General features: G+C 51.6%; 57 protein-coding genes and 1 pseudogene (2 of these 58 cut by a window edge). 16 read left to right on the top strand and 42 right to left on the bottom strand.

Features of this window, described 5'->3' with window-relative positions; translation table 11 throughout:
• The 4 genes from AC50Y3_RS26800 to AC50Y3_RS26815 form a co-directional block, all read right to left on the bottom strand.
• On the bottom strand, positions 1-44 hold the start of the coding sequence (locus tag AC50Y3_RS26800; protein WP_494821766.1) for a hypothetical protein. It extends 241 nt beyond the left edge of the window; only the first 44 of its 285 coding nucleotides appear in the window; the start codon lies at positions 42-44; the stop codon falls past the left edge of the window.
• A gap of 159 nt (positions 45-203) precedes the next feature.
• Positions 204-1529, bottom strand: coding sequence for an amino acid permease (locus tag AC50Y3_RS26805; protein ID WP_494821767.1), 1326 nt, complete (start codon positions 1527-1529; stop codon positions 204-206).
• Between the two features lie 156 nt (positions 1530-1685).
• Complete coding sequence (locus tag AC50Y3_RS26810; protein WP_494821768.1) at positions 1686-2024, bottom strand: DUF5658 family protein; 339 nt, start codon at positions 2022-2024, stop codon at positions 1686-1688.
• Between the two features lie 115 nt (positions 2025-2139).
• On the bottom strand, positions 2140-2934 hold the full coding sequence (locus AC50Y3_RS26815; RefSeq protein WP_494821769.1) for an alpha/beta hydrolase: 795 nt from the start codon (positions 2932-2934) through the stop codon (positions 2140-2142).
• 198 nt (positions 2935-3132) lie between these two features.
• On the opposite strand from AC50Y3_RS26815, the gene AC50Y3_RS26820 reads away from it, so the two are divergent.
• The 3 genes from AC50Y3_RS26820 to AC50Y3_RS26830 all read left to right on the top strand — a co-directional run bounded on the left by AC50Y3_RS26820 (position 3133) and on the right by AC50Y3_RS26830 (position 6173).
• Positions 3133-4521 (top strand): glycosyl hydrolase, encoded by a 1389-nt coding sequence (locus tag AC50Y3_RS26820; RefSeq protein WP_494821770.1) that lies wholly within the window; start codon positions 3133-3135, stop codon positions 4519-4521.
• Between the two features lie 184 nt (positions 4522-4705).
• A complete protein-coding gene (locus AC50Y3_RS26825; protein ID WP_494821771.1) occupies positions 4706-5155 on the top strand; it encodes a carboxymuconolactone decarboxylase family protein in 450 nt (149 codons plus the stop codon).
• Positions 5156-5246: 91 nt separating this feature from the next.
• Positions 5247-6173 carry a sigma-70 family RNA polymerase sigma factor gene (locus tag AC50Y3_RS26830; protein ID WP_494821772.1) on the top strand — a complete coding sequence of 309 codons (927 nt, stop codon included), beginning with the start codon at positions 5247-5249 and terminating at the stop codon, positions 6171-6173.
• Positions 6174-6204: 31 nt separating this feature from the next.
• Here AC50Y3_RS26830 and AC50Y3_RS26835 read toward each other — a convergent pair whose 3' ends face one another.
• The gene (locus AC50Y3_RS26835) at positions 6205-6654 is read right to left on the bottom strand and encodes a YdeI/OmpD-associated family protein (protein ID WP_494821773.1); all 450 of its coding nucleotides are present in this window, start codon (positions 6652-6654) and stop codon (positions 6205-6207) included.
• 39 nt (positions 6655-6693) lie between these two features.
• Complete coding sequence (locus tag AC50Y3_RS26840) at positions 6694-7308, bottom strand: DUF8426 domain-containing protein (protein ID WP_494821774.1); 615 nt, start codon at positions 7306-7308, stop codon at positions 6694-6696.
• 112 nt (positions 7309-7420) lie between these two features.
• Here AC50Y3_RS26840 and AC50Y3_RS26845 point away from each other — a divergent pair, with 112 nt between their 5' ends.
• Positions 7421-8089, top strand: a complete 669-nt coding sequence (locus AC50Y3_RS26845; RefSeq protein WP_494821775.1) for a phytanoyl-CoA dioxygenase family protein — start codon at positions 7421-7423, stop codon at positions 8087-8089.
• A 35-nt stretch (positions 8090-8124) separates the two neighbouring features.
• Here AC50Y3_RS26845 and AC50Y3_RS26850 read toward each other — a convergent pair whose 3' ends face one another.
• Together AC50Y3_RS26850 and AC50Y3_RS26855 are read right to left on the bottom strand one after the other, a co-directional pair.
• On the bottom strand, positions 8125-9084 hold the full coding sequence (locus tag AC50Y3_RS26850; protein WP_494821776.1) for a D-2-hydroxyacid dehydrogenase: 960 nt from the start codon (positions 9082-9084) through the stop codon (positions 8125-8127).
• 54 nt (positions 9085-9138) lie between these two features.
• The gene (locus AC50Y3_RS26855) at positions 9139-10899 is read right to left on the bottom strand and encodes an ABC transporter ATP-binding protein (protein WP_494821777.1); all 1761 of its coding nucleotides are present in this window, start codon (positions 10897-10899) and stop codon (positions 9139-9141) included.
• Positions 10900-11115: 216 nt separating this feature from the next.
• Here AC50Y3_RS26855 and AC50Y3_RS26860 point away from each other — a divergent pair, with 216 nt between their 5' ends.
• The 5 genes from AC50Y3_RS26860 (at position 11116) to gdhA (ending at position 15091) form a co-directional block, all read left to right on the top strand.
• Positions 11116-12099 carry a diaminopimelate dehydrogenase gene (locus AC50Y3_RS26860; protein ID WP_494821778.1) on the top strand — a complete coding sequence of 328 codons (984 nt, stop codon included), beginning with the start codon at positions 11116-11118 and terminating at the stop codon, positions 12097-12099.
• A 143-nt stretch (positions 12100-12242) separates the two neighbouring features.
• Positions 12243-12575 (top strand): hypothetical protein, encoded by a 333-nt coding sequence (locus tag AC50Y3_RS26865; protein WP_494821779.1) that lies wholly within the window; start codon positions 12243-12245, stop codon positions 12573-12575.
• A 43-nt stretch (positions 12576-12618) separates the two neighbouring features.
• Complete coding sequence (locus AC50Y3_RS26870; RefSeq protein WP_494821780.1) at positions 12619-12912, top strand: transporter; 294 nt, start codon at positions 12619-12621, stop codon at positions 12910-12912.
• Positions 12913-13283: 371 nt separating this feature from the next.
• Positions 13284-13511, top strand: a complete 228-nt coding sequence (locus AC50Y3_RS26875; protein ID WP_494821781.1) for a hypothetical protein — start codon at positions 13284-13286, stop codon at positions 13509-13511.
• Between the two features lie 203 nt (positions 13512-13714).
• The gene (gene gdhA / locus AC50Y3_RS26880) at positions 13715-15091 is read left to right on the top strand and encodes an NADP-specific glutamate dehydrogenase (protein ID WP_494821782.1); all 1377 of its coding nucleotides are present in this window, start codon (positions 13715-13717) and stop codon (positions 15089-15091) included.
• An 80-nt stretch (positions 15092-15171) separates the two neighbouring features.
• On the opposite strand, the gene AC50Y3_RS26885 is transcribed toward gdhA, so the two are convergent.
• Positions 15172-17064: an ABC transporter ATP-binding protein gene (locus tag AC50Y3_RS26885; RefSeq protein ID WP_494821783.1), complete on the bottom strand. Its 1893-nt coding sequence runs from the start codon at positions 17062-17064 to the stop codon at positions 15172-15174.
• Positions 17057-18823: an ABC transporter ATP-binding protein gene (locus AC50Y3_RS26890; protein ID WP_494821784.1), complete on the bottom strand. Its 1767-nt coding sequence runs from the start codon at positions 18821-18823 to the stop codon at positions 17057-17059. The genes AC50Y3_RS26885 and AC50Y3_RS26890 overlap by 8 nt, the downstream gene beginning before the upstream one ends.
• Before the next feature lie 101 nt (positions 18824-18924).
• Between AC50Y3_RS26890 and AC50Y3_RS26895 the strand changes: the two are divergent.
• Positions 18925-19173: pseudogene (locus AC50Y3_RS26895) on the top strand (polysaccharide deacetylase family protein); the annotation flags it as partial.
• 170 nt (positions 19174-19343) lie between these two features.
• Here the strand turns inward: AC50Y3_RS26895 and AC50Y3_RS26900 are convergent.
• Both AC50Y3_RS26900 and AC50Y3_RS26905 read right to left on the bottom strand, forming a co-directional pair.
• Positions 19344-19622, bottom strand: coding sequence for a hypothetical protein (locus AC50Y3_RS26900; protein WP_494821785.1), 279 nt, complete (start codon positions 19620-19622; stop codon positions 19344-19346).
• A 57-nt stretch (positions 19623-19679) separates the two neighbouring features.
• On the bottom strand, positions 19680-20168 hold the full coding sequence (locus tag AC50Y3_RS26905; protein WP_494821786.1) for a peptide ABC transporter substrate-binding protein: 489 nt from the start codon (positions 20166-20168) through the stop codon (positions 19680-19682).
• A 183-nt stretch (positions 20169-20351) separates the two neighbouring features.
• Between AC50Y3_RS26905 and AC50Y3_RS26910 the strand changes: the two genes are divergently transcribed.
• Entirely contained in the window at positions 20352-20882 is a 531-nt protein-coding gene (locus AC50Y3_RS26910) for an SRPBCC domain-containing protein (protein ID WP_494821787.1), read from the top strand.
• A 111-nt stretch (positions 20883-20993) separates the two neighbouring features.
• Complete coding sequence (locus AC50Y3_RS26915) at positions 20994-21227, top strand: YczF family membrane protein (RefSeq protein WP_494821788.1); 234 nt, start codon at positions 20994-20996, stop codon at positions 21225-21227.
• 13 nt (positions 21228-21240) lie between these two features.
• On the opposite strand, the gene AC50Y3_RS26920 is transcribed toward AC50Y3_RS26915, so the two are convergent.
• The 18 genes from AC50Y3_RS26920 to thiM form a co-directional block, all read right to left on the bottom strand.
• Entirely contained in the window at positions 21241-22356 is a 1116-nt protein-coding gene (locus tag AC50Y3_RS26920) for a GerAB/ArcD/ProY family transporter (RefSeq protein WP_494821789.1), read from the bottom strand.
• 19 nt (positions 22357-22375) lie between these two features.
• Positions 22376-23599 (bottom strand): Ger(x)C family spore germination protein, encoded by a 1224-nt coding sequence (locus AC50Y3_RS26925; RefSeq protein ID WP_494821790.1) that lies wholly within the window; start codon positions 23597-23599, stop codon positions 22376-22378.
• Positions 23600-23615: 16 nt separating this feature from the next.
• Positions 23616-25190, bottom strand: a complete 1575-nt coding sequence (locus tag AC50Y3_RS26930) for a spore germination protein (RefSeq protein ID WP_494821791.1) — start codon at positions 25188-25190, stop codon at positions 23616-23618.
• Between the two features lie 159 nt (positions 25191-25349).
• Positions 25350-25949, bottom strand: coding sequence for a hypothetical protein (locus AC50Y3_RS26935; RefSeq protein WP_494821792.1), 600 nt, complete (start codon positions 25947-25949; stop codon positions 25350-25352).
• Positions 25950-25968: 19 nt separating this feature from the next.
• A complete protein-coding gene (locus AC50Y3_RS26940) occupies positions 25969-26856 on the bottom strand; it encodes a carbohydrate ABC transporter permease (protein ID WP_494821793.1) in 888 nt (295 codons plus the stop codon).
• A 21-nt stretch (positions 26857-26877) separates the two neighbouring features.
• Positions 26878-27861 (bottom strand): ABC transporter permease, encoded by a 984-nt coding sequence (locus AC50Y3_RS26945; RefSeq protein ID WP_494821794.1) that lies wholly within the window; start codon positions 27859-27861, stop codon positions 26878-26880.
• Between the two features lie 86 nt (positions 27862-27947).
• Entirely contained in the window at positions 27948-29729 is a 1782-nt protein-coding gene (locus tag AC50Y3_RS26950) for a type 2 periplasmic-binding domain-containing protein (RefSeq protein ID WP_494821795.1), read from the bottom strand.
• Between the two features lie 145 nt (positions 29730-29874).
• Positions 29875-31503, bottom strand: coding sequence for a response regulator transcription factor (locus AC50Y3_RS26955; protein ID WP_494821796.1), 1629 nt, complete (start codon positions 31501-31503; stop codon positions 29875-29877).
• A complete protein-coding gene (locus tag AC50Y3_RS26960) occupies positions 31478-33256 on the bottom strand; it encodes a cache domain-containing sensor histidine kinase (protein ID WP_494821797.1) in 1779 nt (592 codons plus the stop codon). The genes AC50Y3_RS26955 and AC50Y3_RS26960 overlap by 26 nt, the downstream gene beginning before the upstream one ends.
• Before the next feature lie 144 nt (positions 33257-33400).
• A complete protein-coding gene (locus tag AC50Y3_RS26965; protein WP_494821798.1) occupies positions 33401-34510 on the bottom strand; it encodes a glycoside hydrolase family 99-like domain-containing protein in 1110 nt (369 codons plus the stop codon).
• A gap of 94 nt (positions 34511-34604) precedes the next feature.
• A complete protein-coding gene (locus tag AC50Y3_RS26970) occupies positions 34605-35486 on the bottom strand; it encodes an aminoglycoside phosphotransferase family protein (RefSeq protein ID WP_494821799.1) in 882 nt (293 codons plus the stop codon).
• Between the two features lie 39 nt (positions 35487-35525).
• Positions 35526-35963, bottom strand: coding sequence for a rhodanese-like domain-containing protein (locus AC50Y3_RS26975; RefSeq protein WP_494821800.1), 438 nt, complete (start codon positions 35961-35963; stop codon positions 35526-35528).
• A 92-nt stretch (positions 35964-36055) separates the two neighbouring features.
• Positions 36056-36946: a LysR family transcriptional regulator gene (locus tag AC50Y3_RS26980; RefSeq protein ID WP_494821801.1), complete on the bottom strand. Its 891-nt coding sequence runs from the start codon at positions 36944-36946 to the stop codon at positions 36056-36058.
• 90 nt (positions 36947-37036) lie between these two features.
• Positions 37037-38089 carry a hypothetical protein gene (locus AC50Y3_RS26985; protein ID WP_494821802.1) on the bottom strand — a complete coding sequence of 351 codons (1053 nt, stop codon included), beginning with the start codon at positions 38087-38089 and terminating at the stop codon, positions 37037-37039.
• A 119-nt stretch (positions 38090-38208) separates the two neighbouring features.
• Complete coding sequence (locus AC50Y3_RS26990) at positions 38209-38502, bottom strand: RNA polymerase alpha subunit C-terminal domain-containing protein (RefSeq protein WP_494821803.1); 294 nt, start codon at positions 38500-38502, stop codon at positions 38209-38211.
• A 206-nt stretch (positions 38503-38708) separates the two neighbouring features.
• On the bottom strand, positions 38709-39395 hold the full coding sequence (gene thiE, locus AC50Y3_RS26995) for a thiamine phosphate synthase (protein ID WP_494821804.1): 687 nt from the start codon (positions 39393-39395) through the stop codon (positions 38709-38711).
• Positions 39392-40204 carry a bifunctional hydroxymethylpyrimidine kinase/phosphomethylpyrimidine kinase gene (gene thiD, locus AC50Y3_RS27000; protein ID WP_494821805.1) on the bottom strand — a complete coding sequence of 271 codons (813 nt, stop codon included), beginning with the start codon at positions 40202-40204 and terminating at the stop codon, positions 39392-39394. The genes thiE and thiD overlap by 4 nt, the downstream gene beginning before the upstream one ends.
• Positions 40201-41013, bottom strand: coding sequence for a hydroxyethylthiazole kinase (gene thiM, locus AC50Y3_RS27005; protein WP_494821806.1), 813 nt, complete (start codon positions 41011-41013; stop codon positions 40201-40203). Before thiM ends, thiD begins: the two co-directional genes overlap by 4 nt.
• 333 nt (positions 41014-41346) lie before the next feature.
• Between thiM and AC50Y3_RS27010 the strand changes: the two genes are divergently transcribed.
• A complete protein-coding gene (locus AC50Y3_RS27010; protein ID WP_494821807.1) occupies positions 41347-41673 on the top strand; it encodes a hypothetical protein in 327 nt (108 codons plus the stop codon).
• 115 nt (positions 41674-41788) lie between these two features.
• On the opposite strand, the gene AC50Y3_RS27015 is transcribed toward AC50Y3_RS27010, so the two are convergent.
• From AC50Y3_RS27015 to AC50Y3_RS27065, 11 genes are all read right to left on the bottom strand, one after another.
• Positions 41789-43603: an MBL fold metallo-hydrolase gene (locus tag AC50Y3_RS27015; protein ID WP_494821808.1), complete on the bottom strand. Its 1815-nt coding sequence runs from the start codon at positions 43601-43603 to the stop codon at positions 41789-41791.
• A 14-nt stretch (positions 43604-43617) separates the two neighbouring features.
• Complete coding sequence (locus AC50Y3_RS27020; protein WP_494821809.1) at positions 43618-44253, bottom strand: 2OG-Fe(II) oxygenase; 636 nt, start codon at positions 44251-44253, stop codon at positions 43618-43620.
• Positions 44254-44641: 388 nt separating this feature from the next.
• Positions 44642-45556 (bottom strand): DMT family transporter, encoded by a 915-nt coding sequence (locus AC50Y3_RS27025; protein ID WP_494821810.1) that lies wholly within the window; start codon positions 45554-45556, stop codon positions 44642-44644.
• A gap of 137 nt (positions 45557-45693) precedes the next feature.
• Positions 45694-46455, bottom strand: coding sequence for a TSUP family transporter (locus AC50Y3_RS27030; RefSeq protein ID WP_494821811.1), 762 nt, complete (start codon positions 46453-46455; stop codon positions 45694-45696).
• A 192-nt stretch (positions 46456-46647) separates the two neighbouring features.
• A complete protein-coding gene (locus AC50Y3_RS27035) occupies positions 46648-47607 on the bottom strand; it encodes a DUF4838 domain-containing protein (RefSeq protein WP_494821812.1) in 960 nt (319 codons plus the stop codon).
• Positions 47608-47630: 23 nt separating this feature from the next.
• Positions 47631-48749 carry a GNAT family N-acetyltransferase gene (locus AC50Y3_RS27040; RefSeq protein ID WP_494821813.1) on the bottom strand — a complete coding sequence of 373 codons (1119 nt, stop codon included), beginning with the start codon at positions 48747-48749 and terminating at the stop codon, positions 47631-47633.
• Between the two features lie 236 nt (positions 48750-48985).
• Positions 48986-49960 carry an N-acetylglucosamine kinase gene (locus AC50Y3_RS27045; RefSeq protein WP_494821814.1) on the bottom strand — a complete coding sequence of 325 codons (975 nt, stop codon included), beginning with the start codon at positions 49958-49960 and terminating at the stop codon, positions 48986-48988.
• 24 nt (positions 49961-49984) lie between these two features.
• Positions 49985-50977 carry a LacI family DNA-binding transcriptional regulator gene (locus AC50Y3_RS27050; RefSeq protein WP_494821815.1) on the bottom strand — a complete coding sequence of 331 codons (993 nt, stop codon included), beginning with the start codon at positions 50975-50977 and terminating at the stop codon, positions 49985-49987.
• Between the two features lie 127 nt (positions 50978-51104).
• The gene (locus tag AC50Y3_RS27055) at positions 51105-52439 is read right to left on the bottom strand and encodes an ABC transporter substrate-binding protein (protein ID WP_494821816.1); all 1335 of its coding nucleotides are present in this window, start codon (positions 52437-52439) and stop codon (positions 51105-51107) included.
• A 43-nt stretch (positions 52440-52482) separates the two neighbouring features.
• Positions 52483-53331 (bottom strand): carbohydrate ABC transporter permease, encoded by an 849-nt coding sequence (locus AC50Y3_RS27060; protein ID WP_494821817.1) that lies wholly within the window; start codon positions 53329-53331, stop codon positions 52483-52485.
• The gene (locus tag AC50Y3_RS27065; protein ID WP_494821818.1) at positions 53328-54224 is read right to left on the bottom strand and encodes a carbohydrate ABC transporter permease; all 897 of its coding nucleotides are present in this window, start codon (positions 54222-54224) and stop codon (positions 53328-53330) included. The genes AC50Y3_RS27060 and AC50Y3_RS27065 overlap by 4 nt, the downstream gene beginning before the upstream one ends.
• 294 nt (positions 54225-54518) lie before the next feature.
• Here AC50Y3_RS27065 and AC50Y3_RS27070 point away from each other — a divergent pair, with 294 nt between their 5' ends.
• The 3 genes from AC50Y3_RS27070 (at position 54519) to AC50Y3_RS27080 (ending at position 56934) form a co-directional block, all read left to right on the top strand.
• The gene (locus AC50Y3_RS27070) at positions 54519-55643 is read left to right on the top strand and encodes a tyrosine-protein phosphatase (protein WP_494821819.1); all 1125 of its coding nucleotides are present in this window, start codon (positions 54519-54521) and stop codon (positions 55641-55643) included.
• 137 nt (positions 55644-55780) lie between these two features.
• On the top strand, positions 55781-56428 hold the full coding sequence (locus tag AC50Y3_RS27075) for a GntR family transcriptional regulator (RefSeq protein WP_494821820.1): 648 nt from the start codon (positions 55781-55783) through the stop codon (positions 56426-56428).
• A 32-nt stretch (positions 56429-56460) separates the two neighbouring features.
• Positions 56461-56934: a GNAT family N-acetyltransferase gene (locus AC50Y3_RS27080; protein WP_494821821.1), complete on the top strand. Its 474-nt coding sequence runs from the start codon at positions 56461-56463 to the stop codon at positions 56932-56934.
• 34 nt (positions 56935-56968) lie between these two features.
• On the opposite strand, the gene AC50Y3_RS27085 is transcribed toward AC50Y3_RS27080, so the two are convergent.
• Positions 56969-57671, bottom strand: partial view of an MDR family MFS transporter gene (locus AC50Y3_RS27085; protein WP_494821822.1) — the final stretch only. Its footprint extends 704 nt past the window's final position; only the last 703 of its 1407 coding nucleotides appear in the window; its start codon lies beyond the right edge, outside the window; its stop codon occupies positions 56969-56971.

Genomic DNA, 57671 nt, shown 5'->3' on the forward strand with positions numbered 1-57671 from the left:
AAGAGTAAGTAGATAATCTGAGTAATAATAAAGTACTTTTTCACTTCTTTAGACCCTCCCTATATTCCCTGCTATACCTCTATTGAATTATGATATAGGGTCTGAGAACTTGTAACAAGATGCAGGTCATATCAAAAAAGCCGTGAAGCTGACTGCAAAACTGCAACGTCAGCTCACGGCCTTTTTGCTATTGTCCGCCAGCTTCAGCGGCGCCGACTTATAGAGGGCACAATCCTGGATGCTACAAATACTAACAGGATCAATGCTGCGCTTAGCCCCAGCCCGATACGTTCATTACGATGCAGAAGTGCCCCGGAGATGGCCACGAGGATAAGCACCATTCCGATATAGGCACCATAGGGGTGCGCGAAAGCCCGAAACTTGCCATTGCCCGCTTCATAGCGGCGGCGTAATTTGAGTGATGAAGCAAGAATGAGAATCCAGTTCAGGATCAGCATCGACCCGGCTGCCGTACTCACATATTCATACATCGTATGAGGCAGCAGATACGAGCAAACAATGGAGACGGTCAGTGCAGCCGCTGTAATCCACAGTGATTTGGAAGCGACGCCGCGGCTGTTCAACTGCTTCAGCGAACGCGGGGCATCGCCATCCTCCGCGAGGGAGACCATAATTCGACTCACGCCGAATAACGCCCCAACCATGGTTGAGAATGCGGCGCTGATGATAATGAGATTAAACAAGGTACCGAGATATGGGATGCGAAAACCGGAAAGCGCCGTTACAAAGGGACTGGTGGCGTCGCTGATTGCAGAGGCCTCCGTCATTTTGAGCACACCGAACAAAGCCAGCACATAGACAAGAACCAGCACCAGAAGGAGCGTCAGCCCCGCTTTTGCAATCTCTTCCCCGCGCTTCAATTCCGAAGCCGTGACCCCGACGACCTCAATGCCTCCGAACGAGAAGAAGACAAAAATCATGGAAGACCACAGCCCGCTAAAGCCATGCGGGAACCAGTCATGCATACCAATAGGTTGAATCGGCACTTTAGGCGAAGTAGATAGTAAGCCGCACAAGAATAACGCACCAAACACGATGAACAAGATGAGGATGGTTAGCTTGATGACTGCGAAAACAGACTCAATGGTGCCGAAGTTGCGCATGCCCATGAAGTTGATGCCGAACCCAAGCACAGCATAGAGCACGGAGAAGATGCCTAGCGGAATGTTGGGGAACCAGTATTGCGTGAAGGTAGACAGCGCGACGATTTCACTGGACATAATGAGCACGCCCGATAACCAGTAGATCCATCCGGACATAAAGCCTGCCGAGCGGCCGAAGGCCAGTCTTGCATATGTGCGGAACGAGCCCGGCTGCGGGTCGTTTACTGTCATTTCAGCCAGAGAGGCGAATACGATAAATGTCGCGAGACCTGCAATGACGTAACCGATGAGCACGGATGGCCCTGCCATACCAATCGAGAGGCCGCTCCCAAGAAAAAAACCCGCTCCAATAATCGAGCCTATACCGATTAGCGACAGCTGCCACCATGCCAATCTTTTATGCATACCTAGTAACCCCCACGTCTCATTCGTCGCATTAGTATGCCCTGGCATAGTGGAGAAGTTACGGCGTAATGAGCAAGAATGGTATCCGCTACCGCACACGCAGCAGTATCCCGCCTGAGCTGACAGTCAGCTCAGGCAGATGCGCGGGACGAAAGGTTACAGCACAAAGACGAGAAGCATCCATACGAGATGATACATAGCCAGCAAAGCGTAGATGAGGGTCACGATGAGAATCCACTTCTTTAAAAACGAAGTTTCTGATACATTTTGTATCAAATAGAGCAGAAGAAGCGGCAAAATAATTTTGTACGCGTAGAAGACGGTTGGGTCCGTTTCGTACAAGTAAGCAGCAAACGGGTTTGCTTCACTGATCGCACGCATTCGAATACCCATATCTGTAGCAAATGCATCGAAAAAAGATAAAACAACGAGCCATTTCAACGCGCTTTTACCCGGACGCAAGCTCCTGATGGCCACTTTCGCTCGAGCCGGCATCGCATCACCTCCATATTTTAGATACATATTGTATCATAATTCAGCAAATAAATACATCCCTTTACTATAGCAAAAAGAGCAGCGGCGACAGCCTCGCCCTGCTCTCCTATACTGCTCAATCTCTCGAAGCCTCATACAGCTTCTGCGCAAGAAGTCCGGGCTGCGTTCTGAAGTAGGTCATATGGTCGCCATGCGAGCGAATCAATCTGAACACGCCAAGTCGGCTCGACATATGCGGATGCCAACCGAAGCCCTCTCCCTGAGGCAGTAAATTATCTTCCGTCAAATAGAGATAGCTTCGCGGAATCGTCAAGGTATAAAACTTCTTTAAGTCCAGTTTTTCAAAAGCAGGCTTGGCTGGCTCCGGTCTTGCTTCGCTGTAAAGCTGCTGTGCAAGCCGCGCATCCGCCAAATTGACGAACAATTCCCGGAAGAGCGGATACGGCAGCAGCAGCGAATCATTCTGCGATGACTGCCTGAGCTGCTCAAACGCCTGCTGAGTTGGAAGCGGAAACTGGTCCACTACGGATTGACCATCGCCCAGCACGAATCCGTCCATAAAGACGAGCCGCTTGATCCGGTCCGGAACAAGCTCCGCTGTTTTCTGAATGACCGATCCGCCGAAGCTGTGCCCGACCAGTATGATATCACGCAAGTTATGATTGGTGATGAAATCCGCTACCGCCTTCGTAATCATGGCGTGCGTCACATTGGTATTCGGATCGCCTCCGTGCCCTGGATATTCAGGGGTATATACGCGATGGCCCATCTTACGCAGCATCACCGCAACCCCATTCCAGAAGCCGGCATCCGCCCATGAACCATGGACGAGGACGAAGGTGAGCGGCTGCTCCCGCTCTTTCGCTCTCTGCTCCATTACATATTGCCAGCCGGGAATCCACTCACTCACGCTATTCCTTATATCGAGATACATGACGGTTATTCCTTTCGTACCTAACATTGGTTTATAGCCTAGTCTATGTCCGAAGCGGCTTCGGGGTGCCTCACGTGGCACCAGCTCCATTTGATATATGTACATTCAAACGATTTGAAAATTCATATATAGTGAAAACAATGATCAATTCGAAGCAAATGGGGGAACGTTCTGATGAAAACAAGCAGCTCGATTATCGTTCAGGCCGAAGAAGGCCGTTTTCAAGGCGTCGCGGTCGCACAGGAGACACCGGGTTTTAGCGGAGCCGGTTATGTAAACGGCACGGAGAATGAAGGAGATTGGCTTGAAGTGGATGTACAGATTCAAGAGGAAGGCTTCTATGAGCTTAGCGTCCGTTATGCAGTGCCGGACGGCTATCGGTCCAACGCGCTCCTCATCGATGGCAATTGCTACGGCTATGTGAGATCACGTCCCACAGACGGGTTTGTAACCGAGCGTCAGTGCAGCGTTTTTCTAAAAGCCGGCACACATACGCTTGCCATGCTCAAAGCCTGGGACAGCGGCGTGGAAGTCGACAGCTTCCTGTTATCCGCCGTGGACGCGCCTGAGCTTCACCGTTCGCCGCGCCCCCTGATCAATCCGAAGGCATCGGCGGAGACCGTGTCGCTGTGGAACTACTTGAACAGTCAGTTCGGTCGCAGCCTCCTTACGGGTCAGCATACCGCTTCCGGATTTACACCTGTAAAAGAATTCACGTATATCGAGAGCGTAACCGGCAAACAGCCTGCTATTCGCGGGTTTGACCTGCTCAGCTACACGCATGCTACCGAAACAGCAGATCCAACACCGCACAAGCTGCTCGAAATCGCAGAGAACAAAGGCTCCATCGAGTCCGCTATCGAGTGGACAACCGTCCAGAATGGGATCGTAACCTTAACCTGGCACTGGTTTGCGCCAACCGGCGGCACGGACAAAACATTCTACACGAAGAACACCGACTTTAATCTTCCGCTCGCTTTAAAACCGGATTCGCAAGAACATCAGCTGCTGCTGGCCGATATCGATGCCATTGCGGAGCAATTGAAGAAGCTGCAGGATGCAAACGTACCGGTGTTGTGGCGGCCTTTGCATGAAGCAGACGGCGCTTGGTTCTGGTGGGGCGCATTCGGTGCCGAACCGTGCAAGCAGCTATGGCGGTTATTAGTTGACCGTTTAACGAATCTGCACCAGCTTCATAACTTGATCTGGGTATGGAATTCTCACGTGGAGGAGTGGTATCCGGGTGAGGGCGAAACCGACATTGACAGCTGCGACATCTATGCGCCTTCTGCCAATTATGGCCCGCTTCGCAAGCCGTTCGAGCAAGTAGATGCGCTGGCCGGCGGCAAGAAGCTCATTGCGCTTGGCGAGAACGGATCGATTCCGGATCCGGATCAGCTCCTCGCAAGCCGCACGCCTTGGCTGTGGTACATGACATGGGGCGAAGGTTTCGTGCTTGACGGAAAATCAACAACGGACGAGCAATTGAAGAAAGTCTATCATCACCCGAATTGCATCACACTTGATCGACTTCCGGACTGGAGAAATGTCGGCCAAGCTTAACAACTTTGCAGGCTGCCTCAAAAGTGCAAGCTATGACTTTTGAGGCAGCTTTTTTGTCGTTACACCCACTGTAGGCGCTCAGAGTTTTTTTATTTGGGGTGGCTCCACTGTCACAGAATAAGAGCTTGAATTGTCTATGTAGGTGGAACGACAAATTAGACTATCATCCATTGGAGGAATCGATATGAACTTACGAATGAACGCATCCCAAGCCAACACTGCAGCCTACCAGGCCATGCTTAAATTCGACGGGACGGCAAAAGAATTAAATGCGGATAAAGTGATCTATGAGCTCATCAAAATCCGCGCTTCCCAAATCAACGGCTGCGCATTCTGCGTGGATATGCACACCACCGATTTGCGGGCCATGGGCGAAAGCGAGCGCCGGCTGAACCTGATCGTCGTTTGGCGCGAATCTCCTCAATTTACGGAGAAGGAACGCGCTGCGCTCGCATTGACCGAAGCGGTTACGCTTATCTCCGAAGGCGGCGTGCCGCAGAGCGTTTACGACGAAGCCCGCAAGTATTTTGATGAAAGCGAGTTTGTCGCCCTGCTGCTAGCCATCAATGCCATCAACAGCTGGAACCGAATCGCGATTGCGACGGGCATGTTTCCCGATTGTTATGCGAAATAAGTGAACGGACTGACAAGCCACCCCGCCCGGGTGGCTTTCTTTCATACCCTTATCTTGATAAAATGCATCTAGAATCGGAGGTTGATACGCCTTGAAGACGATCGATCACTCGTTAGAAGTGGAACAGTTATACCGCGAACATAAGTCGCTGCTTACGTCCATAGCTTATCGGATGCTCGGCTCGATGAGCGAGGCCGAGGATGCCGTCCAGGATGTGTTCGTCACGATAAGTAAGCTGGGCAAGACCGATATGACGCACCCGAGAGCCTACCTTGTCAAAATGGTGACCAACCGTGTGCTCAATGTCATGAAAGCAGCACCGCGCAAGCGCGAGAGCTACACCGGCCATTGGCTGCCGGAGCCTATTATTGAACTTGGCCCTGCTGTGAATACGCCGCTGGAGCGAGTTATTCAGCACGAGCAGCTCGGCTATGCCCTGCTCGTTCTCTTGCAGACCTGCACGCCGCAGGAGCGTGCCGTCTTCGTGCTCCGGGAATCATTCGGCTACGATTACGCTGACATCGCGTCCATGCTGGAGAAGTCCGAGGCGGCCTGCCGCAAAATCTTTAGCCGCGCCTCCGCGAAGATCGGCCACCTGTCGCGCACAGACAACGAATCGACGATGGACTCGTCGATCGAACGATTCGTCCAGTCGTTCACGCAAGCGATTCATACCGGCCGCTTGGAGGGCTTCATCCATCTGCTCACCGAAGACGCGGTCATGCTCAGCGACGGCGGCGGTATCGTCCGCGCCGCCATCAATCCCATTCTGGGCCGCGATCGGATCGCTGCTTTCTTTGCCGGTATTGCAGGCAAGGGCTCCCTTACCGGGCAGCTCTTACATGTATCAATCAGCGGCCAGCAAGGGCTGCTTCTTCAGCGCGAGGGTCGCCCCCCGCTTGCGCTCGTATTCGAGCCGAACGCAGATTTCAGCGCCATCCGGGCTGTTTACATGGTTTCCAATCCCGAGAAGCTTACCCGAATTAGCGATTATAATCCAAACAAGAAGAGCTGCTGAGGTCACGCCTCGACAGCTCTTCTTATGTTCGTTATGGAATGCGGCTCTCGCTTAATGCCTGCACGGCTTTCTCGATGCGCCGCTGCCGGGTCTCGGCCGTCTTCGCGCCGTCTATGGAAAGCACGATTCTGCGCCTATTGCTGTAAGACAAACTGTCGAAGAATGAACGGGATGCCGCTGCACCGCTGAGTGCATCCGAGAAATCTTCGGGCACCTCAAGCTCCCGAGGCTCGGAATCCAGCTCAAGCTCTACTTCGATCTCTTCACCTGCAGCTACACCGGCACCCTGGCGATTCTCCGCGCTGAGCGGGAGCATGAAGCGTCCGCCCATTGTCGCAACTGTACTGCGATACAGATAAGAACCGATCTTCACTTTAACGGCAGGTTTCTTGCTTGTCCCAAGTGACGCTACAACTTCGCCCGGCACCTCGAAGCCGGTTGCGGTCTTGCCGCCAAGCTCGACAATCGTTCGAAATTTCATCGCCTTACCTCCTCTGCGATCTCACCGTTCACTGTCCTTCTACCGCTCCATCCTTGCTGCTTGCAATATCGCGATTGCAGCCCGCTCCCGCCGCTCGACATCCTCGCTTCGCATTGCGGCTTTCAGTATGTCGAGCGCCTCCTGCATGGTCGCATCGTCGACCAGCCTCATTCCAGCCGGCGCCGGCTTGGTGAGCAGCCGCTCCAGCTCCTCCCGGCTAACCGATCGCCCGAACGTGCCAAGCTTCCCTTCCTGCTCCAGAAAAACGAGCAGCTCCGGATGCAGCTCCTCCCTCTGCAAGCTTCGCAGCCAAGTCACGCCTCGTCTATGCCCGCTCTGATCGTCCGCGTTGTCGAAGTCATCGAGATAATAATAGTCACCGAGGTCGCCAAGATACATGCGCTCACCATCACTCAGGATTATGTAATCTCCGTCCTGCATGACCTGAGCGAAGCAGTAATGCGCCTCTGCTTCGCGTTTCAGCTCCGGCCCAGCAAGCTCATAGCCTTCAGCTAATGTCGCTTCCAGCTCTGCTTGGGTGAAGCGGCTCATGTCTCCGATGCCCGGCCTACCGCAGCTTATATAATGATTTTCGACATATTCAGCTAATCCGTTCTTGCCTTCCGCCCCTGCCTGCATCCGAAACAACTGCATGTTGGCAACGCCCCTTTACACCATTATCCGGTTGCTTTACCATTCATACTATAACGCCCTTTAGCCCGGTTTGCCATTCATTCCGCATCATATCGATTAGGAGGCAATGAGCATGACAGCAGCCATCAAGGAAGAGTTCGATCGGCAAGGCTATTTCATTCTGAAGCAGCTCTATTCGCATGAAGAGGTGCAAGCGTTGAAGGCAGAAGCAGCCGAGATTCTAGCCAGACATGATGTCGACTCAAGCGGAGTTTTTCTCGGATTAGCGTCTGAAAGCGAATTGTTCAAGGACGCTGCGCGAACACCGGAGCTGGCCCGCGTATTGAAAGCAATTATCGGCGATTCCGTCCTCTTCATGAACGACAAGGTCGTCTTCAAGAATGCAAGCACAGGCTTCGGTTCACCTTGGCACCAAGACTACTCCTACTGGCATGGCAGTCACAAGTTCTCGGTTTGGATCGCACTGGATGATGCGACTCCGGCCAACGGCTGTCTGAGAGTTCTTCCCGGTTCCCACCGATCGACAGTCAGCCATGATGGGGAAGCAGCCGATAATAATGGATTCATTTATCGCTTAAATGAAGATCAGATCGACGCATCGCAGGTTGTCGATTTCGCCGCATCCAAGGGAGACGCCATCGTCTTCCACGATTTATTGCTGCATGCCTCATATTCCAATACATCCGGCGCAGACCGCTGGGCACTGATCTCCACCTATAAGGACGGTACCCAGCCAGATCCCGAGTATCCATGGGCTAAAGCCGCTTTTGCGCTTAATTGATGCAACCCGAGGATGCCCATCCCACCGTCGCCGTATTAATACCGCTTCTTATAATCGACCAGATTACGCAGACCAGCAGCATTCCCGGACAAATACAGTTCCAAATTCGATAGGAACAACTTGACGAGCCGCTCCCCGTTGCGAACGGTCAGACCACCGGCATTGTGCGGCGTGAGAATCACGTTCGGCATTGCCCACAGTGGATGATCCGCGGGCAGCGGCTCTTGTTCGAATACATCAAGTCCCGCACCTGCGATAATTCCTCTATCCAGCGCCTCAACGAGATCCTCCGTCCGTACGGTCGCCCCGCGTCCCACGTTGATAAAATAAGCCGTACGCTTCATCACGGCGAATCGCTCGGCATGAAACAAATGCTGCGTCTCACTCGTAAGCGGCAAAATATTAATGACATAGTCCGCTTCCCGCAGCGCTTCATCAAGACGCGACGTCTCATATACGACATCCGCTTCGGGCACCGTGCCGCCCGATCGGCGAACGGCAATGACGCGCATATCGAACGCGCGCGCAATCCGCGCCACTTCGCGGCCGATCTCGCCTGCGCCAACAATCGCTACAGTGCCTCCGTTCATCTCGGCAAGCGTATCCGGGCTTTCCCATAAGCCTGATCGCTGATTGCGAACGGCCGCGGCAATGCCGCGCGACAAGCCCAGCATCATGGCAACCGCCGTCTCGGACACCGATCTGGCGTGTACACCGCTGGCATCCGTCAGCAAGATGCCGCGCTCCTCCAGCAGATCGAGCGGCAGGCTGTCGATCCCTGACGACCAGCTCTGCACCCAGCGCAGCTTAGTCCCCTCCTGCAGCGCAATGCTCTTTACCTTCGCATCCCAGCCTAGGATAATCTCCGCCTCGCGAAAGGCTTGATCCTCCGTTTCCGAATTTCGGCCGAAAGTGATCGACGCATCCGGTGCCGCCTGTTGCACCGCCGCTTGCTGCTCCGAAGTAAGCTCTTGTAAACAAAGTATCGTGGTCATAAGGTAAAACGCCTCCTTGTTTCTAGTCCATTTAGGTAGTCCACTTCGCCTGCTTTAGCTGACAAACTCATGAATATGCTGGTTTCTCCAGAAATCCGAGAACCGCCCCTTAGCTTGCAGCAGCTCCTTGGGCGAACCCATTTCCTGTACGCGTCCATGCTCCAGAAAAATCACGTAATCGACATCGCGAATCGTCGATAAACGGTGTGCAATGATGATTTTGGTACTAGCTCCGGCCCACTTCGGCAAATCGCTCTGGAACATCGCTTCTGTTTCCACATCAAGCGCAGATGTCGGCTCGTCCAAAATCGTGACCGATGCCTGGCGAAGAACAGCTCTGGCTATGCCAATGCGCTGTCTCTGCCCATGGGATAGCTTAATGCCTCGCTCCCCAACCTTTGTATCGAGCCCTTCCGGAAGCTCCCGAATAAATGCCGATTGAGACAGCTCCGCAGCTCTAAGAATGTCCTCATCCGTCGCATCCGCGAGCCCGATCGCAATATTTTCCCGAATCGTGCCGTCGAACAAATATACATCTTGGGTAACCGCGGCCAGCTGCCCCCGCAGCGAAGAGATGGTAAACGATTCAATAGGGCGCTCATCCAGCCGAATCGAACCGCCAACCGGCTCATAAAACCGGTAGAGCAGTTTAATCAGCGTACTCTTCCCGCTGCCGCTTGGGCCGACCAAAGCTACGGATTTGCCGGCCGGAATCTCGAAGCTGACGTTATGAAGGACAGGCCGGTCCGCTTGATAGGAGAAAGAGACATTATCGAATCGAATGGAGCAAGGCTTAGCCGGAAGTGCTTTTCCTTGGTCCTTCACCTCTGTTTCCATCTCCATGACCGCAAGCAGATTCTCCGCTCCGGCCGACACTCTCTGCAGCGAGCTTATGATTGCCGTTATGCTGACGAAGGGCTCGCTTACCTTATCGAGCAGCGTGAGAAAGGCGATGATCGCACCGGGGCCAATATCCCCGTTCACCATCAGAATGGCGCCAACGGTAATGCCGAGCAGATAGCCGATCTTCTCCGGAATGAGGCGGATAAACTCGCGAAACGCCTCCATTTTCTCAACGGAGACCCAGAGCCGGATGCCCTCCTTACATACCTTCTCGAACCTCGCAAATACCGACTGCTCCAATTGATTCATTTTCACTTCCCGAATGCCGGAGAGCGTCTCATCCATATGAAAGAACACGTCTCCCCCGTTAGCCTGCTGATCGGCAATGAGATCCTTGAATCTCCCTCGCATCACCAGGCTGCTGAGCAGCTGGAAAGGACCTACAAGAATGGCGATGGCTCCGAGCAAGGGATTCACGGTAAACAAATAGATGCCGACAGCGACGAAGGATACGGGCAGCGAGATCAGACGAAGCATATCGAATACGATAAAATGCTTGAACACTTCCAGCTCATTGAAGAGAATATTCTGCGTGTGGGCGCTGTGCGTGCGTTCGTGATACTTGAGCGAAAGATTCGTAAGCTGCCGCAGTATGATCTGCCTCATTCTGAACACAATATTGGTGTTTACGACTTGGTTGCAAATCCTTGCGCCCAGCGAGCAGAACAAGCCTAGCAGGACCATCGCGGCTATGCCGATGATTAATCGGACAAGCTCTGCATGCGACAGCTCCGTGCCGCCGTCGAAGATCCTTCTGCTCAGCTCCGCGAGGAGGAGTGCGGCACCCGTGCCGCCAAGCTGCAGCACCAGAACGGCCAGATATAAATATTTGTAGCGCTTACAAAGCTCTAAAAATTGCCGGAATCCCTGTCTGCGAATCAGGCCGGTAACGCTCCTGGTCGATGTGCTCAATCCATTACCTCCGTCTCTGGCTACACGACTATTTCCAACACTCCCAAACCCTTGTGTTATACCGAAATGTAATAGCTTTAGCCTGCCATTTCCCCTGCCTATAGTCAAGAAAATTGCGGGTTCTCAAAAGAAATAGTTTACATTCCATGTAATATCTTTATACTTAATGAAGATTATACTTATATGCAGAATACCCCATAATAGGAGGAATTTGAAGTGAGTGCAGCAATCAAGATTGGTATTGTAGGTTACGGAAACCTCGGCAGAGGCGTCCAGAAAGCGATCGCTCAAAATCCCGATATGGAGCTTACTGCGATCTTTACGCGCAGACAGCCTGAGCAAATGACCGGCGGCGAAGGCGTCCGCTTCGAACATATGTCGGCAGCAGAGCAATACAAAGGCATTATCGATGTGATGATTCTCTGCGGCGGCTCGGCTACCGATCTTCCTGAGCAAACGCCTGTTATTGCAAGCATGTTCAACACGGTAGACAGCTTCGATACGCATGCCAAAATTCCGGAGTTCTACGAAACGGTCAACGCTGCCGCGCAGCAAGCCGGTACCCTCAGCATTATTTCGACAGGCTGGGATCCGGGTTTGTTCTCCCTTAACCGCCTGCTTGCAGAAGCGATTCTGCCTGAAGGCAAAGACTTCACATTCTGGGGCAAAGGCGTAAGCCAAGGCCATTCCGATGCGATCCGCCGCGTACCCGGCGTTAAAGCAGGCGTGCAATATACCGTGCCGGTTCAAGAAGTAATCGATCAGATCCGCTCGGGTGAAACACCGGAGCTGGCTACTCGCGACAAACACCTTCGCGAATGCTTCGTTGTCGCTGAAGAAGGCGCCGATAAAGAAGAAATTACACAAACGATCGTGAATATGCCGAACTATTTCTCGGACTACAACACGACGGTGACGTTCATTAGCGAAGAACAGCTGCAAGCGGAGCACCAAGGAATGCCGCATGGCGGATTCGTCATTCGCAGCGGGATTACCGGCGCCGGCACGAAACAAATTATCGAGTTCGGCCTTACGCTCGAGAGCAATCCTGAGTTTACAGCAAGCGTGCTGGTGGCTTGCGCGAGAGCGGGCTACCGTTTAAGCAAAGAAGGCGGCAAAGGCGCGAAGACGATCTTCGACCTTCCAATCGGCTACCTATCGCCTAAATCGGCTGAACAGCTTCGCCGCGAGCTGCTCTAATCGTCCCTTCGAACTTGCCATGGTCCCCATGGCAAGTTTTTTTATTTTCGCCGCCTGTTGGGCCTCCCCCAGCCCCGCTCCCCGTAACGCCAAACTGGGCCTCTGCATAGGATAATCCATGTTCAAAATGGAGGTTATCAATCATGAGCTCGCAAAATCAGTCCGTGCAACAGGATCTAAAGCCGATCTATCAGTGCGACTCCAAAGTTCATCATACGCTCCGATCCGTCAGAGACCATCTTCATCAGCTATGCGCTAATCATGTCAATCGGATGGTCAAGATCGAAACGATGGACGGCGATGTCTTCGAAGGCCATATCGTCCATTGCGACAAGAGCATTCTCTACATTTGCCTCTCGAATGAAGGCGCCCATCGCGGCTTCTTCCCTGGACCGGGTTTCCCCCCACAGCAGACTTACAATAATGTGATCCTGCCGCTTGTTCTGTTTAATCTTCTTGCCATCTCGCTGCTTTAAGCCTGTTGTGAACCGTTAACTTCACCGCAAAGGAGTGATTAGCATGGCTTTTATGCCACCGGTCGGCCCTCAAGGGATGCAGCAGCCCCCAAGCTCACCCCCGCCGCAAATGGTTCCTCCAAAACCGCTGACCTCATCGACGCTTGCCATTGACCCGGGAGCCATCTCCCGCTGCATGTTCCGCATGACCTATATTTGGCCGCGCAGCGGACCCGGCTTCTGGTTCTATCCCGTCTTCCTAGGCCGGACGTCGGTCTCCGGATTCCGCTGGAACGGATTCTTCTGGATGTTCTCCGGCTTTGACCTTCAGCGAATCGATGCGTTTACCTGTGTTTAAATAGAAACGGCTGTTAAGCTAGAGAAGCTCCAACTTTCCCGAGAGGTAATAAAACGAGATGTCCCTCTGTCATGCTGGCCATGGCTGAGGGACATCTCTTTGCGCTAACGAATCCTGAAAGTCTTATTCCTTCAATAATAGCCATTTATCAAATCTAACAAATCGTAGAGGCCTTATTGTGAGGAAATCGAGCGAGAAACGCCCCTTTTGACACCGAATAAGTCTTGTAGGATTCGTTAGAATTTCAAACCCCCTCATTTTGTTGAAATAAGTCCTCTAGGATTCGTTAGCGCTCGAGCGCATCGGGTTTTTCATTCGCATGGAATCTGACAAGCTGCCTGCAAATACAATTTCAAGTGGAGATTGTTACGATGAAAGCAGGGGTAGATGCAATGGGGAGCAATCAAGAGTTTATAGTCGTGGTCGTGCCGATGTCGGAAATCAAGAAGTTTGTCGTGATTGATATTATTGGGGGTACTGTATTGTTTTATTTGATTAAGCTGCCGCTCCATTCCTTCTATGCCGCAATGGTCGGCAGCGCGGTTGGTCCGCTCCTCATCCGCCGTTCCTTGCGAAGTCCGAAGCCGCGCAAAAGGTAACATGTCATCCTGGAATTACGATCACCTGCCATAGATTATATGGCAGGTTTTCTCACATTTAGGTTATAAATGTATTTTATCGGACCGCAAAGATTAATTAATTGGTATTATGATAAATACACGTTTACAATGTATAAAAATACAAACTTTGAGTAAAAAAATGCAAATTCGAGCCCTCATCATCCAAAGGAGCGTTGGTCAAATTGATAACCGTTATACCCGATCAGCAATTGGAAGCTGCACAAAAATACGTCCAATCCGTATACGAAACAATCGTTCAACGCAACCACCACGAGCCTGAATTCCACCAAGCTGTGAAGGAAATTCTGGATTCCCTCGTTCCCGTTCTGGCCCAGCATCCGGAGTATGAGCAGAACAGTATTTTAGAGCGAATTTCTGAGCCGGAGCGTGTCGTATCCTTCCGCGTGCCATGGGTGGATGACAAGGGGAAGGTGCATGTGAACCGCGGATTCCGGGTTCAGTTCAATAGCGCACTGGGGCCTTATAAAGGCGGACTGCGGTTCCATCCGTCGGTAAATGCAAGCATCATCAAATTCTTGGGCTTCGAGCAGATCTTTAAGAACAGCCTAACCGGCCAGCCGATCGGCGGCGGTAAAGGCGGATCGGATTTCGATCCGAAAGGCAAATCCGATCATGAAATTATGCGCTTCACGCAAAGCTTCATGACCGAGCTCTACAAATATATCGGACCTGAGGTCGATGTACCCGCAGGCGATATCGGCGTGGGAGCGCGGGAAATCGGCTACATGTTCGGACAATACAAACGTATTCGCGGCGGCAACGAAGCAGGCGTTCTCACGGGTAAGGGCATTGTCTACGGCGGAAGTCTGGCGCGCAAGGAAGCGACCGGCTACGGCTGCGTTTATTTCGTGAACGAGATGCTTGCCAGCAAAGGCTTGAGCTTCCAAGTCAGCACGGTTGTCGTATCGGGCTCGGGCAACGTCTCCATCTATGCGATTGAGAAGGCACAACAGCTTGGCGCTAAAGTCGTTGCGTGCAGTGACTCTGGCGGGTACATCTACGACCCTCAGGGCATCAACTTGGATACGGTCAAGCAATTGAAGGAACTGGATCGCAAACGAATCAGTGAATACGTGAACATCCATCCGCATGCTACCTACACACCGGGCTGCGACGGCATTTGGTCCATTCCATGTGACATTGCGCTTCCTTGCGCGACACAGAATGAGATTGACGCGAAGGCCGCACAGCTGTTAGTAGATGGCGGTGTGAAGGCGATTGGCGAAGGGGCTAACATGCCATCCACCTTGGAAGCCATTGATGTGTTTCTGAATAACGGCGTTCTGTTTGGACCGGCTAAGGCAGCGAACGCAGGCGGCGTTGCTGTATCTGCACTCGAAATGGCGCAAAACAGCATGCGACTGTCGTGGACCTTCGAAGAAGTAGACACCAAGCTCCATAGCATTATGAAAAACATCTATGATAACAGCGTCAAAGCAGCCGCAGATTACGGACATGCCGGCAATCTGGTCTATGGCGCGAATATCGCCGGGTTTATTAAAGTAGCCGACTCCATGATTGCACAAGGTGTCGTTTAATAGCGAAGCACAAGAAAACCCACCGTGCTAGGTTAATGGTTGTTAACCTAGCGCGGTGGGTTTTTGTAATTTCAAGCATGTTATCCTTCGCCCAGTACGGCTCCGAATTGATTCTTAAACATGTTGGCATAGACGCCCTGCTTCTCCAGCAGCTCTTCATGGGAACCCCTCTCCATGATCGCCCCGCGGTCGATGACCATGATGGTGTCGGCGTCGCGAATCGTGTTCAGCCGGTGGGCGATCAAGAAGCTGGTGCGCCCATGCAGCACGCCTCGCAGCGCATCTTGGATATGCAGCTCTGTCCGGGTGTCGATGCTGCTGGTTGCCTCATCGAGGATAAGTATCGGCGGATCGGCCAGAATGACCCTTGCGATGGCTAGCAGCTGACGTTGACCTTGGCTTAGGTTGCCGCCATTCTCGGCCAGCACCGTATCATACCGCTGAGGGAGCCTGCGGATGAAGGAGGCGGCATTGGCCAGCGCGGCTGCCCGCTCCATCTCCTCGTCCGTAGCGCTTGGTTTGCCGTACTTGATATTTTCCCGAATCGTGCCGGAGAACAAATAGGTGTCCTGCAGCACAATGCCGAACGCCTGCCGAAGGCTGTCCTTCGTATAATCACGGATGTCGCGTCCGTCGATTCGGATAGAGCCGCCTGTCACATCATAAAACCGATTAAGCAGATTCACGATTGTTGTTTTGCCTGCGCCGGTAGGACCGATCAGCGCCGTGCTTGTACCCTCGGCAGAATCAAAGCTGATTCCCTTCAGGATCGGCACATCGGCGCGGTACCCGAAGGACACATTGTCGAAGACGACATGTCCGCGCGGATTGACGAACGTCTTCGCCCCCGGACGATCGGCCGGCTCCTCTTCTTCGTCGAGCACCTCGAACACCCGCTCCGCCCCCGCTACACCGGACTGCAGAACGTTGAACAGATTCGCAAGCTCGATAAGCGGCCGCACAAACTGGCGCGAGTAGCTGAGGAAGCTGGCGATGACGCCGACCGTAATATGCCCGTTAACCGCCAGAATGCCTCCGACGATGGCTACAGCCGCAAAACCGATGTTGTTGATGACGTTCATAATCGGCATAAGGAAACCCGAGCGGATCTGCGCTTTAATGCCAATCTCCCGCAGTTCTTCATTAACGACCTCGAAGTCATCAATAACCTTATCCTCGCGGTTGAACGCCTTCACGATCTGGATGCCCGAGATCGTCTCTTCAATATGGCCGTTCAGCTTGCCGAGCTTGTTCTGCTGCTGCTTAAACAAAGGCCCGGTTGCACGGGCAATCGTCCGCGTCAGCAGGAATACGGCCGGTACCGTGATCAAGCTCGCCAGCGTCAGCACGGGGCTGAGCACCAGCATCATAACGAGCGCGCCGGTAATCGCTACCGATCCCGTCATCACTTGGATAGCCGACTGCGAAATGGTATTGCTCACATTGTCGATATCATTGGACATCCGGCTCATCAGTTCCCCGTGCGTCCGCGTATCGAAGAAACGGATCGGCAGCTTGTGCAGCTTGGCGAATAGCGCGGTTCGCATCCGTCCTACGATACGCTGGGATACGCCGGCCATCAGCCACCCTTGGAGGAAAGTCAGACCTCCATCTGCGATGTAAGAAGAGACTAGCGCAATGAGCGCGATCTGCAGCAGTCCGAAGTCAACCGGGCTGCCATCGTTCTCTGCGGACATGGCATCGATCGCCACGCCGATGAGGTAAGGGCCGGCCAGCGTAATGAGCGCATCGATCAGGACGATGACGAAAATAATCGCCAGCAGCTTTCTTTCCTTGCCAAAATACGACCACAGCCGGCTTATCGTCGCCTTCAAATTCTTCGGCTTCACAACCGGCCCGCGGCCCATAAAGCCGCCTCGCCCCGGGACGTTCACGGCAGGCATAGGCGGCGGCGTACTCTGCGCCTGCTGTGCCGGAGGATTACCCTCTGGTCGATTATTCCGTTCAGACATTGGCACGCGCCTCCTTGCCGGTCTGCGACCGATAAATTTCCTGATAAGCCGCGCAGGTTAGCATCAGCTCTTCGTGTCGCCCGGAACCCACGATCTCCCCATTATCGAGCACGATAATGCGATCCGCATCCATGACAGAAGACATACGCTGAGCGATTAGGATACAGGTTAAGCCCTGCGCATATTCCCTGAGCGCTTCCTTAATGCGCGATTCCGTCGATGTATCCACGGCGCTCGTGCAATCGTCCAGAATCAGGATGGACGGCTGGCGAATGAGCGCCCTTGCAATGGAAACCCGCTGCTTCTGACCCCCTGAGAGATTAACCCCGCCTTGACCGAGCAGCGTATCGTAGCCTTCGGGACAATCCAGAATGAAGTCATGCGCCTGCGCCATCCGCGCTGCCAGCTCCACTTCCTCATGGGTTGCGTCTTCCTTGCCCCATAGCAGGTTCTCCCGAATGGAGCCGGTAAACAGCACGGCTTTCTGCGGTACGATGGCTATTTTCTCCCGAAGCGACTTCAGCTCGATGTTTCGCACATCCTGTCCGTCCACTTCCACCGTGCCTGAGGTTGCATCGTAGAACCGGGGAATGAGGTTAACGAGCGTGCTTTTGCCCGATCCCGTTGAACCGATAATGCCAATCGTCTCGCCCGGCCGGCAGTCCAGCGTAATATCGCGAAGCACGGTCTCCGACTTGGCATAAGAGAAGGATACCCCTCTGAACGAAATGCTCCCGCTGCCGGGTTGCCCGGAAACCTGCTGTGATTGCGGTTGTGGTTGCGGATTGGGCTGTCCGCCATCTCGCACTGGCATAGAATCCTTCTCTGCGAATACCTCGCCGATCCGCTCGGCCGACGCTTTCGCTCTTACGAACATGGTGAACACACTCGAAATCATCAGCAGCGAGAACAAAATTTGCGTCATATAGTTGATAAATGCAATAATATGGCCAACCTGCATATGGCCGCCGTCAACCCGCACGCCGCCGATCCAAATGACTGCGGTAATCCCCAGGTTCACGGTCAGCATGATGCTTGGACTGAAGATCGACATTAAACGCATCGCACGAGATGACGCTTCCCGATAGGTATCGTTGACCATGCCGAACTTGTCCGTCTCGTAATCGACACGGTTAAAGGCTTTGACAACCCGAACCCCGGATAAATATTCACGCGACACTCCATTCACGCGATCGAGCGCTCGCTGGACACCCGCAAACAGCGGAAAACCAATACGCATATTGATCACAATGAGCAGCGCCACGAAAGGAATGACAACAGCCAATACAACCGAAAGAGGCGGATTCAATCGAATCGCCATAATGAGACTGCCGATACAAATAAGCGGTGCTTTGACAAAGATACGCATGAGTCCGTTCGTGAAATTCTGAATTTGGGTCACATCGTTCGTCAGCCTCGTAACGAGGGATGCACGATCGAATTTATCGATGCTGTCAAACGATAACGTCTGAATTTGGCGGAACAGATCCGACCGCAGACGCGTGCCGAAATTGAGAGAGACATGGCTGGAGATAATGTTGCGCATCGTCGCCCCTGCCGCACCAATAGCCGTTATGAGCAGCATATAGCCGCCGAAACGGAAGACATAATCAAGCTGCTTGTTCGCAACCCCAACGTCAATAATGCGCGACATGAGCGTGGGCTGCATGAGATCACACAGGGCTTCAAGCATCAGGAACAGAATCGCTGCGGCAAACGGTTTTCCGAATTGGCGAAAATAAGGCTTTAGAAAGCTCAACGTTCAGGACTCCCTTACAGTTTGTCTTTCCTTATATTGTAACTACTATTGGCGTGCAAATGGAACCCGGCTAACGAAAACTGATCAAGGAGGTACCAGCCATGAAGAAAAAATTAATCATCAGCGCAGCTGTCCTCATACTCCTAATTGCGATTCTATTCGGTACGCTCAAATGGATGAACTCCCGTACCTTTCAAGTGTTCGGGGGCATAACCAATCAAGTTGAGACCAATCAGAAGGTCATCGCGCTCACCTTTGATGACGGCCCTACCGGCAATGTCGATCAGCTCTTGCCGCTTCTGGACACTTACAAAGCAAAGGCTACTTTCTTCCTCATTGGCGGGGACATTCTGCTCCTTCACCCTATGTACGATCCAAACGAGATTACCGCAATCCATGAAATGCTGCAGGCGTTAACGGAACAAGGGTATTCCTTTGTCACCGTTAGCGAGCTACTGAAGCTGCAGCAGTAAGCGATAAAAGGAGAAAGGACCGAGCAGCTGCCCGGTCCTTTTCTATCTTACACATAACGAATGGCTGTGCCGTAGGCATTCAACGTCCCCGACGCCAAACCGGGCGTGAGCAGGATGCCAATGACCGCATCACACTCTGCAACTGCACCGCCGGCGCGGCCAAGCTGCTGCAGCAAATTGACGGGCGAGCTGTTGCTTAGCCTGCCGGAGTAGACGGTGCACAGCACTTCATACGGCTGGGGCAGGGAGTGTACCGTGTATACCGGGACGACCCGCGCAGCTTCCGCAGTCGGCTCGGGCGATTTCGTATTCTTATTGCCGAACATGGATCAATCACCCCGCTATCGTTTTGCAACTATCATAGCAGATTAGCGTCTATTAGGTTAGCTTATCCACGTCATGTCAGCCTTCTTCACTTGCCATTGTCCGTCCTTTAACTCCACGACAACGCGCATGCCAATGGATCCGTCACCGGAGCGATACTTGGAACCCTCAACAATAAACTGCTTGGCAGTGAGCTCTGTCTTATCCACCTTGAGCAGCACGCCGTCCAGTGACAGCGTATTCGGATTAAACAATCCGTTGGCTTCCAATTGCTCATAGGTCGCTTCCATCACATCGACCTTGTAGGTTTTGAAATGGTCCAGAATCTGCTGCTTATCTGCCTCGTCAAGATCCTTCAAGTTGCTCATATCAACGGCGATGTACTTCATGCCGCTATTCAGACCTTCATCGACCGGCATAAAGGCGTCCAACGCCAGGCTGTACAGTTCGCCCTTATCTGCAGCGGTCACTTCAGACTTTCCCCCGCATGCACTCAATAGCAGCATAACCGCACATAAGGACACCCACATCAACTTTTTGACAAGCATACGAGCCCCACATCCATTCCAACCTTATTGCTATAGAAGACGGCATGAATAGTAAAATTGTTGCCAGGGTAAGTTAAACAATCCGTCGCGCAGGCACTTTGGTTCGATATTGAATATTCCTTGACAGGAATATTCCTAGTAGAGTATATTCAAAGCAAGAAATTTAACGCTGGAGGAATCATAATGACCGATAACCAAGCAGTAAACGCCAATGTAACAAGTATGGAGGATGGGAAGTTAGTCATTTCTCGCACCTTCGATGCACCGCGTGAGTTAGTATTTAAAGTATTCACGGAAGCTGAGCATCTGAAGCACTGGTGGGGACCGAAGGGGCTGAGTCTTGAAGTGGTGAAGCTTGATCTGCGTCCCGGAGGGATCTTCCACTACACCATGAGCACGCCCGATGGACAAACCATGTGGGGTAAATTCGTTTATCAAGAAATCGTGGCGCCGGAGAAGCTCGTCTGGATCAACTCGTTCTCAAACCCCGAGGGCGGAACAGAGCGTCCTCCATTCGCACCGCAGTTCCCGCTGGAAATCTTGAATATCGTGACGTTCACGGAGCAAGATGGAAAAACCACCCTCAAGCTTGAGGGAGGCCCTAACAATGCAAGTCCGGAGGAGCACGCATTCTACAGAGGCATGTTCGAATCCATGAACCAAGGGTTCGGCGGCACTTTCGACCAACTCGATGCTTATTTGGCTAGTTTCTAACCAACAGCTAAGGGCCGTGACAGTCACCATGGGTGGCTTTCACGGTCTTTTTGTTTGAACGGGCTTTTGGGGAATAATACATGCATCAACGGATCGAAAGGTGCGTGTACAATGAAGAATAATAAGCACTACGGGGTTTTCATGCTCCTCTTCCCTTGCATTATCCTGTGGGATTTGGTCATGGATCTCCTTCAAGGCCTCCCCCCGGACCGTATGCTTCGAAATTTAATATTCCCGTTCTCCATGTTCGACTTTATCGAGAAGCTCATGCTTGCGACACTCCTCTTCTTCTATCTGCGCAGGCCGATTATTGCCCTTCTACGCAAGTTCTGGCCCGGGCACTGACAGCTCATCCCCATCAGGAGGAAGCAGCGGATTTCCCTTTGCGCCGAATTAAGCCAATCAGCATGAGTAGGGTTGGGATCGCGTATTGGAGCGGCAGATGAAGGTAATAAGGCACGATCTTGAGTCCCTCCTGCAGGTGCTCCGTCAAGCTTCCCGCGACCGTAAGCGATGTGAACATGACGATGAGACCGATCGGCATGATTAACGTCTTGTGATTCGGGATTCGGAACAAATCGCCGGCCGCCAAGATCGCGGCATACATGAAGGTGCCTATTTTGACGAAGCTGGTAATGACAAACAGGAAAAGCACAATGGCATCCATGCGCTGAGCGATTTCAGACAGCTTTAACCGGCTCAAGGCCGTAAACAGCGGGAATGTCGCCCGCGAAGCGATTTCGGTGCCGAGCACGGAAGTATTCACATAGGTGGCAATGATGAGCAGAACCGTGCTGAACACCATGGCGCCGACGCCGATTTTGACAGCCTTATATTTCTTGTTCAAATAAGGAAGAAACATCGTCATTACGATCATTTCGCCGAATGGAAACGTGATGTTCGTGGGAAACAGCGCTTTCCAGACCGGTTTCCATCCTTCGCCAAGCACGGGGAGCAGCCGATTGCCCTCCGACATTTCCGAGAAAATCACCAAGAAGATGATGAACAGAAACATCATGCAGCAGAGTATGAAGAAAACAAACGTTGTTCTCGCAAACACCTCCACACCCAGACGAATCGTATAACCAACTGTGATCAGCATAAACATCGCCAGGGCGAACAACGGCGTGACATCATAGGCTGCAGCGGATAGCAAATCGATAAAGTCTCTGACGTCGCGGCCCGAGATATATATAAAGTACAGCAGATAAGCAAAGCCCAGCACCCATCCCGGAACAGGCCCGATAATTCGGCGCATGTACCCCGTTAGAGGGAGATCCGGGTACAGGTTATACAGCGTACCGAATACTCCGGCAAATAGGGCAACGCCGCATAGACAGCCGAGTAGAATGACAATCCAGGCATCTTGCTTCGCACCCATCCCGAGCTGAATGACGACGGCTGTCCCCAGCTCGAATAACGTAATCCATGCAAACAAATGCAGAGGACCTATATGTACGGCTCGGTTATTCATGCTAGCACTCCTCTCGATTTCAAGACTTCTCCATCAGCGATTTTCCTCGCATGCCCGATCTCAGGATCTGCCCTTGGAAGGTGATTGTCACCTCCGCTTCCGAGAAGGCTTCCGCCCAATTATCTTGTACTTGTCGCCATGCCTTCGGATGACTGCGCTGCAACACTTCGCCAAAGCCAAACACATCAGAGCGGACGGCTTGTGCGCTCTGAATCGCCGCCAGCATACTCGATTTCGCAGTTTCCCCCCAGTCCTGCTCCAGCTTGTTCAGCACGGATAGCTCCGTAAGCGCAATGCCGCATTTGACTTCGGCCACATTTCCTTCAGCTTTCACGACGATATGCACGTGCGGATGACCGTCTTTCATCGAAACCTGGGTCTTGGTTTTGCTTTTTATAATTTCAAGGGCAAGGGCGTCCGCTTTCCCTGCGCATGACAAATTCATAATCGTGCTCCTCATTTGGTTGATGATGAACATGTATCCACGCGCTTTCTCATTCTCCAGCCATCCCACAAGCTTCCCTTCACGAAACATGGCAATGCCGGATACTTCAAGGTGATAGGGAAGGCGCGTCTGTCCCAGATTCTGCTTCTGTGTCACGTTCTCGTCATCGCCAATCATCCGGAGTCCGCTGATCGATGGTTCAGCCCCCGGATTGATGAGCTTACGGATGACCTCGTCGATTCCGATATTCGGCGAACTGGACCAGATTTTCGATGAGAATTCGCTGGCTCCCAGCACGGCCTGTGCTTGTAAAGGTGCAAGCGGTGTGATCGTACTAATTAATTTGCCAGAGGGACTGCCTCTTGCAATGAGCAGCATTGACGTTAACCGAACCTCATGCGAGCGTTCGAAGAAGTCGAAAATCTCTGCGATTCCTTCTTTTGCAAGCCTCTCGCCGAGCACGACCACTTGGATATGAGAGAAGAACAATTGCCTTGGCACCTGCTTGGATGCTTTGCGAATCCCCTCAAACAACGTTTTCGATCGCACGCTGTAAATGGTAAACGGCGCCCCTCCTCCTCCTCCGCCGCCATTTCCCGACTTCGATAATTCGCTCGGGACCACGACTTGGAATGTCAGCTGATATTGATCGGAATGCTCCGCTTTGTCGATCGCCATTGCAGTCACGATCGCCAGCTTGTTAAGCTCTCTGCTGTTCCAGCAGCCGGTAGCAAACAAGACAGACATCAATGAGATTGCAAGTAGAGCCAGCTTAACCAACCGTTTACCCGTCTCCATCTGATTGCCCCCTAACTCACTCGCTCTGTGGTTTTTGCCCCGGAGGCATCCGAACAACCTCCTCCGCCGTATCGTCCGGTCTGGCCCGAAGGCTCCAATGCGGGAGACGGACAAATACGTCTTGCATCTGCTTATACTTGAAGGGCACGAGCGGCGATAGGAAGGATACGCCAAACGAGCGCAACGAATTCAAGTGGGCCACCATCATGATCATGCCGAGTATGATGCCATAGAAACCAAGCAGTCCGGCCGCCAGCATGAATAAGAATCGCAGCAAACGTGCCGTAATGGCCAGATTGTAGGCCGGAATGGAGAAGTTCGCGATCGCGGTAATGGCTACTACGATTACCATGATCGGGGATACGATACCCGCTTGAACAGCCGCTTCTCCCAGCACCAGCGCGCCTACGATCGACACGGCTTGTCCAACGGCCCGGGGCATCCGAATGCCCGCCTCCCTTAGAATTTCAAAGCTGATCTCCATGATGAACGCCTCGACGAGCGCCGGAAACGGAACGCCTTCTCTGGCCCCCGTCAAATTAATCAGAAGCGTCGTTGGCAGCATCTCCTGATGAAAGGTCGTCAAAGCAATGTAAGCAGCCGGCCCAAACAACGAAATGATGAATGCCATATACCGCAATAATCGAATGAAAGTGCCGATATCGTATCGTTGGTAGTAATCTTCAGCAGCGGCGAAAAATTGGGAAAGCACCGTGGGCACCACTAAGGCGAAAGGCGTTCCGTCCACCAATATGGCAATGCGTCCCTCCAGCAGATTAGCGGCGATTACGTCAGGTCTCTCCGTGTTGAATACGGTAGGGAAAGGAGAGCTCCAATTGTCTTCGATGAACTCTTCGATATACCCGGATTCCAAAATAGCGTCCGTATTGATTTTGTCCAGCCGACTTTTTACTTCTTGCTTGATTTCGTCCTTCACGATCCCATCGATATAAAGCATGGCCACGGAGGTTTGCGTTACGCTGCCAATCTTAATGGCTTCAAAGCCAAACTTCGCGCTCCGGATCCGGCGCCGCACAAGGGCGATATTCGTTGCGAGCGACTCCGAGAAGCTGTCCTTCGGCCCCCGTATGACAACTTGGGTGCTCGCTTCCGATACGGCGCGTTTCTCGCCGCCAATCGTATTGCCGCACACACATTGGCTCCAGCCATTCACGATTAGAATCGTCTTGCCGGTCAACAATTCCAGCAGCATGGAGGTCCAGTTATCGATAACCTCGATCTGCCCGACCGTAAGCGCGTTATCGCATATGAACCGGAAAGCAGCCTCAGGAGAATCGGTACCTTCCGGTATTTGCGGCAGAAACGGCGACATGAGCGACTGCATCACAAATTCGTTCACCACTTCTTTATCTGTAATGGTATCCAAGTAGATCGCCGCCACATGGAGCGGCTGCCCTGTTCGCAACGTGAATTTACGCACGATCAGATCAGGGCTGGACGTTAGTTCAGCTCTGATTCGGCTTATATTGGCATCCAAATCCGTTTCAAGCTGTCCGGGCTGTACAGCTCGAGTCCCCTTGCTGCCGCCGCCTGCCTTGCCATGGCCGAATACTACTCTTCGTATCCTCATCTGAGTTGAATCTCCTTCAACCTACAATTTTCCTGCTTGCCATACAGGCTAGTATGCCTTGTTTCTCCTTTTTTTACCTATTGGGGCTCATAACAAAAGCCGGCAGCTCTCCTGAATGGAGAGTTACCGGCCATTGCTAGTAACGATAGCTAATTCTGCTTATTTCGCTTTCTCCAGCTTGGTCAAGGTCTCGTCATAGACGTAAACCATATACCCCAGCTTCTCATCGAAGTAGACCTCAATGGTATCCTGATTATTTTCGGTTTCAAATAGAGACAACACGACGGTCAAGACGCCATCTTGGAATGTCCCCTTATATTTGCCTTCATTATCTTCATAAATATAGGTGCCCGGTTCGTCGGGGTTCTCCGAAATTTTGGCGAAACGGTCCGGCGAATCCACCTCGGTCCACTCTCCCAGAAGCTGTTCAACGGTTCCCTTCTCGTCGGGCTTGGACAGCTTGTCGATTTCCGGGTCCGGCTCCGCCTTCTCCTCACTTCCGCTATTCCCTGTATTCGCATCCGTACTGTTGCCATCGCTGCTGACAGCCTCCGTACTATTCCCGGCATTGCCGCTGTTGTTGCTTTCCGTGCTGCTATTGGCATTACTCGTCGTATCAGTGCCGCTATCACTCGCATTGCTATCATCTGCGGAGGCTATGCTGTTATCGCTGCCGTTGTTGCTTGCTGTCCCTCCGCATGCTGTCATCATCAGCAGCATGAATATAATCGCAAGCATAAGAAGAATTCTCGCTTTCACGGTTCCAACCCCTTCCGCATTATTCCTTCACACTGCCAAGCACGATTCCCTTGATAAAGTATTTCTGCAAGAAAGGATAGACGCAAAGGATCGGCAACGTGGCGGTAAAGATTTGCGCAGCTCGAAATGTTCGGTCTGATATAGCCGTTAGCTGCTGAATTTGATCAATCGTCATTTCATTGATCTTGGTCAGATCGATTTGCACAATGGAAGTCTGCAAGTAAGCTTGCAGCGGATAATGCTCGGGGCTGCTCATATAGATAAGCCCATCGAAGAAGGAGTTCCAATGACCAACGGCTGTGAACAGGACGAGTGTGGCCAGTACCGGCTTAGACAGCGGGACTAAGACTCTCCATAATGTCGTCCAATGCCCGGCGCCATCCACCACGGCCGATTCGGTCAGCTCCTTTGGTAATGCCCGCATAAAGTTCAGCAGCAAGATAATATTCCATACCGACAGCGCCGCCGGCAGAATCAGTACCCAGAAATTATCGATTAGCCCCAGTGCCCGAACGGTCATATACATCGGAATAATCCCGCCGTTAAAGAGAAGCGTGATAAACAGAAACCAAACATATCCTGTCCGCGACGGGAAGACACGTGATTCCTTGGACAGCGGAAACGCCGTAATGATCGTGACCAGCATGCCGATGATAACGCCGGCAAGGACGCGCAGAACAGAGATGCCGAAGGAATTGAAGAACTCCGGCTTCTTGAGCACGTATTTGTAAGAGCTAAACGTGAAATCGACAGGCCACAGCGCTACCCTCCCCGCCGCTGCGGCCGAACTATCGCTGAATGAAATTGCCAGCACATTCAGCAGCGGGAACAAACAGATAAAGCTAATAAACAGCAAAAATGCCGTATTGAACACCGAAAACACTTTTTCACCGTACGTATAATTCATGGCCGTGTTTCCTTTCGCTCGTTAGAATACACGATATTTGGCGAACCGGTAAGACATCCAATAGGCAGCGACGATAAATACGAAACCAATTGTCGACTTGAACAATCCGGCAACGGCCGCAACGCTGAATTGCAGGTCCTGCAGGCCAAGCCGATAGACGAACGTATCAATAATGTCGCCCGTCGGATAGACGATTGGGCTGTAGAGGTTGAACACTTGGTCGAACCCGGCATTGAGTCCATTGCCTGCATTCAGCACGTTGCCCAAGCTTAGCGTCGCCATTAACGTAATGATGGGCATCATGCCCGGAAGCGTAATATACAGCATTTGCTTGAACCGACCGCCCCCGTCAATTGCGGCAGCCTCATATAAATTGGGATTGATGGATGTAATGGCCGCGAGATAAACAATCGTCGAGAAGCCGAATTCCTTCCATACATCGGAGAGGACCAAGACATATCGAAACGCATGCTCATCAGCCAGGAAAAACACCTCGTTTAACCCGAGTGCTTTCATAACGGCATTCACAATGCCCTGCGATGGAGACAGAACATCAATCAGAATGCCGCCCAGAATAACCCAGGATAAAAAGTGAGGCAAGTACACGGCGGTTTGAATGGACCGCTTTATTGCGCTCACTCGGACTTCATTGATTAGAATGGCGAAACCGATCGGTACGATCAGCCCGGCTGCCATTTTCATGATCGAAATAAAGAGCGTATTCCAGACGACCTGAACAAAGTCAGGCATGTCGAACAGATAAACGAAATTATCGAACCCCACAAACGTCGAGTTAAAGAAGCTGAGAAAGCCATGCACCGGATTATAATCCTGAAACGACATCAATATCCCCACCATGGGTATGTAGCAAAAAACGATCGCAAGCAGCACCGCCGGGATTAACATGACATGCAAGATACGGTTTTCATGCGATTTGGATTTTGTCTTTGCTTTTGCCTCGGACCTCTTAAGTGCCTTATCTGATGTCACCGTTTGCGTATTCATTGCACCTACCCCTTCACACGACTCCAAAATAGGAAGGGATAAACCGGAAGTTTACCCCTTCAGACTTCTGCTTCGCTATCGCAACATCAGTGGTTCTTATCGTACCAGCTGTTTACTTCCTTCGAAATCTGCGTGCCGCCTAATTTGTTGAAGCTCTTCACGTAGCTATCGAATTGGCTGACAGGCGATTTCCCCATAATAATCCGGGTAAACTGCTCCAAGCGCAGCTTATCGAGAGTAGGCGATTTCGCTGCCATCGTCGGTGTCGGCGCTCCGTAGTAGGCCAGCGGGAAGGTTTGACGGTTTTGGACATAGGTGTAGATCGCCGACCATGAGCTGAACGGAGAGCCTACCCACAGCAATGCCGGGTATTGGGTGTCATCGAACAGCTTCTGAACCGTACCATCTCCGGTTTTCACCATTACGCTGCTGTCGTATGGGATGGTGTTCAGTCGGATAATTTCCTGCATCCGTTTCTGCGTATTCTTCGCGTCTGCCGGCTTCATGGCTTGGTTCATCTTCGTTTTGGCAGGGTTGCCCGTATTAAGCAGCGTAATGTAGTCCTTATAGATATCGATATTCTGTGTCGGAGAGAAGGCTTGAACGGCAGAGAATTGCCAGCCCGGCGATGTGACTTTGCTATCCGGCAGGAGCGGATTCTTCGGATCAATGGAGCCAAAATGGTACAGCGGGCTGTAGTCCGGGCTCCAGTATGGTTCAAGCTTCGTATGCAGGTTGAGCATTTTGATGGCGGCTTCCGGGTACTTAAAGCCTTTTCTCACCACGTAATAGCCGGCGGAGCTAGGTCCAAGCTGAACCTTAGGCGCTTTGCCGTCCACAGTAGGGATCGGATAGAACTTCCAGTCCGCATTCGGATTTTGTTTCTTGGCATCCGGAATCGGCCAGAACGGATTCCATTGCTCGGCGTAGAACATACCGATTTTGCCCTTGACGATGTCCTCCGCCATCTTCGTGCCGTCTTTGACCGCGAACTCCTTGTCGATGTAGCCGTTCGAGTACATCGTAGCCAAGTCTTTGAGTGCGGATTTCACTTCCGGCTGAATTTCCCCAGCTACCAGGTTGTTGCCGGATTTGTCCGTAATCCAGTTCATGCCGCCGTTAGGCATTGCGACATAGGCTCTATTGGATTGGAAGAATCCGTTGAAGCCGCCGTAAATGCTGAAGATTTCCTTGGAAGCAGCGAGGCCCAGCGTATTTTTTTGACCGTCGCCGTCCGGATCCTTTTCCGTAAAGGCTTTAGCAATAGCCATCAAATCGGCGGTTGTCTTCGGCGGCTTCAAGCCGAGCTTCTTCAGCCAGTCTGCACGAATCGCCAGCACCGGAAGACTGTCGTTCACGGCGTTTCCAACCGGAATCGCCATTATTTTGCCGTCGAAGGTTGCGGTTTTGAGCGCTAAGCCGCCATCACCTTCTGTAAATCCTCTGGACCATGGCGATATGTAGGTCTGATAGGTTTTGGTCAAATCCGCTACCATGTTTAGTTTCACAAGCTTGGCCAGCTGGATGGCGTTGACTTTCATCACGTCAGGCAAGCTGTTGGAAGCAATCGCAATGTTGACCTTCTGTTCATATTGAATTTGAGGGGTCGTCCACTGCACCTTCAGGTTGATGCCTAATTCTTTCTTGTACGCGTCGGAGAACGGGTTTTTTCCGGTATAGCTTTGACCCTTCGGCATGACAGTTGCCCCGTCGGCGATGCTGTACACAGTTGATACCGTGATCGGTGTTTTGTATTTTGCCCAGATGTCGACCTTCTTGTTGGTCGTTACCGCGAAAGCCGGTGCTGAAGTGAAGGTCAGGAGCATGACTGCTGCCAAGCAGATTGCAACTTGAATCTTCTTATTCAAGCCAATTCCTCCTAGTGTTTTTTGACACTGTCACTCCGAGAAAATACACAAAGTGAAGCGCTTACATAAACTATAAATCGGGCGGGGAGAGCGCGTATATAGCACTATTTAAAGAACGGTTACTAATCTATATATTTCAGTTTTGTTACAAAGGCAGATTCAAATTGCGGAATTCCTGCGGCGTCATGCCAAACATCTTCTTGAAGAATCGGACAAAATAATTGGCGGAGCTGTATCCGACTGCAGCCGCTACCTCGTAAATTTTCATATCGCCTCGCAGCAGCAGTTCCTTGGAACGCTTCAATCTCTCCTGGTTGATATAATCGGACAAGTTGCTGCCGGTCACCTGTTTAAACAGCTGAGAGAGATACACGGGGCTGAAATGGACAACCTCGCCGAGCATATGCAGCGAGAGCTCGCCGGCAATATTCTCCTTGATGTACCGCTTGATTCTGCTGATGGTATCATTCGTACGCACCAGCTGATCTTGCGCTTGGATATCAAATAACGCATCCGAAATCGCCACCATATTGTCGACGGCCTCATGCCAGGCAGGGAACTCATGCAGCATAAACAGCTTTCTCAATCCGAGCCGCTCCGACAGCTTATGACTTAGGCTCCAGCTGTTAATATACGAGAGCAGCTGCGCCGCAATCGAATAATAAATTTCAAGGGCAGCGCTGTCGTACATGCTCTTCACCAAGCGCAGACCGTTCGTCATATCGCCGAGCAGAATCCTATATTCGTCCCTCTTACCGTTCTCCAGCAGGCTGACCAATTGCGCGGATTTCTTGAGCTGTGCAAAGCTCTTCAAGACCTGCCCATTGGAGGCAGCGCCTTCCTTGTATCCTTGTTCCAATAATCCGGCATCCCTCGACACAATCATTTCCTTCCCCGCTCCCATTCGGGCATTTAAAGACCGTTTCAGAAACGCGTACCCCTCCGCCGCCTCGCTAAATCGACAAGGTTCCTCTGCAATCGCAAAGGACATCGTCATGTTCGTCGACTCCTTGAACGACATCTGAATCGACTCAAACGACCATCTGAGCGAATTCTCCGTTAATTGGATTAACCAGACAATGTAGATTTTCTCGTTGCTGCTTACTACGTACCGCATGTCGTCACCAAGAAACTTCTCGGCTATTGCGCGGGCGCTAATTAAGATCTGGGAGCTAAAGGACGGTCTGTGACTATCCGCATCGTCAATCTTCCCAATGACGATCCAGACAGGCTGCTTCGCATCCAGCTTAATATGTAATTCGTCGAATTTCGCCTGTGTAATGGTCGTTTCTTCCAACATACCCTCTAACCATTCGCCAATAAATTCTTTGCGCAGCATCGGGATCGCCATGCGCTCCAGCTCCTTGACTCTGCCGGCAATGGATTCCTGCACCAGCTCCGCCTGTAGATCGGAGATCGCTTTAATCACAGCTTGTACAATGACCGAGTCATGCTCCGACTTCAAAATATAGCTGACACCTTCATACTTGCTAATCTGATAGATATAGTCAAATTCATTGTGCGCAGATAGAAAGATGGTTTTACTGGACGGCCAATATCGCTTCACCTGTTCCAGCAAGGCGATTCCATCCATGCCAGGCATGCACATGTCGGTGAGAAGAATGTCGATCTTCATCTGCTGCATGCGCTCAACCGCTTCGTAACCCGAATAGGCTTTGTATACGTCTAGTTCAAGCATCCCGTCCGATTTAAACAGATCATACAGCCAATCGACAATTTGATCCTCATCATCCACAATCAGCAACCTGTACATATTGGTCTCCTCCTGTAACAAATTTAATTTGCACTTTCAGCCCGCCCATGTCCCCTTGCGAGACAGTCACACCGCTTTCGTTTCCGAATTTCAGCCGGATTCTGCGATGAATGTTGACGATGCCTGTGACTTCATCGTAGGTTTCGGATTCCTCCAGCCTCTCCGCTAATTCTCTAACCCCCGCCTCAGTCAGCTCTCTCCCGTTATCCTCCAGCACAATGCAGAAGCCATCGTGCATATCGTGAAAGCTCACATCCAAGCGTCCGTTTCTGCCGACCCCCTTTAATCCATGATTAAAGGCATTCTCGATAAAGGGCTGCACAATGAGACGCGGCACCATTACGCCGGCATACCGCTCAGGCAGTTGGCCAAAATCAATAACAATGCGCTTCGAGAACCGCATCGTTTGAATTTCCGCATAATCCCTCGCATGTTCAACCTCATCCGACAGCTTCACTTCCTCAGCCGCATTTCGTGTAATGTACTTAAAATAATTAGCCAGATGTTCCGCAAACCGCGATGCATTGTCGATGTCCTCGCCAATAATCATGCGCTGCAGAATGAAGAAGCTATTGTATAGAAAATGGGGATTAATCTGCGATTGCAGCTGTTTGTATTCTGCATTCTTCGCGAGCAGCTTCTGCACGTACATTTGATCGATCATTTCAGCAATTTTCCCGGTCATCGAATTAAACGCCTGAAATAAATAGCGAAACTCAGTATCCTGCTGGTAGTCGACCTTGAAGTTTAACTCACCTTTCTCCGCCCTTCGGAAGGAGTGAATGAGCGTTTTCATCGGGTTACGAATTAATTTGTTCGCGAGGAAGGAAAACAAGAGGATAATTACGATACTTACGAAGGTGAAGGACCAGAACCAGCGTTTATACTTCTCAATCGTTTGAAAGATATAGTGCTCCGGCACAAATTTGACGTAGGTCATATCCAGAAAGTCGGAATAAATATACGAGACCAAGTAGCGCTCTCCATTTATGGAAGCGGTTTCAATTTTGGATGCATTAGGGGACAATCTGGCCCTGAGGGCGAATTCCGCGTGGGAAGCATCGTCACTCTCAATATCTTCTGCGATAACTTCACCGGCTGTACGGCTAATTAGGAAGGAGCCTCCATGCTCGTATGATCTCATTTGAACCAGCGATTGCTGCAGCGCTTCTGCGGATAAGGTCACATCAATAATGTGGGAGATAGCCGTATTGTCATTGGGGTCTAGGTAAGAATATGGGGATATAAAATGAAGACGACCGCCCCGGAACTTAATCTGATCGAAGGCATTATGTTTGAGCGTGTCAAAAAAAGCGGTATCTCTGGCGGAAAAGCTCCCATATATGCCCTGTGAGTCAATGGTCATTTTCGCCGGAGCGATCAAGGCACGAATGTTGTCGATATAAGCGCTGCTGCTCTTCAAGATGGTCAACTGCTCTTCAACGCGAAGAATCGACTGCGATTGCTCGTAATCATCCGGTATGACCGGGTAAACATTAACAAGCTTATTAATATCGTCGATGTTCAATAAGTTGTATTGCAATGTTCGGATGCGATCCAGATTGTTCTCCAGATCCTTCATGAAATAATTGCCTTGCAGCGTCATCGATTGCTTAATATCCGTACGGACGGTGCGCGAGCCCCAGTTGTACATCCCGATTCCGATGAGATACAGCGGGAGGAGAATAAAGATAAACATCGCCAGCAATCTGAAAAAAATCGTTTTCCTTAAGCCAAGAAGAACGTTGTTCATCCCGTATCTCCTAAAGAATCAGTATTTTTCAAATCATTTCCTATTGTATCATTTGACGCGGATCCCCATTATCCTGCACAGGCAAAAAAATACAGAGCAGAAGCAGCCCGGGCCACTGTGCTCTGTACTTCGCTAGGCTATGGATTACCCAAAAACATCCTTTATCGCTTCCAGATAGGCCATGCCATACTGCTCCTCCGGCTCCAGAAAGCCGCCTTCCGTCCATTCGTTCCACGAATAAATCGTGACGATTTTAGGCGAGGCTTCCACGGTCTCCTCCAGATACTTCTTCGCTTGGAGCAGTGACGATCTGAATAGGTCAGGCGTATTATCCACGACAATAGAAGAGAGGTAAGGTTCGTATAGATTCTCATATTCGCCCTGCATGGTATGATACAGCAGCGGTCCGCCGATCTGGTATCTCCTATCGGGGTGGCATCTCGGGCTCGGGTCCCAGCCCATGGATACATGCGGATGGTAGGGTACATTGAATTTCTGTTGAAATGCGGGCCAGCGTGACATCGCATCTTGTGCCCATTGGTCGTAGGGTCCATACAATCCATCCGGCGGGGTCCCATTATGAGCCCAAACGTAGGAGGTGACACTATCGACAGACAGCTTTCCGATCAGTTCAGCCGCATTTTCACCGAATAGCTCACTTTGCAGCCCCCACTCGATTGCGGCCAAATGAATTTCACCTAACCCGGCCGCCCTTGTTTTCTCGCGGAAACGATGAATGGCTTGCGCCGTCTCTTCAATACCACCGCATTCCGCTATTAATTTGCCGAGCTCATAGATCGAAATATATAAGCCGCCATTCACGCGCCAATAATTAGGCTGACTGAAGTAATTGTCGATGATATAGTCAAATGCTTCATCCTCAAGTGCCGATGCACACCACATCAATCCAAACTGAAGCCGCTCTCTGTTTGCAGCCTGTAGAAACCCCTGATCCAGCGCAAGATTATTGCCATTCCCGCCGAAACCGTCATCCTTCTGCCATCCCCATACATAGATAAATGTCGTGATGCCATGGTCCGCCGCGGCATCGATCTGATTCTCCGCATGCGCTGGGTTGGAGTCATCCAGGTAACCCCATAATGGCTTCTTAGGCTGGCGATGTCCAGGAAACCTTGGTATAGCCGACTTTAGATACTCCCACTCCGTCCAGCCTTTGCCTCGCTTCGATTCATTGCCTGCGTATGGATGCCAGTTCGACCAGTGATAACATGCGACATCATATGCCTTATTCATACGATCCCTCCCGCAAACTAAGAATGGCGCTACTATCTAGTAACCACCAATCGTTTATGGAAGCTTATGATAGCTCGGGACAAATCATCACTTGTTATTTGGACGGCTCATAATCGCTAATAATCACGTCCAGTATGCGCTTGGCCTCCGCTGCCGCAGTGGAGTTTCGATCATGCCCATTGTAAGTGATGAGCGCCTTCCATAGCGCCCAGCCGCGTGCCCGATGACGCGTTCCTTCGTCGCAGCCGACTTCACGCAGGAAGATCTCCCTGCTTTGAGCGTCGAAGAATGTCCACGCCATCACATAATCGCAAGCCGGATCGCCGGTACCCATTGTGCCGAAGTCGATAACGCCGCTGAGTCGCCCGTTCTGCGCCAACAGATTGCCGATTGCCACATCGCCGTGCACCCAGACCGGCGCCTCCGTCCATTGCGACTGCAATGCCAAGTCCCACATCTCGTGATATGGGCGGGTTTCAAAGGCCGATTTCAGATCCTTAAGCGTCGTCATCGTTTCCTCATGATAAACCGTAAGCGAGCCTCCACGGTAGAAATTATGCGCGCCCGAAGGAGGTCCTTCCGCAGCCGGGATGGCCCGAAGCTCCTTTAAGAATGCAGCCAAATCGACTGCAAGTTGATTTAGATCGTCTATCGAAGCAAGGCTTACGGTTTCCCCTTCGATCCAACGATTGATGGACCATGGCCACAGATATCCTTCCGCAGGATTCCCTTTCGCTACCGGAGCCTGTATAGGTAAAGTAAGGTTCGGTCTAAGCTTAGGCAGCCACATGAGTTCTTTCTCGACCTGGGCCGCATACGACTCATGGCTTGGCAGCCTGACGCTCATCTCCTCGCCTAAGTGGAAGGTTCGATTATCATGGCCGCTCTTGGCAACCGGATAGATCGGCAAGTCCGCCCATTGCGGGAACTGCCCTTTAATAAGCCTGCTTACGAGCTCTTTGTTGATTTCCGTCATTCGTTACCTCCTATAGATAGACGAATCGCTTCATTTCCCTTATCCAATCAAGGGAGCGGATTGTCCAAGTGTACCTTCAACCTCGTTCCCTTCCTTCCGCCAATACTCGATGCCGCCCAGCATCTCTTTTACCTTGAAGCCAAGGCCGGATAACCGAGCCGCGCCTTTGGTGCCGCCATTGCAAGCCGGCCCCCAGCAGTAGACCACGATAACCTGCTCTTTCGAGAAGGCGGCTGTCGTTTCCGGGGTGATCGTGTTGGACGGCAGGCTGATTGCGCCGGGAACATGGCATTCTTCATAGGCTTTCGCACTGCGAACATCGAGGAGCAGAAAATCATTCAGCCCGTGCAGCATGTCATATCGCACATCCGCAACATCTGTTTCCACGGATAGTTTGTTCATGTAATGACGATGTGTATGCTCGGGCGATGCAGCAGGTGTCTCAAGAACGAGGGATTGGCGTGTTTGAATGGTCATATTGATTACCTCCAGTGGGGTTGTGGATTTCTTGATTTCAATGTATCACAGCCCCTAACCATGGAGTTATCGATAGAAATCTATACTACACTTCACTCATTTCGATAATTGAGACCGCCACTAAGCAGTTCTACGAAGCCGTTGAACGCTTTCGACTTCCATTTCTTCTTGGAGTAAATCAATTGCGTATAGAACCTGCAGTCCGGGTGGACAAAAGGAATCGCGATTAGCTGGCCTTTACGAATTTCCTCGGCCACCGTAATCCGGGGCACTAGGGCAATCCCCAATCCATAGATCACACACTGCTTGATGGCTTCCAAATTGCCAAACTCGTACGAGAGACTGAAGCTCACTTGATTGCCCTTCAGCACCTTGAGCAGCATGGCTCTGTACGTGCAGCCATCCTCCGTCATAATAAGGGACTCGTTCTCCAAATCCGGGGCATGGACTTCGCTATGTCCATTTAATTTATGATTGGGGCTTGCGATAATGACCAATGTCTCTTCTCGCAGGATGGTGCTGTGAAGCTCGGGGTCCGTGAACGGAGGATCCAGAATGATCCCGACGTCGAGCTCGCCTTCCTTGACCGCTTCGATAATGAACGGCTCATTCGCCGGTTGAATGACAATGTTCACGTCCGGATACTCGCGGCGATAGGCCTGCAGATGCGGCGGGAGGTAAAAGGCAGCCAACGTCTCAATCGTACCGATTGAAAGTGTCCCCTTGGATTGTTTGGCTACGACTTCCTTGGACTCTTCATGCAGTCTGTAGATGTCGTTGGCATATTGCAGGAGCGCCTCACCCGCCATCGTCAGCTTCATGCCTCTGCCGAAACGCTCCAAGAGGACCGCCCCGTACGATTCCTCCAGCTTCTGGATCTGCGACGTGATGCTTGACTGGGCGTAGCCCAGCGATTCCGCGGCTCGCGTATAGCTCCCGCACCTGGCCACCTCACGGAAAGTCTTCAAGTACGTCAGTTCCACGGGCACCGCCTCCATTCGTATAAGAAGTTCCAGCTACTTTAACATGAACTCACCGTTACGGCAATCCATACGGGACGGTTCATGTGCCACTTAAAGACTGGAGTGGAGCTCATGCAGCTTAAGTAAGGCATGCCTCTCTAATGACTGAATCTCTCTCAGGAGCTCCGCACACTGATCACTCTGTTCGAACGGTTGCATGCGTGGTTCCGTGTACGGATACATGTCCTTCAGTACCTTACAATTAGTCGCGATTTCGTTATAGGTACATATGAGTTCATCAACGGTGCCGAGATTAATATCCGTCACCTTCTCTCTGATTTCACATAGAAACTGGCCCGCATGTTGCCTTGCTTCAGTAATAATTTCAATAAATAAGCTGAAGAAGTACTTGTCCAGCTGCTGGTTTGTCAGCGCTGTTAGCCAACGCTCATAGGCCTGCGAACCGACGAGGTAGGTTTTGCCGGACCATTCGTAGACTCCCCTCTCATTTAACCGAATGACGAACCCGAGTGCCTCTTTCAGCGCTGCCCGAACGTCTTGCTTTGCCGGAATTGGCTTCGCCCAATGCAGAGAAATCAGCCCGCTGGATGGGTCGGTTTGCGTTGCGGATGACTCGCGATCACGAACACAGTTGATGCAAGGGCACTGACTTAAACCTAACGAGTTCCATGGAATAACATCCTCACTATGCTCGAATCCCGTATGCCACGTGTAGGTGTAGTAACCATGATCATCGATCGCGTAGATGACCGACGACTGGTTGTTGATATCGATATTTTTTGCAAAAACCGGTTGTCCGGCGTGAATGGCTTGTTTGGCTTTCTCCCAAGCTTCTGCTTGTAATCGTGCGAAGGTTTCACCCTCTGCATGAACATGGTAACCTTCAATGCCCAAGCCGAAATTACGAGCAAGCTGAAACACATCCGGTTCGAGCGGCCCACCGTTAGGTTCGCACATGTTCTCATCAAGGATGTGCAGGAAGGCGATCCCCGTCATGCCATACATCCATGAAGTCGTTAGCGGAAGCTGATAATAGTCAGCAACCGACTTTATGGCACCCACCAGTGAAGCATCAAGTCCACTAAACCTATAATTCTCCAGCTTTACCACAGTATCAGGTTGAGCGATCTTATTCTCTTGCATTCGCCACACCACCTCCGCAATTTCTTACAGAGATTCTTCACCATTATTATCCAAATTACCTGCCGCATATAAAAAAATACAGAGCCCTGGCGATATGCTCGCCATGCTCTGTACAGCACTTATTGCTTGAAAGATAAACCATTTGCCTCCAGAGCCGCTCTCAGCTTCGGCATTGAGCCCGGCCCCATACCGTGATACTTGAGTATCTCCGCTTCGCTATAATTCGATAGCTGCTCTAGCGTGGTTATCCCGTTGTTCTCCAACGCTCGTCTTGCCGGTGCCGACAGCTGAGACAGAAATCCGTTCTCGGGCTTCCGCTCTTGCTCGCAGGTCGGGCAGGTCGGACAGTCCGTGCTTTTATAATACTTATGTCCTTTCTTGCAGGTTCGTAAGGATTTCTCCGTCGTTGCCATTGGTGCACCCATCCTCTCTTGGAAATTTACCGTTTTGTTTATTGTACCGCAAAAGGACCAGGCGCTGCCGCCTGGTCCTTCTGACGATTCACTGCAGCGCGGAAGGTCACACAGAGGTCTACATGGGGGCCTATACGGTCAATGTGATCAATAGCACAACGAAAAAGGCGTAGCCACTGCCAATACAGTGCACCACGCCAATTTGCTTAACCGTTTCCGGCGACCGCCGCGTCGACGACTAGTCGCAGCTGCTGGGATGCCGCGAACGGATCCTCCACGAGCGAAATCGCAGAGATAAGAGATATGCCGTCGGCCCCGGCACGGATGACGTCGCCCGCGTTCACATCGGTGATTCCGCCGATGCCGACGATCGGAATGTGCATGCCCCGTTCCCGCATCTGCGTGAGCACGCTTAGGCCTGAAGCGTCCTTGGCATCCTCCTTCGTGCGAGTGGAGAACAGCGGCCCGATGCCCAAGTAGTCCGCGCCGCAACGAATGGCAGCTTCAGCCTCCTTTACGTCGTAGGCAGAGACGCCAAGCAGCTTATTGTCGCCGATTAACCGGCGAACGGCCGCTGCCGCCTCATCCTCCTGGCCGACATGGACACCGTCCGCGTCCACTTCCAAGGCCAGCTCGACATCGTCGTTCACGATGAACGGAATGCGATGCTCGCGGCACAGCTCCCGAAGACGCCAAGCCAGCTCGACTCGGGCATCACCTACAAGCGCGCCGCTACCCTTCTCGCGGAACTGAAACATCGTGACGCCGCCTTTGATCGCTTCCGACAATACCTGAACAGGATCGCGCCCCGGCAAACAGTTGTTGCTCCCCATGATGAAATAAAGTCGCAGCGCCTCGCGTATGACCTTATCCGGCCAAGCCCCCGTGCTCATCGTCCACTCTCCTGATCGCGGTACGCCCAGTGATTGGTCGGTCCGTGCCCTTGTCCAAGGCCAAGCGGAAATTCGATCGCCGCCTGGATGAAAGCTTTGGCGACTTCGACAGCTTCAGGTACGTCGCGGCCTTTGGCAAGCTCAGCTGTGATCGCCGAAGCGAATGTGCAGCCGGTGCCATGCGTATGGCGCGTTTCTCTCCGCTGGCTGCGAAACTCGTAGAAGTCCCGGCCGTCATAGAGAATATCAATCGCCTGCCCATCATCGGTCAGATCGTGACCGCCTTTGAGCACGACATGCTTGGCACCGAAGTCGGCCAACCGCTTGGCCGCTTCTTTACGCGCAGCAATGCCCGCGATTGTCATCCCCGTCAGCGCCTCCGCTTCCGGCACATTAGGTGTGACAACCCATGCGAGCGGAAGCAGCGTTTCTTTCATGGCCCGAACCGCTTGATCGAGCAGCAGTGAAGCTCCGCCCTTGGCGATCATAACCGGATCGACAACGACCTTGCTCCAGCCGTAACGGCGGATTTCCTCGGCAACCGCAACGATAATCTCATCGTTGAACAGCATGCCCGTCTTCACCGCATCCGTGCCGAGATCGTCCCCGATGGCCTCAATCTGCGATCGAACCGCTTCAGCCGTCAGCGGATAGATCCCCCGTACGCCAAGTGTATTCTGCGATGTGACAGCCGTAATGGCCGACATCCCGTACACCCGAAGCTCTTGAAATGTCTTCAAATCCGCTTGAATACCGGCGCCGCCGCCGCTATCCGAGCCAGCAATCGTTAATGCTCTCGCTATACTCATGGTTCAATCCGCTCCACTCGGCCCAGCTTCTCGATATCCTCTGCAGTTACATTCGACAATTGATCGAGGAACGCGATTTGGAAGCTGCCCGGCCCTTGACCGGCCGCTTTGCCTACTGCAAGCTCAGCAGCTACGCCATATGCCGTCAATGCAGCTACGGATGCAACAAGCAGATCGCTCTCTACCGCCGCGAATGCGCCGATAACGGACGTTAACAGACAGCCCGTTCCGGTAACGCGCGTCAGAATCGCATCCCCATTACGCACGGCAAACGTCCGCGTACCGTCAGAGACGATATCGGCCTCGCCGGTAATAACGACGACAGTGCCGAGCTGCAACGCCGCATGCTTAGCCAATTCAACTACATCGCCGCCGCTTGTTCCGGCATCGACGCCTTTAATCGACCATTCGCGGCCGACCACGTTCGCGATTTCGGCTGCATTTCCGCGAAGGATGCTGATCTTAACTTCTGCCAGTAATCCTCTGGCTGTGTCCGTACGGTAAGCCGAAGCTCCCGCTCCAACCGGATCCAGCACGACCGGGACGCCATGCGCGTTGGCTGAGCTTCCCGCCAGCTTCATCGCTTCGATCTCCGTTTCGTTCAGCGTTCCAATGTTCAGTACGAGCGCTCCGGATATTTTGGCAATATCCGCGACTTCTTGCTTGGCATACGCCATGACCGGGGATGCCCCAAGTGCCAACAGGCCGTTCGCGGTGAAATTCGTGACGACAACATTCGTAATATTGTGAATCAACGGGTTCGTTTCCCTTACTTGTTTCAGCTTGCTCGCTACAGTTTGAATGTTCATAGCCTCGGCCACCTCTTCATTCCTATTTTCCAATCCAGTACCGTATCAAAAAAGCGCCTTACCCGCAGAACGAGGGTAAGGCGCCACAATGCGCACGACAGCCGTGAACTTCCTACGATGGCATTACCCAACAGGTTAAACGGTCTACGACGGATTAGTCGTACTCTCAGCCTGTTTCTACAAGCTCCCGCGCTATTATTTGATTGTGATCAGTGTAATCCATGACATCCAAAATTGCAACGGTAATCACGGGCCATTCATTATAGGAGTCCTAGCAATCTCAAAATACTAGAATAGGATAGAGTATCCCGCTGTGAAAGGAGGATAAACCTCATGGCAGGTTTAAAAACATTTGTAAATACCACCGGAGCCGTTTTGGATATTACGCTGTTTATCCGCGCAGGCTTGGAGCCTTATAACCATTATGGCACGGAATCCTTTACTCTTGGACCATTTGGGACAGAAGAGGTTGCTAACGGCGACGACGACAACGCTTTTCTAAATGGCATCCTGCTTTTCACGATCTTCGAAGGCGACCTCTACAGCAAAATGCAATTCGTTGTTACCCGCGGAAGCGAGTTGGATGGGTTACTAAATACGAACAGCATTATTACGTACACGCTTACAGACACGGATTATGTCCTTTCGGGCAGTAACTAATCCGAAGTTGATCAACCGCGCAGAAAGAATGGACCCCGCTTCACGCAAAGTGATGGCGGGGTCTGTTTTTTCCCATAATCAAGATTGAAACGGGTCGATTCCTAGTGGAAAACGTTCAAATAAGCCCGCTTACAACCGTCACGAGCGCTTCAGCCTGCTGCCCCATCTTCCGATCCCCAATTGTAACGTCGACCGCGATTCGGGCTCGCTTCACCGAGATCCCGGCTGGCACCGAAATCGCAAACTGCACCGTCTCCACGTTGTGCGGATCGATTTCCAACTGCTGCTCATCGGCCTCTATATTCCAGCTCGGAGGAGTAACCAGTCGCACGGTTGCCTTTTCCCTGCTTGAGAAAGGATTTAACACCTCAACCGCAATTTCGGTCTTTTCCCCGACGTTCACCTCAATTTGGTAAGGTTTAATCCATGCACAATAACCTTCGGCTCCCAGATCGATCTTCTCCAGAGGCAACAGCTCATCATGCAGCTGCTTCAAGCTTTCCCCGTCCCGCTTCAGCTTATCGAAGTAGCCTTCCTCCACCCATAGCGGATCCCAGTGGCCGGAAACAATGAGGTCGGGATTCAGACTCTGATACAACTCCGCGCTTAAAATATAGTCATGAGAACGGAACCGATTCTGATACACGTAATTATTTAAGTTGCCGTCATTCCCCTGCTGATCTCCGATGGCCAACACGCGTTTACCATCGACTTCGAACGAGATAGCGACCGCATAGAGGGTATGGCCCGGTTGCTCGTAGAGACGGATGTCATACTCCTCCCAGACCACGGACTGCTCAAGCGGTATTCTACGGTCTACCGGAATGGGATCATACCAAATACAGGGTACGTCGTAGTGGGATGGATTTTCGAACAGATCGGCAAAATTATCGGCTACCCAGGTCTCTGTACCTTCAACATCACGCAGAAGATTAAACCCCGCCACATGATCGTCATGATAATGCGTCGGTATGACCACATCAATGTTGGACACATTGTATTGCTTCTTCAACTGCTCAATGGGGTAGAGAGACGGCCGGCGTGATGCGCGATCCGTTCCAGCTATGAAGATTGCATGTATATTGGCATATCCATAGTCGATAAGAAGTGCTTTGCCGCTTTCGGAAAGGAGCACATAGGAGTTGGCAAAACTGCGGGCATTCCAAAGCAGATGAGGGGTAATTTCCCGAAACTCCGGTTCCTTGAAGGACTCGAAATCCGCGTATTGGCCACGCAGTCGAAGGAGCTGCTCTAATTTCTCAATCAAAGGCGCTATGGCCGCAGAAGGCTGTTCCATAATCTCGCCATGCGACGGAAGCAGCATCTGCAGGCTTTTATCCCGCAGAACCGCCAATGAACAAATCGAATGACTAACCCCTTCACAGCCGTTGTACGACCACTGCGTCGCCGCCATGGACCAAACCTTTCCCGGACCTGCGATCAAATCTCCTGTGAAAGCAACAAGGCTGCCATCCAGTACGGTAGTCAGCGTTATCGATCCTGTCGTGTGCCCGGGAGTAGGAACCACGTTAAAGGAATGCCCGCCAAAGGTATAGTTGGCATAATCCTTCAGTGTTCCGGCAATCGAAATCGGTTCGAGCAAGGAGAATTTATCTTGGCGTACATTGTAGTTGACGAGTATTTCACGGCCCTGCCAGTGTTGGTCCACATGCGCAAACAAATCCTGCTCATGATGAGGCACCCAGACGCGCGCACCTGCCGCAATCGCTTTGTCCAGTCCTTGCCCTTGATCCCGATGATGATGCGTCATCAGTACATCCGTGACCTTATCAACGCCGATTGCTGCCAGCTCTTCAAGCACGTTGCCTGATCCGAAATCGATCAAGACCGCTTCGCTTCCGTGCTTAATGACATACACCAGACAAGTATCCTCATATTGATATAGATTCGGTGAAATCGACTTCAGCATGCAAGCTGCTCCCCCTATTCATAGCGATGAATTTGTCTTCTCATCCACTGCGTTGCGACCCATTTCTCCCCGACCACAATGGGATTGCCCCCATGCAAGGTGAGTTCATTTAAGTGATCGTCCGTATAGAAGTATTCAAAATAGACAGCGCTTCCTTTTTTGGGCGTTACCGCAAAATGCAGGGAAGGAAAATACGTTTCGCCCCCCTCCTCCACATCATTTAAATACATGATCAGCGTGCTGATGCGATTGTTTACTGCGTTTCCGGATTTAAAATAATCAAAATGGGGCTGATACTGCTCACCGGCTTTATAATGTAAAATTTGCAGCGGTTCCGCATGCGCGATAGGTACACTCATCAGTTCGGCTACTCTGGTTTCGATGACATGAATGGATTCATTTTCGTTTTCTTCGAAGAACATGCTGCTGCTGGTGCGAATATCGCTTACCTCGTGAGCTTTGCCGATCTTGGCCCGCTGCATTCTGCTTGTAGCCAGCTCAATCAACGTATCGCATTCGGCATGGCTAAGCACATTTTCCAATATGAGAATAAGCGGTTCTTCGATTCTGCCGACAATCGTAATTTCCTTATCCGCCGTTCTAATTTTGTTTCGGCTCACGTTCATAATCGTCTGTTCTTTAATCGTCATCGTCATGTCCTCCTCTATCTCGAATACTGAGGAAGTAGTCGAATCAAACGGTGTTCCAGTTGATTACTAATTCTTCAACAGAGTCGGAAATACCTTCCAGAAGGCGGGCTGGTAAATGATGAGGACGCAAAAAAGGCACAAGGTTCTCACCCTGCACCATCCATACAATTATGCCGCACGCCGCGAAATCTAACGAACCGTAGGGGCCTTATTAGGCCGATTTTCGGGGTTCCGAGATTCTAACGAACCGTAGAGGCGTTATTCCCCGAAAATCAGCCCCCAAATCCCCGAAAACCATTAAATAGAGTCCGTAGGATTCGTTAGCATTTTTTCGAAGCTATTTTGATGCAAATAAGACCCGTACGGTTCGTTAGAGCACTTTTGTGCGCTATGCCTGGCGGCGAACGCTTCGTGCAGCCCTAATCGGAGGAAGCTGCGGGATGATCATCCCCACCAGCATAAACAAACAGCCGACCACGCCTCGTGTATCCAGCAATTCGCCGAGTATGAAGTAACCGCCAACAACCGCGAATACCGTTTCCATGCTCATAATAATCGCCGCCTGCGTCGGATGCGCACCTTTCTGACCGACAACCTGCAGTGTATAGGCAATCCCAACTGAGCAAATGCCGCCGTACAGAAGCGGAATAAGCGCCTGCGACAGTCCTGTCCAATCGATCGTTTCAGTTGCGAAAGCAACGATAAAGCTAAGTACGGAACACGTGACCACTTGAAAGAACGACAGCTTAATAACGTCCGTTCGCCGAGACAACTTGTCAATCAGCAGAATATGCGCCGACCAGAAGAATGCCCCAACGAGCTCGTATAAGTCACCCGTCCCTAGCGTCAAATCATTCTTTAAGCACAGTAAATATAAACCGTAAACCGCTATGATAGCACCTATCGCGCTGTTCGCATTAATGCGTTGCTTTAGAAACAAGCCCAGAAACGGCACAATCACAATATACAATCCCGTCACAAAAGCTGCTTTCCCCGCAGTTGTATACATGAGTCCAATTTGCTGTAACGACGCCCCGCAGAAGAGGATCAAGCCTGCTATGAAACCGGAGACCGCCGAGCTTTTTACCGAAGCCTTAATCTCGTTAAATGGTTTCCGGGATCTTCGATCCAGCCAGATGATGAGCGGAATCAGGGATAATGCGCCTAGTGCAAATCTAACGGCATTAAAGGTAAATGGCCCTGTATAATTCATCCCTTCGCGCTGCGCTACAAAAGCAGAACCCCAGATGCAAGCCGTGATTAGCAGCAGCACACTGGATTTCATTTGTTGTTGTTTACTCATAAGATGTCGTCTCTCCCAGCCAATCTTTTTGAAACACCAACTAACCATACCAAAAAAGCCGGAACCTTTGAACAACGATTTCCTCTGAAAGCTGAGTCTGTTCATCATTTCCTATCACTAAAAATGCCACCGTTTTTTTATCCTACCATCGTCCACAGCTGTTTTCCGATTAGTAAAACCGTAACGAGCACAAACAGCAGCTTTACGTACTTGGTTCCTTTCTTGATCGCCAGACGGGAGCCGGCGAATGAGCCGAGCACCATCGTCGAGCCCATTAGCAGGCCGAGGCGGAAATCAACCCAGCCCAGAGACAGAAACACGATCAAGCTCGCCACGTTGCTCGTGAAATTGAGCAGCTTCGCGTTGCCTGCCGCTTGCACGAAATCAAAACCCAGCATGATGAAAATAAAGATTAAGAACGAGCCGGTCCCCGGACCGAAGAAGCCGTCATATGCGCCGAGCACGAACGCCGCGGCAATCGCGCCGAACTGAGCAGCTGCCGTAAGCTCGCTACGTGTTCCTTCCATCCCCCAATTGCGTTTCAGCAGCGTGTACACGGTGACGGCAATAAGCATGACGACAATTGCGGGCCGCAGCCAATCCGATGGGATAAGCTGAAGCAGCATTGCTCCTCCCGCTGCACCGACCGCCGTGAACGGGACGAGCTTGCCCGTGCTGCGCAGTTTGATTTTGCCGGAACGCCAGAAAGTAAGCGTGCTTGTTACCGAAGAGAACGAGGCCGACAGCTTGTTCGTTCCGAGCGCCAGATGCGGCGGGAGTCCCGCCGCCAGCAGGACCGGCACTGAGATAAGGCCTCCCCCGCCTACCGAGGAGTCAATAAAGGCAGCCAGAAAACCGCCGCCGAGCATTAATGCGATAATTCCCCATGTTAAATCCATAGCTGTAAGACACTTAACCCCTTTCGAACGTACATATGCCGAATTCAAATGACTTCAAGAATTACATCGTACGACAAAATGCTCCTGAGCGCACTACAGAAAAAAGACCGGGAGTTTCTCTCCCGGCCTTCTTAGCTTACCGCTATTTGCCCTGACTTGTCACAACCCCCAACCCGCGCCGTTAATAGGCTCTTACTCTTCCCCAATAGCACGAGCATAAGCGACAATCGGCGGCTCGCCGAACTCCTGCGCGTAGTCCTCGCCTAACCATACGCCGAAGCTGGTCTGCCGATGGAATCCCAGGCTCCGATAATGCTCCGCGTCCCGGCGGATGACCTCTTCGTAGAACGGCAATGGTTTCAACGGCTTTTGCCAGTTCAGAAACCGGGAATTGTCCATCCAGTATTCCAGAATTTGAGCGCCCTCCTGTCCGAATAGCTGCAGCAGACCAGGCAGATGCTCGAGCTCCTTATAGTTCTCCGGGCAATCCGAATCATGGATCGGACGAGCTGAATTCCGATAGATAGGCGCATACTCCAGAAAGATACCAGGATCGGGCTGCACGTTCACAGGTGCTTGGATCGTATCTTGGTAAGCCAGATAACAATGCTCAGCCGCCGCATCAAACCGCCGAATCCCCCGCAGGATACGATTGTAGAAAATCATCGCCTGGTCGGACGTAGTCAACGTTCGGCAATCCTCGCAGTGGCAAGCGCTGTTGGTCACGTCGTCGATCCAGAAATAATATCGCCCCGATCGTGTGGGCAACACTCGAGCCAGCTCTTCGGACCGCACCTCCAAGAAATCAAGCGCCTCCTTGTTAGAGGCACACAAGTTAAAGTCCGCATTGCGATTCCCTGACTCGTCCAGCCGGAACCAGTCGGGATGCTCGGAGAAGAGCGCGCGCGGAACGAGCCACGACATGGCATGGGATTCGAACTCGAGATCCACATCCAGCTCCTTCATCCGTGCTGCGAATTGTTCAAAGGCCGGCGTTTTCACAAACTCCAGCATGTTCTCTAGCTCCTCGAGCGCTCCCGCTCCCCAACCCGGATGGATGCCCACCAGATTAAGGCCCGAGCGAGCAATCAAGTCTGCCCAATAAGGGCCAACTTCCTCGGGGAGAATCAGTATACCGCGTTTATCTTTCATGTTGGTTGTCTCCTCTTAAGCTGTCAGAATTTATCCGCTGTATACCAGAAAATAGGGAGTGGAAACCATCCGGCAGGCGCTTTCGCTCCCGAATAACGGCCATGCGGCGTCACCAGAAGGGTCTGCGCCTGCTGCTTGTTAAGCGTAAGTGCGTCGGGCTTAGCCGACCGCTCGACGGTCACGCCATTCTCATCTATACGAGCTGTAACAGGCTGGCCGTCCAGCACGGCGGAGAATTCGCCGGGTGTAAGTCCGGTTGTCCTATACGCAAGCGTTAAGTAAGCCTCAAGCACGCGGGCAAAATCTATAATATGGTACATGTCGGACGTACCAATCGCGTAATTTTCTGCAAAGCTGCTAAGGCTCGCATTCAGCTCCGTCTCATATTCCGGTGCGAATACGGCTATCCACTCCTGACCCGCATGTGCCAAATAACCTTTGATTGCACGTGGAACGTCATTCACATCTTCCATCGCGAGCTCCGTAATTTCATTGCCTGCTTTGTTGACGACCATATAGCCAATTAGCTTCTCCCCATCCAACACGCCGATCGCTCGCTGCTCGAGTCCGTTCAAGATAGACGACAAATGCTTCTCATCGCGGTGAACGAAAGCAGGCCGCGCATCGTTGAGCTTACGCGCGAAAGCTGCTGCGCCTTCGACTTCGAACAACGTAGGGAACGACAGCCCGTTCACGTTCACATCGCTCAAGGCGTGACGGCAATTGACCTCTCCCACCGAATATTTGATTTTCACCCCTCCGAGGGTAAAATCGAAATACTCGTACCGCTGTCGCTGACCATATAAGACAACCATGTCGTACAATTCAGGCGCCTCTTCCAGCCACTTGTTCATCAGCACCTTCATATGCCCTTCCCCGCGAGCCCTTGGATGCACCGAAACAATCCCCAAATATCCGACGCGCAGCGCAACGCCGGCTACATTCATCGGTTCCGGGTAAATCGCTACCTGCGCGCGCAACCGACCCTTATCATCCGCAGCCACCATGTGGATTGACGAAGAATCGATGTCCTTGCTGTACACTTTGGGAAGCACGGTTTCTACATCTATCTTAAAGGCATAGTTGGCTAAATCGATATATTCCTCACGCTCATCCGGTCTTGCCCTTCTATATTCCAGCACGACGTTAACTCCCTCATTTCAAGCATCTGTCTTCAAACTACTTCCATTATACCGAAAAAAGAATTGCCCCAGATGAGCAGATCCATAATGCAGTACTTTCGACAAATCCTTTATCGCCCCACTAATAATCAGCAGGCTTCACGCATGGATGCAGCAACAATGAATTGACAAAATCGCCATTACTAAATACACCGCCAAGCTAAATAGAAGCCTGACGATGTAGGTAACACCCAACTTTAGATCAAACTATAATCCGTCACGTGACGTAAATTCTCATATACAATGTCCGGCAATATGATCCCGCTTGCTTCGAAAGCCAGCCATATCGCGCCAATGACAGGCTCCGCACGCAGCTTCGTAATGGTCGCATGAGGTGCGACTGCAGCGACCGCTTCTTCAATAAAAGCGGTTACATAATCGCCTGCGCCGCGAGTCAAGACGCTCCCCGCAAGCACAACATCGAAGTGCTCGCCTTCCAAGCCGAGCCGGCGGATAACCGCCTGCGCCGATTTGCCAAGCTCAACGCCCTGACCCTGTAAAATAGCGATAGCCGTTTCATCACCTTGAGCTGCCGCTTCAAACAACAGCTTGGCCAACCGGTAAGGCGGCACTTTGTCATGGTCCAGATAGTCGTCGAACATCGCTTGCACGCTATCGTACCCGAGATCATCCAGCACGAGCTGCGTCAACAATGTCGGCTTCTCCCGCCCGTCCCATGCCCGGAGCACCGATCGGAACGCTTCTACGCTCAGCGACCCTCCGCCGCCGAAGTCTCCAAATTGATACGAGAATCCGCCGCATTGGTAGAACCGTCCTTCCGGATTTACGCCGGCGCTGTTCGTTCCGGCACCGCAAATCAAGACAACGCCATAAGACCGCTCTGTGCCCGCCCGGAGCGCAATCATCGTATCGCAGTTAATGTCATGGCGCGGGAAGCCGAGCTCAGCTATCATTGGGCGTAAAATCGCATAATCCGCTTCTCTATCCGCTCCTGCCAGCCCGAAGTAGGCAAACGCGATCTCCTCGCGCCTCAGTCCGGCATTCGCCAATGCCATCTCGACAGACTCTCGTATGTTATCACGGGCTCTTTCATAGCCGACTTGATGATTGCCGTTCCCGCTGTGTCCTTTGCCTACGATCTTGCCTTGCTCGTCGACGATTAACGTATAAGTCTTGCTGCCGCCGCCATCGACTCCCAAATAATAGCCCAAAGCACCCACTCCTGACCTGACAGTCTAAGTTCTACGTGCCGTCGATTCCCTTACAATCAGCTCAGGCTCGATCTGTACCGTCACACTGCGCTTGGCCTGCTCGTTAATGACGTTCAGCAGCAGCTCCACAGCCGTGCTTCCGATTCGATCCGCCGGTTGCCGGACCGTTGTCAGCCGCGGATGAAATTCCGACGCCAGAACCTGGTCGTCAAAGCCGACGAGCGACAGATCCTCGGGTACGCGGACGTCCGAAGTCATGCATGCGTTCAGAACGCCGACCGCGATATAATCATCCGAAGCGAAGATCGCGGACGGCAGCCGTCCCTCATCGATCCACTGTTTTGCAATCCGATAACCGGTAGGGATTTCGAAGCTGCCGCTTTCTATCCCGTAGGGTTGCAGACCTGCTTCTTCGAGTGCGAAGCGGAATCCCCGCTCGCGTTCCCTGCTGCTTAAGAAAGAATCCGGTCCCGAAATATGCGCGATTTCCGTATGGCCAAGATCGATTAAATGCTTCGTCGCTTCGTACCCGCCCTTGAAGTTATCTACGATTATCGAAGTCACGGAAGGGTTGCGCTGCGAATTATCGATCATAATAAACGGAATTTTCTTCTTCTTCAGTTCCATGACATACTCGTCCTCATCGACAGGAGACAGCAGGATGACCCCGTCCACGCGATCCTCCTGAAACAAGGAACGATGAAACGTATCTTCATAGCCGCTGGAGATCGAGAGCGCAAGGAAGTAGCCGTGCTCGGCCAGCCGATCATTGATCTCCTTGACTACAGCATCCAAGAAAGAATCATGGAGCGTCGTCAGCATCAAGCCGATGATGCCCGTTTTCCCCCTTGCCAGACTGCGTGCCGACGCGTTCGGGTGGTAATCGAGCTCCTTCATCGCTTGAAGCACTTTCTCCCTATTGTTTTGACGCACGGAGGATGAATTGTTTAATACTCTTGAAACCGTAACTACGGACAGGCCTGATTTCTTGGCAACATCAAAGATACTGACTTTCATCGCTAGATCGCTCCTATACGAATAAAAAAATGATTGCCCTTACCGTATCATAGTTGGAGCAAAGAGCAAACTAAGACGCGCGGACAGCTAGCGAATTTCCACAGAAGCCGGCCGCGCGTCCCCTGATTTACTTGTTGACGCGATCCAGCAGCTTCGTCAGCTTCTCCTGAATTCTCGGAAGCGCGACCTCCACCTTCTCGTCCCCGTTCTCTACGCCCGCCAGCTCGTTAATAAACAATTCGTTGATCTGCGAGTAATTCGAAATCAAGTGATTGTACGATTCAAAGCCGTATTTGTACGCACCGTCGAACACCTGCTTGATTTGCTCAGGATCGATGCCTTCAAAATTATTATAATACGTTTCCGCTGCCGCCTGGTTGACCGGAGGATTGCCGCCGCTCAGCTCAATCGACTTCTTCTGCACGTCTGTCGTGATCAAGTATTTGATCCATTCCAGCGCTTCTTTCGGATGCTTGGAATCTTTAAGAACAAAGAGAGGATCGACGTACAGAACGCTTCTGACCTTCTCATTCGGACCTTGCGGTACGGCTGCAACGCCGACTTTAAAGTTGAAATCACTGGACGCTGCCAAGCTCCAAGAGCCTACGACGGACATGGCGATTTTGCCGGAGAGGAACGGATCGCCGAATTGGCCGGATACCGACTTGGAGAAAGCAGGCGTCGGCGAAACCTTCTGATCCCAGATGAGGCCGTAAATTTTCTTATACGCTTCGATGACGTCCGGCTCTGTCAGGTTAATCTTTGAAGGCTTGCCGCCATTGGTCCACGTATCCTCGGAGTATACCTGACCTCCGAAATAAGAAGCCCGCTGGTCGCGCTCGCCGAACCCAAAGTCCAATCCGTATTGCGCTTCGGCCAGGTTCTTCGAATCTACCGTCATTTTCTTCGCGTAGTCCACCATTTTATCGAATGTCCAGCTCTTATCCTCGTAGTCCGTAGGAGGATATGCGAGTCCGGCTTTGTCAAACAAGTCCTTATTGTACAGCATGACCGTCACGTAGCTATTCAGCGGGATTCCGTAAGTCTTGCCATCCACCTTATAGATGTTCATGACATCATCCGGAATGTTATAGTCGGAAGCCTTGAAATCACCGAGGTAAGGCGTCATATCCATCAGCATGCCTTTGTTGTAGTACTCCATGAAGCCGCCATACCCCCAGTGGGAAGTGACGTCCGGGGAGTTCTTGGCCGCAATGGACGATTGAAGCTTGGAGTCGAATTGCTCATAAGGGGCTTTCGTTACCTTAATCTTGATGTTCGGATGTGTTTTCTCGAAATCCGGGATCAGTTTCTCCACGAATGTGCGGTCCGGCGAGTCGATTGTATAGTGCGTGATCGTCACGACATCCCCGTCTTTGCTTCCTCCATCCGAACACCCTGCAGCGACCAATCCGAAAGTCAGCGTCAAGCTAAGCATCGTCTTTCCAACTTTTGTGCTCATGCAAATCCCCCTCGTTAATAGTAGTGACGGACTATGTGAACAACTACTTGATACCGGTAAGAACGATTCCTTGGACAAAGCGTCTCTGCGCCACCGCGAAAATCGCGACAATAGGCAGGACCGACAGCAGCGAGGCCGCCATCATGAGATTCCACGGGGCAATGCGGAATTTAGAGGACATCATCGACGCCATCCCGATCGGAAGCGTGAAATTCTCCTGCGAGTCTAAGTACAACACAGGCGTGAGGAGGTCATTCCAGCTCCAGAGAAAGGAGAAAATCGCCACGGTCGCGAGCACCGGACCCGCTAACGGAAGCGTTAAGCTCCAATAGAGCTGAATCTCTTTGCAGCCGTCCATTCGTCCGGCATCGTAAAGCTCATTGGGCAGTGTCGTGAAGAACTGCTTCAGCAGGAAAATCATATAAGCCGATGCGAAGAAGGAAGGCAAAATGAGCGGCAGCAAGGAATCGTGAAGCCCCAGCTTCGTGAAGAGCAGAAACTGCGGGATCATAATCGCCGGATAAGGCAGCATCAGCGTGCTGAGTACGAGCATGAACAGAAACTGGCTTCCTTTTGCCCGATAACGTGTGAAACCGAACGCGACGAACGAAGAGGAATAAACCGTTCCGATCACCGTCAGCACAGCAACGATTACGCTGTTTATGTATTGCCGTCCGAACTTGATCTCCGTGTTTACGAAGAGCTCCTTGAAGTTCTCCCAAGCGAAGTGCTTCGGAATGAAAGACGGCGGGTACACGAGCATTTCCTTCGTCGTCTTGAGCGATGTCGATAACATGAACCAGAACGGCATAATCATGGCCACCGTAACGAGCAGCAGAACGAGAAATCCGATGACTTGGAGCAAATCGATCTTCTTGGCAATCCCACTCATTGCGGGGTTCCCCCTTCGTAATGCACGTATCGGTTGGATAGCTTCATTATGAAGAATGTAATCACGGTAACTGCGATCAGCAGAATCCAGGACATGGCTGATGCGTAGCCGTAACGGAAGTTTTTGAAGGCGTTAATGTAGATGTTGTACACGTAAAACCAAGTCGAGTAATTCGGTCCGCCTTGGGTAATCGTGTAAGCTTGCGTGAACACTTGAAAGGAGTCGATCAATCCGATGATAAGCTGGAAGAGGATAACGGGAGAGATGAGCGGCAAGGTGACATTCCAGAACGACCTCAGCCTGCCGGCTCCATCCAGCTTCGCTGCCTCGAGCAGATGCCCCGGTACACCTTGCAGTCCCGCCAAGAAGATGAGCATACCGCCGCCCAGCCCCCAGAAGGACATGATGATGAGCGCCCACATGGCGTATTTCTCATCGAGGAACCAGTTGATCTGATCAACGCCGAACATGGATAGAAAGTAGTTGAAGAGTCCGGCTTGCGGGTTAAATACCCAGAACCAGAGGAGCGCCATCGAGACACCTGAGATCATGCTTGGAAAATACATCGCCGTCCGGAACAAGCCCCGGAACGGGATTCTCTGATTGATCAGAATGGCGAAAATCAGGGAGAGGACAAGCGTCAAAGGAACACTGATGAAGGTATAGCGCAGTGTAACTTTGATCGAGTTCCAGAACAGATCGTCATGGAACAGCTCGTTGTAATTACCGAATCCGATAAATTGCGGTGCATGAATGATGTCATACTCTGTGAAGCTGTAATACAAGGAAGCGAGTACCGGAAACAAAGCGAATACGATAAACCCAATCAGCCACGGAGACACGAAAAAGTAAAACAGTCTGCCCTCGCGGCGGCTTGCCCTGGTTGACTTCACGCCACCAATCCCCCTTCGATCGCCGAATCGACAAGCGCCAGAATGATGCATTTAAAGTTTAACCGCTTTAACTTTAGGAGTAAAAAAATAAAGTTAACACGGCTTGTCAGAAGAAAATTAAAGCGGTTAAACTTTACATTATCATTATAAATGGAACTGCGAGCGTTTGACAAGGACAATTATTAGGCGACGTTTGGAGCTACATAAAACATTTACAATTCTATAACCTCTCGAAAATATACAACTTGTACTCTACTTGTAGACACGTTGAATTTCCTGGGAGGGAACCTAATTATGAAACCTTATTCAAAACTCACAACCGCTGTTTTATCCGCATCTTTGCTTGCAAGTGCAATTGTTGCACCTGCATCGAGCTTCGCGGCAGCAGCACCGATCGCTAAGAAACCAGGTGCTTTCACTCAAGCAAGCGTGGAGCGCACGGCGCAAGGCAAACTGATTGTACGTTGGAAAGCCGATGCTGACCTAGGCGCGGCTAAAGTATACTGGAGCACTTCCCCGGACAATATCGAGAAGAACGGTAAATTGCTGGCTCAGACTTACTCGGCGTTTAACGGGTTTGTGACTGCGGATCCTAAGCCTGGCTCCCGCATTTACTTCCTTGTAAAAGGCGGCAACAGCTCAACGGTCGAGACGGCTGAGCGCAAAGTAAATCTGCAAGGCGCATTTAACTTCCGCGATCTTGGCGGCTATAAAACGGCAGACGGCAAAACCGTGAAATGGGGCAAGCTGTTCCGTGGTGAAGAGCTCGGCCATCTGACGGATGCAGACCTTAAGGTCATTCAAGAGATGGGCATTAAGACAAACGTCGACTACCGTACCGATGCCGAAGTTAACGCTCTTCCGGATCCGGTCATCGCAGGCATCAACAACGTCCGTACCGATGCCGGTAACGCTGGCTCGACTGCTGATATGAACGCAATGATTGCTTCCGGTATGATGAAGGACGCAGCATCCGCGGTTCAAATGTTGGTCGGCTTCAACAAGCAAATGGTTGACGCTCCGAAGTTTTACGTGCAATTGATGGATCTGCTTAACGATCCGAAGAACGTCGCTCTCTTGCAGCACTGCACCGCCGGCAAAGACCGCACAGGTCTAGGCTCTGCAATCATCCTTCTGACTCTAGGCGTTGACGAGAAAACGGTTATGGACGATTACCTGCTCAGCAACTTCTACCGCGCAGATGCTAACAAGAAGATGATCGATGGCGTGAAGCAGCAAGTGAAAGACGAGAACGTTGTTGCTGCCATTACTGCACTGATGGGCGTTCAGAAAGAATTCCTTCAAGCTGCCTTTGATGAAATGAAAGCGAAGTACGGCTCCATCGATGCGTTCCTGGAGACAGGCCTTGGCATCACCAAAGTAGAGCGCGCTAAGCTGAAAGCGATGTACACCGAGTAACTTGAAACCGTAAGGAGTCGCCCCGGATTGCGGGGCGACTCCTTTTTCAACTGCGTTTAAGCGATGTGAGTTTGCAGACCGTCCCTTGCATGTCATAATATACAGAGGAGTGCTAGGACAGAGAGGAATGTGCAATCATGGCGAATTCGACATTAATAGATACCGCGTACGACTATATTAGTACCCAAATTCGAACCGGTGAATTCATGCCAGGTTCGCTTCTATCGGAGAACGAATTGTCTGAAACACTGAACATGAGCCGTACACCCATACGCGCGGCGATTTCGCGTCTCGAGCACGAGGGGCTGCTTGTTACGCTTAAGAATAGAGGCGTACTCGTCAAAGAGATCTCCATGAAAGAGGTCATCGACACCATGGAGGTCCTGTATCTGTTTCAACTGCAGGCTATCAATCTATTGAAAGATGGCCTAGTAGAACCGGATCTCAAGCATCTGCAGGAGCATTTGAACCGTCAGCTCGAGGCTGAGCAGGATAATGCTTATACGCGGTACCTAGAGAGTTCGATGAAGTTCTCAGAGTGCTTGCTAAATGTCATGAACAACGGTGTCATTGCGAAGGTTGTCGATGCCGGATTCAAGCAATTAATCCTCTTCGCCACCATTAATTTCAAATTAACGCCACACGAGCCGCACTATTCCGCCAACCGATTGAATCAATCGATTTACGACGCGATTGTGGCAGGCGATTATGATCGATTTCGCGAGATCGCCAACCAGTCCTACACCCATAACCGGCAGCGCATGCTGCGAATGTCGCGATTATAGATTATTTCATCTGGAACAAGGGGTTGTTTTTATTGAACATTCGACATCTGCAGCCGAGCGACAATGTGGCGATCGAACGGATTATACGGGAATGCCTAATCGAATTTGGCGGCAACAGAGCCGGATTAGCTTGGGAGGATGAAAGCTTAAGCCATCTATCTGATTACTATGACGCGGCAGGACGAGCCTATTGGGTCGTTGAGCAGGATGGCAAAGTGGTTGGCGGATGCGGCATTGCGCCTTTTGCGGAATCGACCGAAGTATGTGAGCTGCAGAAGATGTACTTGCTGCAGGACGCAAGAGGTACAGGTGCGGCGGCGGCACTGTTAGACGAAGCACTGGCCTTTGCGCGTGCGCATTATCGGCAATGCTACTTGGAAACGTTGACGAATATGGCAGCCGCCAATCGGTTCTATGCCAAGCATGGTTTCGTGCAGCTGGATGCGCCGCTTGCAGGTACGGAGCATTTTGCTTGCGATGCCTGGTATATCAAGCAGTTAGACTAATAAAAGGCGCCCCAACCGGGGGCGCCTTTAGCATTTAACCGGTCACAGTAGGCTGCGACTTGCCCGTTTCTTTGCGACGGGACGGCAATAACCCGATGGCGAGCACAATCGCGATGGTTATGGCAAAGATCGCTATAAAAACAACATGCATCCCATGTGCGATTTGTTTCACCTCGAGCCCTGTCGCCGCGTTATTGAATAACGTGCCGAACAGTGCCACGCCAACGGTCTGCCCGAGTGCATTCATGAGCGAGTTCGTCGAGGTCGCCACTCCCCGTTGACTCCAGTCGACAGCATTCTGGATTAGCACGAGAATAGGTGTCGTGAGCAATCCCATACCGAAACCAATGACGATCAAGATGCCAACCAAATTTGCGTAAGCCGAATTAGGGTCAATTAACATTAACCATAAGCAGCCTGCCATAACGACCACCGCTCCGGAGATAATAAAGAGGCGGGGTCCGTACTTAAACATTAGTCTGCCCGTCAATGTAGCTGCGAATGGCCAGGCTAGGCACATCGGCATTAATGTAAAGCCGGAGTTCATTGCGCTGTGCCCGAGTACGACTTGAATCCATTGCGGCGTATAGACCATGACACCGGCCGTAACGGCAAAGCCCAGAAAGCTTAGCAAATAGATAACTCGGATCTCCCTCATCTTAAACAAGGCAAGCGGCAGCATCGGCTCCTTCACCCGCTTCTCCACGAACAGAAACAGTGAGATGAACACCGCCGCA

The organism is Paenibacillus sp. J22R98 (assembly GCF_059383835.1).

What these genes read in the sequence shown, in the direction of transcription:
- AC50Y3_RS26885 (WP_494821783.1), bottom strand. Translation starts at nt 17,064, where the DNA reads ATGTCTGAACGGAATAATCGACCAGAGGGTAATCCTCCGGCACAGCAG.
- AC50Y3_RS26910 (WP_494821787.1), top strand. Translation starts at nt 20,352, where the DNA reads ATGACCGATAACCAAGCAGTAAACGCCAATGTAACAAGTATGGAGGAT.
- AC50Y3_RS26965 (WP_494821798.1), bottom strand. Translation starts at nt 34,510, where the DNA reads ATGAATAAGGCATATGATGTCGCATGTTATCACTGGTCGAACTGGCAT.
- thiD (WP_494821805.1), bottom strand. Translation starts at nt 40,204, where the DNA reads ATGAGTATAGCGAGAGCATTAACGATTGCTGGCTCGGATAGCGGCGGC.
- AC50Y3_RS26945 (WP_494821794.1), bottom strand. Translation starts at nt 27,861, where the DNA reads ATGAATACGCAAACGGTGACATCAGATAAGGCACTTAAGAGGTCCGAG.
- AC50Y3_RS26840 (WP_494821774.1), bottom strand. Translation starts at nt 7,308, where the DNA reads ATGCAGTTGTTTCGGATGCAGGCAGGGGCGGAAGGCAAGAACGGATTA.
- AC50Y3_RS26975 (WP_494821800.1), bottom strand. Translation starts at nt 35,963, where the DNA reads ATGACCATTCAAACACGCCAATCCCTCGTTCTTGAGACACCTGCTGCA.
- AC50Y3_RS26915 (WP_494821788.1), top strand. Translation starts at nt 20,994, where the DNA reads ATGAAGAATAATAAGCACTACGGGGTTTTCATGCTCCTCTTCCCTTGC.
- AC50Y3_RS27070 (WP_494821819.1), top strand. Translation starts at nt 54,519, where the DNA reads ATGAAACCTTATTCAAAACTCACAACCGCTGTTTTATCCGCATCTTTG.
- AC50Y3_RS27020 (WP_494821809.1), bottom strand. Translation starts at nt 44,253, where the DNA reads ATGACGATTAAAGAACAGACGATTATGAACGTGAGCCGAAACAAAATT.
- AC50Y3_RS26865 (WP_494821779.1), top strand. Translation starts at nt 12,243, where the DNA reads ATGAGCTCGCAAAATCAGTCCGTGCAACAGGATCTAAAGCCGATCTAT.
- AC50Y3_RS26850 (WP_494821776.1), bottom strand. Translation starts at nt 9,084, where the DNA reads ATGACCACGATACTTTGTTTACAAGAGCTTACTTCGGAGCAGCAAGCG.
- AC50Y3_RS27030 (WP_494821811.1), bottom strand. Translation starts at nt 46,455, where the DNA reads ATGGATTTAACATGGGGAATTATCGCATTAATGCTCGGCGGCGGTTTT.
- AC50Y3_RS27060 (WP_494821817.1), bottom strand. Translation starts at nt 53,331, where the DNA reads ATGAGTGGGATTGCCAAGAAGATCGATTTGCTCCAAGTCATCGGATTT.
- AC50Y3_RS26900 (WP_494821785.1), bottom strand. Translation starts at nt 19,622, where the DNA reads ATGTTCGGCAATAAGAATACGAAATCGCCCGAGCCGACTGCGGAAGCT.
- AC50Y3_RS26805 (WP_494821767.1), bottom strand. Translation starts at nt 1,529, where the DNA reads ATGCATAAAAGATTGGCATGGTGGCAGCTGTCGCTAATCGGTATAGGC.
- AC50Y3_RS26905 (WP_494821786.1), bottom strand. Translation starts at nt 20,168, where the DNA reads ATGCTTGTCAAAAAGTTGATGTGGGTGTCCTTATGTGCGGTTATGCTG.
- thiM (WP_494821806.1), bottom strand. Translation starts at nt 41,013, where the DNA reads ATGAACATTCAAACTGTAGCGAGCAAGCTGAAACAAGTAAGGGAAACG.
- AC50Y3_RS27025 (WP_494821810.1), bottom strand. Translation starts at nt 45,556, where the DNA reads ATGAGTAAACAACAACAAATGAAATCCAGTGTGCTGCTGCTAATCACG.
- AC50Y3_RS26845 (WP_494821775.1), top strand. Translation starts at nt 7,421, where the DNA reads ATGACAGCAGCCATCAAGGAAGAGTTCGATCGGCAAGGCTATTTCATT.
- AC50Y3_RS26925 (WP_494821790.1), bottom strand. Translation starts at nt 23,599, where the DNA reads ATGGAGACGGGTAAACGGTTGGTTAAGCTGGCTCTACTTGCAATCTCA.
- AC50Y3_RS26835 (WP_494821773.1), bottom strand. Translation starts at nt 6,654, where the DNA reads ATGAAATTTCGAACGATTGTCGAGCTTGGCGGCAAGACCGCAACCGGC.
- AC50Y3_RS26970 (WP_494821799.1), bottom strand. Translation starts at nt 35,486, where the DNA reads ATGACGGAAATCAACAAAGAGCTCGTAAGCAGGCTTATTAAAGGGCAG.
- AC50Y3_RS26820 (WP_494821770.1), top strand. Translation starts at nt 3,133, where the DNA reads ATGAAAACAAGCAGCTCGATTATCGTTCAGGCCGAAGAAGGCCGTTTT.
- thiE (WP_494821804.1), bottom strand. Translation starts at nt 39,395, where the DNA reads ATGAGCACGGGGGCTTGGCCGGATAAGGTCATACGCGAGGCGCTGCGA.
- AC50Y3_RS26940 (WP_494821793.1), bottom strand. Translation starts at nt 26,856, where the DNA reads ATGAATTATACGTACGGTGAAAAAGTGTTTTCGGTGTTCAATACGGCA.
- AC50Y3_RS26990 (WP_494821803.1), bottom strand. Translation starts at nt 38,502, where the DNA reads ATGGCAACGACGGAGAAATCCTTACGAACCTGCAAGAAAGGACATAAG.
- AC50Y3_RS26955 (WP_494821796.1), bottom strand. Translation starts at nt 31,503, where the DNA reads ATGTACAGGTTGCTGATTGTGGATGATGAGGATCAAATTGTCGATTGG.
- AC50Y3_RS27075 (WP_494821820.1), top strand. Translation starts at nt 55,781, where the DNA reads ATGGCGAATTCGACATTAATAGATACCGCGTACGACTATATTAGTACC.
- AC50Y3_RS26930 (WP_494821791.1), bottom strand. Translation starts at nt 25,190, where the DNA reads ATGAGGATACGAAGAGTAGTATTCGGCCATGGCAAGGCAGGCGGCGGC.
- AC50Y3_RS26985 (WP_494821802.1), bottom strand. Translation starts at nt 38,089, where the DNA reads ATGCAAGAGAATAAGATCGCTCAACCTGATACTGTGGTAAAGCTGGAG.
- AC50Y3_RS26960 (WP_494821797.1), bottom strand. Translation starts at nt 33,256, where the DNA reads ATGAACAACGTTCTTCTTGGCTTAAGGAAAACGATTTTTTTCAGATTG.
- AC50Y3_RS27050 (WP_494821815.1), bottom strand. Translation starts at nt 50,977, where the DNA reads ATGAAAGTCAGTATCTTTGATGTTGCCAAGAAATCAGGCCTGTCCGTA.
- AC50Y3_RS27035 (WP_494821812.1), bottom strand. Translation starts at nt 47,607, where the DNA reads ATGAAAGATAAACGCGGTATACTGATTCTCCCCGAGGAAGTTGGCCCT.
- AC50Y3_RS26870 (WP_494821780.1), top strand. Translation starts at nt 12,619, where the DNA reads ATGGCTTTTATGCCACCGGTCGGCCCTCAAGGGATGCAGCAGCCCCCA.
- AC50Y3_RS26875 (WP_494821781.1), top strand. Translation starts at nt 13,284, where the DNA reads ATGAAAGCAGGGGTAGATGCAATGGGGAGCAATCAAGAGTTTATAGTC.
- AC50Y3_RS26920 (WP_494821789.1), bottom strand. Translation starts at nt 22,356, where the DNA reads ATGAATAACCGAGCCGTACATATAGGTCCTCTGCATTTGTTTGCATGG.
- AC50Y3_RS27015 (WP_494821808.1), bottom strand. Translation starts at nt 43,603, where the DNA reads ATGCTGAAGTCGATTTCACCGAATCTATATCAATATGAGGATACTTGT.
- AC50Y3_RS26825 (WP_494821771.1), top strand. Translation starts at nt 4,706, where the DNA reads ATGAACTTACGAATGAACGCATCCCAAGCCAACACTGCAGCCTACCAG.
- AC50Y3_RS26810 (WP_494821768.1), bottom strand. Translation starts at nt 2,024, where the DNA reads ATGCCGGCTCGAGCGAAAGTGGCCATCAGGAGCTTGCGTCCGGGTAAA.
- AC50Y3_RS27010 (WP_494821807.1), top strand. Translation starts at nt 41,347, where the DNA reads ATGGCAGGTTTAAAAACATTTGTAAATACCACCGGAGCCGTTTTGGAT.
- AC50Y3_RS27055 (WP_494821816.1), bottom strand. Translation starts at nt 52,439, where the DNA reads ATGAGCACAAAAGTTGGAAAGACGATGCTTAGCTTGACGCTGACTTTC.